General features: G+C 74.4%; 51 protein-coding genes, 1 pseudogene and 1 riboswitch (2 of these 53 running past the window's edge). Of the genes and pseudogenes, 32 read left to right on the top strand and 20 right to left on the bottom strand.

The window, feature by feature from the left end:
* The 15 genes from U5M74_RS09135 to U5M74_RS09065 all read left to right on the top strand — a co-directional run.
* On the top strand, positions 1-26 hold the end of the coding sequence (locus tag U5M74_RS09135; RefSeq protein ID WP_410908271.1) for an ABC transporter permease. The gene continues 1033 nt to the left of window position 1, outside the view; only the last 26 of its 1059 coding nucleotides appear in the window; its start codon lies beyond the left edge, outside the window; its stop codon occupies positions 24-26.
* Positions 27-55: 29 nt separating this feature from the next.
* Complete coding sequence (locus U5M74_RS09130; protein ID WP_410908269.1) at positions 56-1075, top strand: substrate-binding domain-containing protein; 1020 nt, start codon at positions 56-58, stop codon at positions 1073-1075.
* Position 1076: 1 nt separating this feature from the next.
* Entirely contained in the window at positions 1077-2675 is a 1599-nt protein-coding gene (locus U5M74_RS09125) for a sugar ABC transporter ATP-binding protein (protein WP_410908267.1), read from the top strand.
* Positions 2676-2725: 50 nt separating this feature from the next.
* Positions 2726-3424 (top strand): SIS domain-containing protein, encoded by a 699-nt coding sequence (locus U5M74_RS09120; RefSeq protein WP_410908265.1) that lies wholly within the window; start codon positions 2726-2728, stop codon positions 3422-3424.
* Positions 3424-4905 carry a xylulokinase gene (xylB, locus tag U5M74_RS09115; RefSeq protein ID WP_410908263.1) on the top strand — a complete coding sequence of 494 codons (1482 nt, stop codon included), beginning with the start codon at positions 3424-3426 and terminating at the stop codon, positions 4903-4905. Before U5M74_RS09120 ends, xylB begins: the two co-directional genes overlap by 1 nt.
* Positions 4906-4907: 2 nt before the next feature.
* Complete coding sequence (locus tag U5M74_RS09110; RefSeq protein WP_410908261.1) at positions 4908-5552, top strand: transaldolase family protein; 645 nt, start codon at positions 4908-4910, stop codon at positions 5550-5552.
* 111 nt (positions 5553-5663) lie between these two features.
* Positions 5664-6539, top strand: coding sequence for a DeoR/GlpR family DNA-binding transcription regulator (locus U5M74_RS09105; protein WP_410908259.1), 876 nt, complete (start codon positions 5664-5666; stop codon positions 6537-6539).
* A 76-nt stretch (positions 6540-6615) separates the two neighbouring features.
* Positions 6616-7905, top strand: a complete 1290-nt coding sequence (locus U5M74_RS09100; RefSeq protein WP_410908257.1) for an ABC transporter substrate-binding protein — start codon at positions 6616-6618, stop codon at positions 7903-7905.
* A 65-nt stretch (positions 7906-7970) separates the two neighbouring features.
* Entirely contained in the window at positions 7971-8921 is a 951-nt protein-coding gene (locus tag U5M74_RS09095) for a carbohydrate ABC transporter permease (protein ID WP_410908255.1), read from the top strand.
* Positions 8922-8924: 3 nt separating this feature from the next.
* The gene (locus tag U5M74_RS09090) at positions 8925-9815 is read left to right on the top strand and encodes a carbohydrate ABC transporter permease (protein WP_410908253.1); all 891 of its coding nucleotides are present in this window, start codon (positions 8925-8927) and stop codon (positions 9813-9815) included.
* 48 nt (positions 9816-9863) lie between these two features.
* Positions 9864-10724, top strand: a complete 861-nt coding sequence (locus U5M74_RS09085; RefSeq protein ID WP_410908251.1) for a ketose-bisphosphate aldolase — start codon at positions 9864-9866, stop codon at positions 10722-10724.
* A 28-nt stretch (positions 10725-10752) separates the two neighbouring features.
* The gene (locus tag U5M74_RS09080) at positions 10753-12990 is read left to right on the top strand and encodes an ADP-dependent glucokinase/phosphofructokinase (RefSeq protein ID WP_410908249.1); all 2238 of its coding nucleotides are present in this window, start codon (positions 10753-10755) and stop codon (positions 12988-12990) included.
* A 10-nt stretch (positions 12991-13000) separates the two neighbouring features.
* The gene (locus U5M74_RS09075; RefSeq protein WP_410908247.1) at positions 13001-14755 is read left to right on the top strand and encodes a dihydroxyacetone kinase family protein; all 1755 of its coding nucleotides are present in this window, start codon (positions 13001-13003) and stop codon (positions 14753-14755) included.
* A gap of 11 nt (positions 14756-14766) precedes the next feature.
* Positions 14767-15495, top strand: coding sequence for a triose-phosphate isomerase family protein (locus U5M74_RS09070; protein WP_410908245.1), 729 nt, complete (start codon positions 14767-14769; stop codon positions 15493-15495).
* Positions 15479-15991, top strand: a complete 513-nt coding sequence (locus tag U5M74_RS09065; protein WP_410908243.1) for a ribose-5-phosphate isomerase — start codon at positions 15479-15481, stop codon at positions 15989-15991. The genes U5M74_RS09070 and U5M74_RS09065 overlap by 17 nt, the downstream gene beginning before the upstream one ends.
* An 85-nt stretch (positions 15992-16076) precedes the next feature.
* On the opposite strand, the gene eat is transcribed toward U5M74_RS09065, so the two are convergent.
* Together eat and U5M74_RS09055 are read right to left on the bottom strand one after the other, a co-directional pair.
* A complete protein-coding gene (gene eat / locus U5M74_RS09060) occupies positions 16077-17516 on the bottom strand; it encodes an ethanolamine permease (RefSeq protein ID WP_410908241.1) in 1440 nt (479 codons plus the stop codon).
* A 29-nt stretch (positions 17517-17545) separates the two neighbouring features.
* On the bottom strand, positions 17546-18628 hold the full coding sequence (locus U5M74_RS09055) for a phosphotransferase enzyme family protein (RefSeq protein WP_410908239.1): 1083 nt from the start codon (positions 18626-18628) through the stop codon (positions 17546-17548).
* 308 nt (positions 18629-18936) lie between these two features.
* Between U5M74_RS09055 and U5M74_RS09050 the strand changes: the two genes are divergently transcribed.
* From U5M74_RS09050 to U5M74_RS09040, 3 genes are read left to right on the top strand one after another with little or no spacing between them, the layout of a single operon-like run.
* The gene (locus U5M74_RS09050) at positions 18937-20292 is read left to right on the top strand and encodes an aspartate aminotransferase family protein (protein ID WP_410908237.1); all 1356 of its coding nucleotides are present in this window, start codon (positions 18937-18939) and stop codon (positions 20290-20292) included.
* Positions 20289-21086, top strand: coding sequence for a GntR family transcriptional regulator (locus U5M74_RS09045; protein ID WP_410908235.1), 798 nt, complete (start codon positions 20289-20291; stop codon positions 21084-21086). The genes U5M74_RS09050 and U5M74_RS09045 overlap by 4 nt, the downstream gene beginning before the upstream one ends.
* A gap of 26 nt (positions 21087-21112) precedes the next feature.
* Positions 21113-21784, top strand: coding sequence for an HAD family hydrolase (locus U5M74_RS09040; protein WP_410908233.1), 672 nt, complete (start codon positions 21113-21115; stop codon positions 21782-21784).
* A gap of 188 nt (positions 21785-21972) precedes the next feature.
* On the opposite strand, the gene U5M74_RS09035 is transcribed toward U5M74_RS09040, so the two are convergent.
* The gene (locus tag U5M74_RS09035) at positions 21973-22119 is read right to left on the bottom strand and encodes a hypothetical protein (protein WP_410908231.1); all 147 of its coding nucleotides are present in this window, start codon (positions 22117-22119) and stop codon (positions 21973-21975) included.
* A 143-nt stretch (positions 22120-22262) separates the two neighbouring features.
* On the opposite strand from U5M74_RS09035, the gene U5M74_RS09030 reads away from it, so the two are divergent.
* Positions 22263-22874 carry a TetR/AcrR family transcriptional regulator gene (locus tag U5M74_RS09030; RefSeq protein WP_410908229.1) on the top strand — a complete coding sequence of 204 codons (612 nt, stop codon included), beginning with the start codon at positions 22263-22265 and terminating at the stop codon, positions 22872-22874.
* A 76-nt stretch (positions 22875-22950) separates the two neighbouring features.
* On the opposite strand, the gene U5M74_RS09025 is transcribed toward U5M74_RS09030, so the two are convergent.
* Positions 22951-24063 (bottom strand): Gfo/Idh/MocA family protein, encoded by a 1113-nt coding sequence (locus tag U5M74_RS09025; protein ID WP_410908227.1) that lies wholly within the window; start codon positions 24061-24063, stop codon positions 22951-22953.
* Positions 24060-24860, bottom strand: coding sequence for a sugar phosphate isomerase/epimerase family protein (locus U5M74_RS09020; protein ID WP_410908225.1), 801 nt, complete (start codon positions 24858-24860; stop codon positions 24060-24062). Before U5M74_RS09020 ends, U5M74_RS09025 begins: the two co-directional genes overlap by 4 nt.
* 239 nt (positions 24861-25099) lie before the next feature.
* A riboswitch (SAM riboswitch) is annotated at positions 25100-25215 on the top strand.
* Between the two features lie 334 nt (positions 25216-25549).
* On the opposite strand from U5M74_RS09020, the gene U5M74_RS09015 reads away from it, so the two are divergent.
* Positions 25550-26863: a F420-dependent oxidoreductase gene (locus tag U5M74_RS09015; RefSeq protein ID WP_410908223.1), complete on the top strand. Its 1314-nt coding sequence runs from the start codon at positions 25550-25552 to the stop codon at positions 26861-26863.
* Here U5M74_RS09015 and U5M74_RS09010 read toward each other — a convergent pair.
* The 7 genes from U5M74_RS09010 to U5M74_RS08980 are packed head-to-tail and all read right to left on the bottom strand — an operon-like array spanning position 26833 to position 34725.
* The gene (locus U5M74_RS09010) at positions 26833-27396 is read right to left on the bottom strand and encodes a flavin reductase family protein (RefSeq protein WP_410908221.1); all 564 of its coding nucleotides are present in this window, start codon (positions 27394-27396) and stop codon (positions 26833-26835) included. The genes U5M74_RS09015 and U5M74_RS09010 overlap by 31 nt on opposite strands.
* Complete coding sequence (locus tag U5M74_RS09005; RefSeq protein WP_410908219.1) at positions 27393-27977, bottom strand: NADPH-dependent FMN reductase; 585 nt, start codon at positions 27975-27977, stop codon at positions 27393-27395. Before U5M74_RS09005 ends, U5M74_RS09010 begins: the two co-directional genes overlap by 4 nt.
* A gap of 45 nt (positions 27978-28022) precedes the next feature.
* Positions 28023-29483 (bottom strand): NtaA/DmoA family FMN-dependent monooxygenase, encoded by a 1461-nt coding sequence (locus U5M74_RS09000; RefSeq protein WP_410908217.1) that lies wholly within the window; start codon positions 29481-29483, stop codon positions 28023-28025.
* Entirely contained in the window at positions 29480-31297 is a 1818-nt protein-coding gene (locus U5M74_RS08995; protein ID WP_410908215.1) for a dipeptide ABC transporter ATP-binding protein, read from the bottom strand. The genes U5M74_RS09000 and U5M74_RS08995 overlap by 4 nt, the downstream gene beginning before the upstream one ends.
* A complete protein-coding gene (locus tag U5M74_RS08990) occupies positions 31294-32196 on the bottom strand; it encodes an ABC transporter permease (RefSeq protein ID WP_410908213.1) in 903 nt (300 codons plus the stop codon). The genes U5M74_RS08995 and U5M74_RS08990 overlap by 4 nt, the downstream gene beginning before the upstream one ends.
* Positions 32193-33158 (bottom strand): ABC transporter permease, encoded by a 966-nt coding sequence (locus U5M74_RS08985; protein ID WP_410908211.1) that lies wholly within the window; start codon positions 33156-33158, stop codon positions 32193-32195. Before U5M74_RS08985 ends, U5M74_RS08990 begins: the two co-directional genes overlap by 4 nt.
* Positions 33136-34725 carry an ABC transporter substrate-binding protein gene (locus tag U5M74_RS08980; RefSeq protein WP_410908209.1) on the bottom strand — a complete coding sequence of 530 codons (1590 nt, stop codon included), beginning with the start codon at positions 34723-34725 and terminating at the stop codon, positions 33136-33138. The genes U5M74_RS08985 and U5M74_RS08980 overlap by 23 nt, the downstream gene beginning before the upstream one ends.
* 306 nt (positions 34726-35031) lie before the next feature.
* Between U5M74_RS08980 and U5M74_RS08975 the strand changes: the two genes are divergently transcribed.
* Positions 35032-35418 (top strand): hypothetical protein, encoded by a 387-nt coding sequence (locus U5M74_RS08975; RefSeq protein WP_410908207.1) that lies wholly within the window; start codon positions 35032-35034, stop codon positions 35416-35418.
* Positions 35419-35496: 78 nt separating this feature from the next.
* Here the strand turns inward: U5M74_RS08975 and U5M74_RS08970 are convergent, their stop codons facing one another.
* Positions 35497-35784, bottom strand: a complete 288-nt coding sequence (locus U5M74_RS08970) for a DUF6480 family protein (RefSeq protein ID WP_410908205.1) — start codon at positions 35782-35784, stop codon at positions 35497-35499.
* Positions 35785-35883: 99 nt separating this feature from the next.
* On the opposite strand from U5M74_RS08970, the gene U5M74_RS08965 reads away from it, so the two are divergent.
* Positions 35884-36219 (top strand): rhodanese-like domain-containing protein, encoded by a 336-nt coding sequence (locus tag U5M74_RS08965; RefSeq protein ID WP_410908203.1) that lies wholly within the window; start codon positions 35884-35886, stop codon positions 36217-36219.
* Positions 36220-36293: 74 nt separating this feature from the next.
* Here the strand turns inward: U5M74_RS08965 and U5M74_RS08960 are convergent, their stop codons facing one another.
* The 3 genes from U5M74_RS08960 to U5M74_RS08950 all read right to left on the bottom strand — a co-directional run bounded on the left by U5M74_RS08960 (position 36294) and on the right by U5M74_RS08950 (position 40253).
* Positions 36294-37589 (bottom strand): SGNH/GDSL hydrolase family protein, encoded by a 1296-nt coding sequence (locus U5M74_RS08960; protein WP_410908201.1) that lies wholly within the window; start codon positions 37587-37589, stop codon positions 36294-36296.
* Between the two features lie 298 nt (positions 37590-37887).
* Positions 37888-39561, bottom strand: a complete 1674-nt coding sequence (locus U5M74_RS08955) for a glycoside hydrolase family 10 protein (protein WP_410908199.1) — start codon at positions 39559-39561, stop codon at positions 37888-37890.
* A 284-nt stretch (positions 39562-39845) separates the two neighbouring features.
* Positions 39846-40253: a hypothetical protein gene (locus U5M74_RS08950; protein WP_410908297.1), complete on the bottom strand. Its 408-nt coding sequence runs from the start codon at positions 40251-40253 to the stop codon at positions 39846-39848.
* On the opposite strand from U5M74_RS08950, the pseudogene U5M74_RS08945 reads away from it, so the two are divergent.
* A pseudogene (locus U5M74_RS08945) lies at positions 40222-40467 on the top strand (murein hydrolase activator EnvC family protein); the annotation flags it as partial. The gene U5M74_RS08950 and the pseudogene U5M74_RS08945 sit on opposite strands and share 32 nt — an antisense overlap.
* Positions 40468-40572: 105 nt before the next feature.
* Positions 40573-42006, top strand: a complete 1434-nt coding sequence (locus tag U5M74_RS08940; protein WP_410908295.1) for an SH3 domain-containing protein — start codon at positions 40573-40575, stop codon at positions 42004-42006.
* Positions 42007-42029: 23 nt separating this feature from the next.
* Here the strand turns inward: U5M74_RS08940 and U5M74_RS08935 are convergent, their stop codons facing one another.
* Both U5M74_RS08935 and purB read right to left on the bottom strand, forming a co-directional pair.
* Positions 42030-42911 carry a hypothetical protein gene (locus U5M74_RS08935; protein WP_410908197.1) on the bottom strand — a complete coding sequence of 294 codons (882 nt, stop codon included), beginning with the start codon at positions 42909-42911 and terminating at the stop codon, positions 42030-42032.
* A 253-nt stretch (positions 42912-43164) separates the two neighbouring features.
* Entirely contained in the window at positions 43165-44649 is a 1485-nt protein-coding gene (gene purB, locus U5M74_RS08930; RefSeq protein WP_410908293.1) for an adenylosuccinate lyase, read from the bottom strand.
* Between the two features lie 245 nt (positions 44650-44894).
* Here purB and U5M74_RS08925 point away from each other — a divergent pair, with 245 nt between their 5' ends.
* Both U5M74_RS08925 and U5M74_RS08920 read left to right on the top strand, forming a co-directional pair.
* Complete coding sequence (locus U5M74_RS08925) at positions 44895-45137, top strand: hypothetical protein (RefSeq protein WP_410908195.1); 243 nt, start codon at positions 44895-44897, stop codon at positions 45135-45137.
* A complete protein-coding gene (locus tag U5M74_RS08920; RefSeq protein ID WP_410908193.1) occupies positions 45134-46840 on the top strand; it encodes a hypothetical protein in 1707 nt (568 codons plus the stop codon). Before U5M74_RS08925 ends, U5M74_RS08920 begins: the two co-directional genes overlap by 4 nt.
* Before the next feature lie 33 nt (positions 46841-46873).
* On the opposite strand, the gene U5M74_RS08915 is transcribed toward U5M74_RS08920, so the two are convergent.
* Positions 46874-47284, bottom strand: coding sequence for a phage holin family protein (locus U5M74_RS08915; protein ID WP_410908191.1), 411 nt, complete (start codon positions 47282-47284; stop codon positions 46874-46876).
* A 209-nt stretch (positions 47285-47493) separates the two neighbouring features.
* Here U5M74_RS08915 and hisC point away from each other — a divergent pair, with 209 nt between their 5' ends.
* From hisC to U5M74_RS08890, 5 genes are all read left to right on the top strand, one after another.
* Positions 47494-48561 carry a histidinol-phosphate transaminase gene (gene hisC / locus U5M74_RS08910; RefSeq protein WP_410908291.1) on the top strand — a complete coding sequence of 356 codons (1068 nt, stop codon included), beginning with the start codon at positions 47494-47496 and terminating at the stop codon, positions 48559-48561.
* Positions 48562-48812: 251 nt separating this feature from the next.
* Positions 48813-49967 carry a pyruvate dehydrogenase (acetyl-transferring) E1 component subunit alpha gene (gene pdhA, locus U5M74_RS08905; protein ID WP_410908189.1) on the top strand — a complete coding sequence of 385 codons (1155 nt, stop codon included), beginning with the start codon at positions 48813-48815 and terminating at the stop codon, positions 49965-49967.
* Positions 49964-50950: an alpha-ketoacid dehydrogenase subunit beta gene (locus tag U5M74_RS08900; protein ID WP_410908187.1), complete on the top strand. Its 987-nt coding sequence runs from the start codon at positions 49964-49966 to the stop codon at positions 50948-50950. The genes pdhA and U5M74_RS08900 overlap by 4 nt, the downstream gene beginning before the upstream one ends.
* Positions 50951-51032: 82 nt before the next feature.
* A complete protein-coding gene (locus tag U5M74_RS08895) occupies positions 51033-52589 on the top strand; it encodes a dihydrolipoamide acetyltransferase family protein (RefSeq protein ID WP_410908185.1) in 1557 nt (518 codons plus the stop codon).
* A 112-nt stretch (positions 52590-52701) separates the two neighbouring features.
* A complete protein-coding gene (locus U5M74_RS08890) occupies positions 52702-54876 on the top strand; it encodes a cytochrome c oxidase assembly protein (RefSeq protein WP_410908183.1) in 2175 nt (724 codons plus the stop codon).
* Between the two features lie 146 nt (positions 54877-55022).
* Here the strand turns inward: U5M74_RS08890 and U5M74_RS08885 are convergent, their stop codons facing one another.
* Complete coding sequence (locus tag U5M74_RS08885; RefSeq protein WP_410908181.1) at positions 55023-55697, bottom strand: TetR/AcrR family transcriptional regulator; 675 nt, start codon at positions 55695-55697, stop codon at positions 55023-55025.
* Positions 55698-55866: 169 nt separating this feature from the next.
* Between U5M74_RS08885 and U5M74_RS08880 the strand changes: the two genes are divergently transcribed.
* Positions 55867-57196, top strand: partial view of an MMPL family transporter gene (locus U5M74_RS08880; protein WP_410908179.1) — the start only. 1688 nt of this gene lie beyond the right edge of the window; only the first 1330 of its 3018 coding nucleotides appear in the window; the start codon lies at positions 55867-55869; its stop codon lies beyond the right edge, outside the window.

The following is a 57196-nucleotide window of genomic DNA, read 5'->3' as shown; positions in this document are numbered from 1 at the left end:
CTGCGGGCACGTCCGACCCGCGCTGACATCCGCACCGCACCCCAGGAGAAGAGCAATGAAGCTTCGTATCCCCTTCACCGCGATCGGCGCGTGCGCCCTCGCGCTCACGCTCGGTGCCTGTGGCGCCGTGGACACCGGCACCGGCACCGGCACCTCCGAGTCCGGTGGCTCGACCGCCGAGGCGTCGGGCGAGATCCCGCGCCCCGCGGCGTGCGACGAGGACACCCCGTACCTCGCCGTCGCCCTGCCCAATCTCACCAACCCGTACTACGTCGCGATGAAGCAGGGCTTCGAGGAGGCCGGCGAGGCCAACGGCTTCGAGGTCGAGGTGCAGATCGCCGACGACGACGACGCCAACCAGCTCGCGCAGGTGCAGGCCATGCTGCAGAAGCAGCCGTGCGCGCTGGCGCTGAACGCCGTGAAGTCCGAGCCGGGCGCCGCGATCGTCAAGGCCGCCAACGACGCCGGGGTTCCGGTCTTCACCGTGAACGTGGGCGTCGACCCCGCCTCCCTGGAGTCGCAGGGCGCCAGCATCGTGCAGTACCTCGGTGCCGACAACACCGCTGGTGGCACGCAGACCGCCGAGCAGGTCCTCAAGGACCTCGGTGCAGACGCCGAGCTGAAGGTCGGGTTCGTCACCGAGCCCGACGAGACGCCGACGCAGATGCGCGACAAGGGCTTCGAGGACGCCATCGCCGCCAACCCGAACGCGAGCGTCGTGGCCAAGGTCGACGGCAACGTCAAGCCGGACGACTCGCTGCGTGCCACGACCGAGATGCTCTCCGGCAACCCCGACATCAACGTCATCTTCGCGTCCACGGGACCGGCCGCCTACGGTGCGGTGCAGGCGCTCGGCTCGAACAGCGACGTCAAGGTCTACGGCTTCTGCGCCGCGGAGGAGACCCTGACCGAGCAGTACCCCGGGTGCGTGGCCCAGGAGCCGAAGGTCTACGGCACCAAGGTCGTCGAGCAGGTTCGCGCGTGGCTCGACGGCGCGACGCCCGAGCCCGAGATCCTCGAGCCGCTCAAGCTCTTCACGGTCGGCCAGACGCCCGGTCCGGGGGAGGTCGGCTGACATGACGACCGCGTCGACCGGGACGCCGGCAGGGCTGAGCGTCCGAGGGATCATCAAGCGGTACTCAGGGGTGTCGGTCCTGCACGGCGTCTCGGTCGACGTGCGTCCCGGCGACGTGATCGGGTTGGTGGGGCACAACGGGGCCGGCAAGTCCACGCTCCTGCGCACCATCTCCGGGGCCACGACGCCCGACGAGGGAGCGATCTCCATCGACGGCCGCGTGTCGACGATCGACTCCCCGGCCGCCGCGATCGCGGCCGGCATCGCGACCGTCTATCAGGAGCTGTCGCTCCTGCCGAACCTCACCGTGGCCCAGAACGTGTACCTCGGCGACGAGCGCACGCGGGCGGGCCTCCTGCGCCGGGACGAGATGCGCGCCGGCGCCCAGGCCCTCGTCGAGTCGTTCGGCCTCGACGTCGACGTCACGCGCAGGCTCGGGGACTACCCGGTCGCCACGCGGCAGATGCTCGAGATCGCGGTGGCCACGCACCGCAACGCGAGGTTCCTGCTGCTCGACGAGCCCACCACCAGCCTCGAGGGCGGCCAGGTGGAGCGCCTGCTGGAGGTCGTCAGGTCGCTGGCGGCCGACCGCGGCATGGGCATCGTGTTCGTCGACCACAAGCTCGACGAGCTCTACGCCGTGTGCAACCGGGTCGTCGCCCTCGTCGACGGTCTCGTCCGCATCGACGCGCACGTCGACGAGATCAGCCGCCACGACGTCGTCGCCGCCATCGCCGGTGACGAGGCCGCCGAGCTGGACGACCGGCTGCGTGCCGGCGAGGCGCCCACCGAGGCGCTCGCCACCGCGGAGCGGACCGAGCAGGAAGCGGTCCCGGTGGCCGACGTCCGCCGGTGGTTCCCTGACGCCCCGCTCGGGCCACGCCTGGAGGTCCGCGACCTGCGGGCCGCGGGCGTCGAGGGGGTCTCCCTGACCGCCGAGCCCGGGCGCGTGCTGGGGCTGTACGGCCTCGTCGGCGCTGGCCGTACCGAGGTCCTGCGCGCCCTGGTCGGTCTCGCGCCGATCACGGGCGGCACCGTGACCCTCGACGGGCGGCCGTACCGGCCGGGGTCGCCGGCGCACGCGCAGCGCGCGGGCGTCGTGTACGTGACCGAGGAGCGCAAGAGCGACGGCATCGTGCCGGCTCTGGACTCCCCGACGAACGTGGTGCTGCCCGTCCTGGCCCGGTACCGGCGGGCCGGCCTGCTCGACAAGCGGCGCATGCTCCGCGAGTCGGACGACCTGCTCGGCCAGCTGCGCGTGCGCGGCGACCGGAGAGGACCCGTGGTCAGCCTCTCCGGCGGCAACCAACAGAAGGTCCTGCTCGCGCGGGCCATCGCGCAGCGTCCCCGCGTGCTCATGCTCGACGAGCCCACCAAGGGCGTCGACCTGGGCGTCAAGGCTGAGATCCACCGCATCGTCCGGTCGCTCGCCCACGACGCCGGCCTGACCGTGCTGCTCGTGTCCTCCGAGGAAGAAGAGGTCTGCGAGGTCGCCGACGACATCGTCGTCGTCTCGCAGGGGCACAGCACCGGGGAGCCGCTGCCCGCCGACCACAGGACCCCGCAAGCGCTGCGGCACGCCGCGTGGGCCGCCGCATGAGCGCGACACCCGCCCGTCCCACGAACCGTCCAGCAGAAGGAAGCACCACGATGAGCACGCCCACCACGGCCGCTGCGCTCGACACCGCGCGCGAGATCGTGCGTCGCGAGGGCCGCGGGGTCGCCGACGTCGCCGACCAGCTCGACGACACGTTCGTCGCCGCGGTCGACCTGGTCCGCCGCGTGACCGGCAAGGTGTTCGTCACCGGGTCGGGGACCTCGGGGGCGGTGGCGCGACGCATGGCGCACCTGCTGTCGGTGTGCGGCACGCCCTCGCTGTTCCTGCCCGGGATGGATGCTCTGCACGGCACCATGGGCGCCGTGGTCGCCGGCGACCTGCTCGTCACCATCTCCCGGGGCGGGGAATCGGACGAGCTCAACGACCTGTCCCGCAGGGTGCAGCAGCGGGAGGTGCCCGTCATCGCCCTGACGGCCAGTCCCGAGTCCTCGCTGGGGCGCCTGGCGGACCTCACCGTCGTGATCGACGCCGGCCCGGAGGTGGACCCCGGCGGCGTCATCGCGATGGGCTCTACGCTCGCGACGGCCGCCTGGGGCGATGCCCTCGCGGCGGTCCTCATGCAGATCCGCGGCTACGGCTGGGAGCAGGTGCTGTTCACGCACCCCGCGGGCGCCGTGGGCCGGATCGAGGTGCTGCCCGACGCCCTCCCTGCGCTCGACGAGGGCGGCGAGGGCGACGAGGGCGGCGAGGGCGACGAGGGCGACGAGAGCACCGCCGGCACGGGGCGCTGATGGGCGTCGTCGCCGGCGTCGACTCGTCGACGCAGTCCTGCACCGTCGAGCTGCGCGACGCCTCCGACGGTCGGCTGCTCGGCTCTGGGCGCAGCCCGCACGCCTCCACGACCCCTCCGGTCAGCGAGCAGGACCCGCGGGAGTGGTGGCAGGCGTTCGGGCACGCGCTCGGGCGAGCCGTCGACCAGGCCGGGCTCGCGGCTCGCGACATCGACGCGGTCAGCGTGGCGGCCCAGTGCCACAGCCCCGTGCTGCTCGACGACCACGACCGCGTGCTGAGGCGGGCCAAGCTGTGGAACGACACCACGTCGAGCCCCCAGGCCGCCCGGCTGGTGCACGAGCTCGGGCCCGCAGGGTGGGCGGACGCCGTCGGTTCCGTGCCGACCGCAGCGTTCACCGTCACCAAGCTCGCCTGGATCGCTGAGAACGAGCCCAGGACGCTGGACGCCGTCGCCCACGTGCTCCTGCCGCACGACTACCTCACCTACAGGCTCACCGGACGGGCCGTCACCGACAGGTCCGAAGCCTCGGGCACCGGCTACTACGCCGCGCACACCGGCTCCTACCTGCCCAAGCACCTGGAGCGGTGGGTGCGCGACGACATCGACTGGGCACGGACGCTGCCCACCGTGCTGGGGCCGTCCGACGCCGCGGGGCACGCCACGACCTCCGACGCGCGGGCTCTGGGTCTGCGCCCCGATGTCGTCGTCGGCGCCGGGGCCGGCGACCAGCACGCGGGCGCGCTGGGCATCGGCCTGGCACCGCGCCAGGTGCTGTACAGCCTGGGCACCTCCGGCGTGGTCATGACGACCTCGTCCGTCCCCGTGCACGACGCTTCCGCATGGGTCGACGGCGTGGCGGACGCCGCGGGCGGATGGCTCCCGCTGATGTGCAGTCTCAACTGCGCGAAGGTCACCGACACCGTCGCCCGGCTGCTCGGGGTCGACCACGCGGAGCTCGCACGGTTGGCGCTCGCGGCGCCGCGGCGGCCCGACCGCATGGTCCTCGCCGCCTTCCTGGACGGCGAGCGCACCCCCGACCGACCGGGTGCACGCGGCGTGCTCGCCGGGCTGCGCTCGGACGCGACCCGCGAGGAGCTCGCTCTGGCGGGGTTCGAGGGCGTCGTCCTCGGGCTCGTCCGCGGCCACCAGGCGATCCAGGCCGCCGGGGCGACCGCTGACGGCCCGGTCACCGTCACCGGGGGAGGGGCGCGCTCCGCCGCCTACCGCCAGGTGCTCGCCGACGTGCTCGGCCGGCCGGTCGAGACCCGCGACGTCGCCGAGGCCACCGCGCGCGGCGCCGCCGTCCAGGCGGCCGCCGTGCTGGCCGGTGCTGATGTGCGCGAGGTGCGCGACGCCTGGTCCCCGGCCGTGACCGGCGTCGTGGAACCTCGCGACCACGTGGGCGAGGACATCTGGCGCCGGTACCGCGCCCTGGCCGACCGACCCCAGCCCGACGAGGGCTCGACCGACGAGGGATGACGATGGACCTCTATCTCGACAGCGCCGACATCGCGGCGCTGGGGCCGCTGCTCGCCACCGGCCTGTTCCGCGGCGTGACGACCAACCCCCTGATCCTGCAGCGCGCGAACGTGCGCCTCGACGAGGTCCCCACTCTCGTCGAGTGGCTCCTGGAGCGCACCGACGGTGACGTCTTCGTGCAGACGACCGCCCAGGATGCCGACGACATCAAGCGAGAGGGCAGCAGGCTGCGGGCGATGTCGGACCGGCTCGTGGTCAAGGTGCCGGCCACGCGCGACGGCCTCACCGCGACCCGGCGGCTCGTCGACGCCGGTGTCCCCACACTGGTGACCGCCGTCTACGGTCCTCGCCAGGCCGTGCTCGCCGCCGCGGCCGGAGCGCAGTGGATCGCGCCCTACCTGGGCCGGATGACCGAGGCCGGCCGGGACGGGCACGAGCAGGTCGCCCGGATGGTGCAGGTGCTGCGCGGCTCGGGCACCAGGACGCTCGTGGCCAGCATCCGGTCTCCCGAGGACGTGGTGGGGCTCGCCGCCGCGGGCGCTGACGCGGTGACCCTCGGGGCGGACGTGGCTCAGGCGCTGTTCGACGAGCCGCTGACCGAGGCGGCGGTCGCGCAGTTCGACGCCGCCGCCGCCGCGCTGCGCTGAACGGAGCGCCCGGCGCCGATCGCGGCAACGGCCGACGTCGCTCCTGCGCCAGGGGCCATGTCCGACGCAACGGTCCTGCGTGTTTCTGCGGGATCGTGCTAGAACTCGACCATGACTCCGCATCGGCGCGCGATCCACGAACCTGTGTCGTCCCGGCGGCTGCCCGCCGGCCGCCAGGCTGACCTCGCTGCATACGTCATGAAGGTGGGGGAGGTGACCGTCGCGGACCTCGCGGAGCGCTTCGGCGTCTCGATGGACACGATCCGCCGAGACCTCGATCGGCTCGATGCCGACGGCGTCCTCGTGCGGACCCATGGTGGCGCCATGGGTGCCGGCGGGCGGGCCCGACCGGACACGGCGTTCGACGAGCGGATGCGCATGCAGGCCGACGTCAAGGAGGCGATGGGCAGGGCTGCCGCCGGACTGGTGGCTGACGAGTCCGCCATCGTCGTCGGGAGCGGCACCACGACCCTCGCGGTGGCCCGGAACCTCGAGCGCCGTCGTGATCTCATCGTGGTGACCAACAACCTGCTCCTGCCCGGGGCGCTGCCTCCCGGAGTGGCGCGAGACGTCTACCTCTTGGGCGGCGGCGTCCGCACCGCAGCCCAGGCGACGGTGGGCCCCGTCGTCTTCGGGGCCGGCACGGGTGCAGAACGGAGCATCCGCTGCGACCTCGCGATCGTCGGTGTCGGAGGCGTCGACGCGGAGGTCGGCGTCTCGACCAGCCACGTGGGGGAGGCGCAGATGATGGCCGAGATGATGCGCATCTCGCGTCGCGTCGCGGTGCTGGCCGACTCGTCGAAGTTCGGCGAGGTGCTCTTCTCGCAGATCGCGCCGCTCGGTGACATCGACTACCTGGTCACCGACCGTGAGCCGTCCGGACAGCTCGCCGACGCCCTCGGTGCTGCCGGGGTTCAGGTCGTGCTGCCGCAGGCGGGCGCAACTTCGCCCGGCACGACCACGCAAGAAGTCGCAACAAGGTCTTGAAAACGAGCATGACCTCTCGCTAACCTGCAGGAGTGCGCACCGAAGCGCACCCAGCGGGCACTCAGTGAGGAGAGTCATGGCTAGGTCGAAGGGCTGGCGACGTTCAGCGGTCGCGGCCAGCATCGCGAGCGTCGCGGCGCTCGCCGCGTGTTCCGGCGGCGGATCGGTCGCCGAAGGGGGCGCCTCGGGCGGCGACGTCACGCTCGAGTTCATGCAGTGGTGGGAGCCGGAGCTCCCGGACGGCTCGTTCCGAGAGCTCATGGACCGGTTCGAGAGCGAGAACCCCGGCATCAAGGTGGAGCTCATCTCGGGCCCTTGGTCGCAGACCAAGGACCAGATCATCGCCGGCACGGCGTCCGGCACGACTGCGGACGTCGTCGGCCTCGACGGGTCGTGGCTCTACGACCTCTCGCAGCAGGGCGCTATCGCGGACCTGGGCGCGGTCTTCGAGGAGAACGGCTACGACACCTCGAAGCTGGTCCAGCAGGTCGAGGTCGACGGGGCGACCGTCATGGTGCCCGTCGTGAACTTCGCCTATCCGCTGTTCGTCAACCTCGACCTGCTCGAGCAGGCGGGGATCGCGGAGCCGCCGACCACCCGCACCGAGTTCCTCGAGGCGGCATCGGCGATCGCGAGCATCGGTGGGGATGCGGCCGGATGGGCGCTGCCGCTCGCGCTCGAGACGGCGAACGGCGTGCAAAACGACATCCTGCCCTGGGTCTGGGCCGGCGGCGGCGCGGTCCTGGACGACAGCGGGAAGCCGGACCTCGAGAACGCCGACTCGGTCAGCGGGCTCGACTTCGTCAACCAGCTGTGGGACGCCGACGCGGTCACCCCGGGTGCGTTCTCGATGGCGGAGCAGGACAAGGTCGAGGAGTTCGCGGCCGGACGCGTCGGCATGATGTTCTCCTCCCTCGCCCACATCAACCTGCTGCGCGAGTCGAACCCCGACCTCAACTTCACGGTCGTGGCCCCGCCGGTGCCGGACGACTACAGCGGCGAGATCGGGATCAACACGAACTCCTGGGGCATCGGGATCAGCGAGGCCAGCGAGCACAAGGCCGAGGCGTTCAAGCTCATCGAGTTCCTGCTCAGCACCGACGTGAACTCCGAGCTGTCCACGTGGGCCAACGGCTTCCCGGGCAACACCGACTCGAAGCCGGACTTCTCTCAGGCCGACCCGTTGTTCGAGGAGGCGTTCAACATCTTCCAGGCCGGGTACCCGATGAACGAGTTCGTCGGGGCGCCCGTGGCCCAGGAGCTGCAGCGCCAGTACGCCACCGAGACCCAGCGGATGCTCGACGGCGGCGCGTCCGTCGAGGAGACCCTCAAGGCGATCCAGCAGCAATGGTCCGGCGAGTTCTAGCGCCCAGCACGGAGGCCGGCCGCGCACCGCTGCTCGCGGCCGGCCTCTCGGGGAGGAGAGGACCGGTGCAGACGACCACCAGGCCCGGCAGGCGCGTGGCGACACCCGAGCCGGTGCAGCCCCCAGCCGCGGACCGAGGTCCCAACGCCAGGCGCAAGCTGCTGGCGTTCGGGTACCTCTCGCCGACGATCGTGCTGCTGATCGTGCTCATGGCCACCCCGGTGGCCATGGTCATCGGCTACTCGGTCTTCGACAACGTCATCACCGAGCGCAACCCCGAGGCGGTCGGCGCGGCCAACTACGTCGAGATCCTCACCGACCCGGCGTTCTGGAACGCGGCCTCCAACACGCTGGTCTTCACCGGAGCCAGCGTGGTCGTTCACCTGATCCTCGGGCTCACGTTCGCGATGCTCCTGAACACGGAGCTCATCGGGCGGCGGCTGCGAGCGGCCTTCCGAGTGGTGCTCATCCTGCCGTGGCTGTTCACCATCGCGATCGTCGCGGTCCTGTGGCGCATGCTGCTGGACCCGCACGGTGTCGTGAACTACCTGCTGAACATCGTCGGTCTCGACGTCGGGCTCACCGACTGGCTCGGGCAGCCGACGCTTGCACTGCTGTCGGTGACCGTCATCAACATCTGGGCCGGCTACCCCTTCTACATGGTGAGCCTGCTCGCGGGCCTGCAGGGAATCCCCGGCGAGCTGCACGAGGCGGCGAAGGTCGACGGCGCCAACCCCTGGCAGCGGTTCTGGAACGTGACGATCCCGCAGCTGCGTCCGCTGCTGATCAGCCTGGCCCTCCTGGATGTCATCTGGACCTCCCAGCAGTTCGCGCTGATCTGGATGACCACCGGCGGCGGACCGATCGACTCGACAGAGGTGCTCAGCACCTTCACCTACAAGCTCGCGTTCAGCCGCTACGAGTTCGCGCTCGCCTCCACCAGTGCCGTGGTGATCCTCCTCGCCTCGCTGGTGCTGGCGGTGTTCTACGCCCGCAGCCAGAGAGCGAAGGACTGACCCGTGACTGCTGTCCAGACCTCGACGACGAGCGCCGTCGTCGCACCCGCCGCACGCCGCAAGAAGCGGACGCACCGGCTCCAGAAGGCCGGCGTGACCGTCGCGCTCACCCTGGCGGCGCTGTTCGCCGGCCTGCCCGTGCTGTGGATGCTGTCCAACTCGTTCAAGCCGAACGGGCAGATCTTCGAGTTCCCGCCGCGGCTCGTCACCGAGGCGTTCTCGTTCGACGCGTACACGGCGATCCTCACGGATCCCGTGAAGCTGCGGTTCTTCCTCAACAGCTACGTCGTCGCGTTCGGCGTCACCCTGCTGACGCTGGCCGTCGGGCTGCTGGGAGCCTACGCGTTCAGCCGGTTCGACTTCCCGTTCAAGAAGACGCTCAACGTCGTGATCGTCGGTGTCCAGGCGGTGCCGCCGATCACGCTGCTCATCCCGTACTTCGGCCTGGTGGTCGCGCTTGGGCTCTACAACTCGTACCCGGGGCTGATCCTCACCTACATGGTGTTCACCCTGCCCTACGCGATCATCATGCTCACCGGCTACCTGAACACCCTCCCGAGGGAGCTCGACGAAGCGGTCAAGGTCGACGGTGCCGGGACCTTCACCGCGCTGTGGCGGGTGCTCGTGCCCGTGGCCGTGCCCGGTCTCGTGTCCGTCGGCATCTACACGTTCATGATCGCGTGGAACGAGTTCCTGTTCGCGCTGACCCTCACCCGCACCGAGGACATGCGCACGGTGCCGATCGGCATCCAGCTGCTCATGGGCCAGCACGCGTACGAGTGGAACCAGATGCTCGCGATGAGCGTGATGGGCTGCCTGCCCGTCCTGGTCCTCTTCCTGTTCTTCCAGCGGTACTTCATCGGCGGGCTCACCGCCGGGGCCGTCAAGATCTGACGCCCCGACGCCGCCACCCCACACCTCACGTCAAGGGAGACCCTCACCATGCTCGTCAACGGCTCGCAGATCCTGGCCCCGGCGAACGAGAACAACTTCGCCGTGCCAGCGTTCAACATCAGCGACTGGGCGATGTTCACCGGGATCATCGACATCTCGGAGGAGCTGGGCGCGCCGCTCATCGTCGCGATCCACCCCAACGAGCTGGGACACACGACCCGGGCGTTCCTGCCGTCGGTCATCGAACGGGTCAAGGCCTCTCCCGTGCCGGTCGCGATCCACTGGGACCACGGCGCATCGTTCGAGCAGGCGCTCGTCGCGATCCAGTGCGGCTTCACCTCGGTCATGATCGACAAGTCGATGGAGTCCTTCGCCGACAACGTCGCGATCACGAAGAAGGTCGTCGAGGTCGCCCACGCCGTCGGCGTGTCGGTCGAGGCGGAGCTCGGCACGATCGGCAAGACCGACTCCTACGCCGAGTCCGGGGCGGACACCATCATCTACACCGAGCCGGCCGACGCCGCCGAGTTCGTCGCCCAGACCGGCGTCGACTCCCTCGCCGTGGCCATCGGCACGCGCCACGGCATCTACCCGCCCGAGCTCAAGCCCGAGCTCCGGCTCGACCTCCTCGAGGCCATCAAGGCCGCCGCGCCGCTGCCGCTGGTGCTGCACGGCGGCTCCAACAACCCCGACGAGGAGATCGGGCAGTCGGTGAAGCTGGGCATCAACAAGATCAACATCTCCAGCGACATCAAGGTGGCCTACCACCAGCGGATGCGTGAGGTGCTGGCCGACCCCGGCCTGCGCGAGCCGATGGACATCCAGCCGCAGTGCGTCGCGGCGATGAAGGAGACCGCAGCCCAGAAGATCCGGCTCTTCGAGGCGGACGGCAAGGCCGACCTGTACTGACCCCCCGCTCACACGGAAGGACACACGCATGCAGCCGGGCGCAACGACGCGTTTGCTGCTGGGGCTCGCCGGCACGGTGGACTACGAGATCGAGTGGGACGCCGGGACCGTCGAGCGGCTGGCCGACCAGCTCGGGGTCACGCCCGCCGATCTGGACCCCGACCGGCCGATCGGCGACGAGCGCGACCTGGTGGCGAACATCCTCGGGTTCGTCTCACGGGGTGTCGGCGGCGAACGGTTCGTGGCATCCACCCGGGCCATCGAGGCCGTCGCCGCCCGGTTCGCCACCCGGGTGACGCTGGGTGGTTCCGGGGTCCGCGCCGCGCTGGCGCTCGCGGCCCTCGGCTATCCGAGCCGGGTGCACCTGGTCAGCATCGACGACAACGTCCGCCGCCTGCTGCCCGCCTCGGTGGAGCGCATCTGCAGCGCCACCGAGGACAGCCTCGACCCGCACCTGATCGTCCAGTACCCGCTGGGCGCGCAGGTGCGGGTCGGGCAGACGGTCGTCACGGCGCCGCACTCCAACCGACTGATCTACGCCAACGACCCGCCCAGCCGCGACCTGGTGCTGCACCCGGACGTCGAGCACCTCATCGCGAGCTCCGACGCATTCCTCTGCTGCGGGTTCAACGTCATCCGGGACCCCGAGATCCTCGCCGACCGTCTCTCACGGGTCGTCGACGGCATCGCGCGCATGCCGGCCGACGCCCTCGTCCTCTACGAGGACTGCGGCTATCACGTCCCGGAGTTCGCGGCCGTCGTCCGCGAGCGCCTCCTGCCATGGGTGCACGCGTGGTCGATGAACGAGGACGAGCTGCAGGGCATCATCGGCCGCCCCGTCGACCTGTTGGACGCGCGGGACGTGATCGCAGCCGTGACACGGCTCGCCGCGCTCGTCCCGGCTCGCAACCTCGTCGTCCACTCCCGCTACTGGGCCTTGGTCCTGGGCCCGGAGCACGACACGCTCGTCGACTGCGTCGCCGGCGGTGTAGAGCTCGCATCGACGCGATACCGCGTCGGCGACCTGCTCGGGCCCGCCGACGTCGAGGAGACGCGGCGGCTGGCGCCCCATCCCGAAGGGCAGGCCGTGGCCACCGCGCTCGAGGCGGCGCTCCCCGGCCTCCGGGCTGTGGCCACGCCGCTGATCGACGTTGCCGAGCCCACCACCATCGGCCTCGGCGACACGTTCGCCGGCGGCGTCCTGCTGCGGTACGCGAAGCGACGTGATGCCGGGCTGCCCACCATCCCGCCCGTTCGAAGGAGATCCGCCGTGGGACCCATCCACCTCCGCGCCAACCAGCCGCCCGACCGCTTCTACGCGGGCGGTCCCCGCATCAACGACTTCCGGCACCTGGACCCCGTGCCCGAGGGCGTGGCCCTGCACACTCCCGAGGACTGGGTCGGTTCGACCACCACCGTGTTCGGCTCCCCGGAGGTCGGACTCACGACCCTGCCGGACGGGCGGGTCCTCAGGGACGCCGTCGAGGCCGACCCGGAGGCGTGGCTGGGCAAGACGCACGTCGACCGGTACGGGACCGACACGATCCTGGTTAAGCTCCTGGACGCGGGCGAGCGCCTGCCCGTCCACATCCACCCCGACGTCCCGTTCGCCAAGACGCACCTGGGTCTCGGGCACGGCAAGACGGAGGGTTGGATCGCGCTGGCTGACGCCGAGGCGCACATCGCGTTCTCACGCGACGTCTCCGCGCAGGAGCTGAGGAGCTGGGTCGAGACCCAGGACGTGGACGCGCTCCTGGGCGCGATGCACAAGATCCCGGTCCGCAAGGGCGACGCCGTCTACCTCCCGGCGGGACTCCCGCATGCCATCGGCGAGGGCAACTTCGTCGTCGAGCTGCAGGAGCCCAGCGACCTGTCGATCCTCCTGGAGTGGAGCGGCTACCCCATCGACGGGACGGTCGACGGGCACCTCGGCCTCGGGTTCGACGTGGCGCTCGAGGCGGTCGACCGCCGCGGCCGCACCCGCGAGGAGGTGCTCGCGCAGATCGCCGCCCCCGCTCCCGACGGCAACCTGTTCCCGCAGGGCGGCGAGTTCTTCCGAGCCCACCGGTTCGGACACGGCGACGGCTGGGAGGCGGGGTTCGCAGTCGTCGTGGTGACGTCCGGGACCGGGACGCTGTCGACGGCGAAGGGCGGCGCGACCGAGGTGGCAGCGGGGGACACGCTGCTGGTTCCGCACGCCGCCGGAGACGTCGAGGTGGCCGGTACGGGCGACCTGGCGGTCGTCGTCGCGCGCCCGCCGCTCTGAGGGGGCCGGGATGACCACGGTGCTGAACAGCGTCGACGACTTCGCCGGTGAAGCGACCGCCGGGCTGGTGCTGGCCCATCGGCGGCTCGTGCGCGCCGTGCCCGGTGGGGTGGTCCGCGCCACGCAGGCCTCCGCCCCCAAGGTCGCCCTGGTCGTGGGTGGCGGATCCGGCCACTACCCGGCCTTCGCGGGCTGGGTCGGGCGCGGGCTGGCAGACGGCGCGGTTGTCGGGAACGTGTTCGCCTCTCCGTCGGCACGGCAGATCTGCGCGGTGGCGCGCGCGGCGGAGCGTGGTCGCGGCGTCCTTCTCGGGTACGGGAACTACGCCGGCGACGTGCTCAACTTCGACGCGGCCGCACGTGCGCTGCGAGCGGAAGGCCTCGACGTCCGCTCGGTCGCGGTCAGTGACGACATCGCCAGCGCGGACGGCGAGGACCCGTCCACCCGGCGCGGCATCGCCGGAGACCTGGTCGTGCTCAAGGTCGCCGGCGCCGCAGCGGAGCGCGGGCTGTCGTTGGCCGACGTGGCCCACCTCGCCCATCTCGCCAACGCCCGCACCCGCAGCCTGGGAGTGGCGTTCTCCGGGTGCACGCTGCCGGGGGCCGACCGACCGCTGTTCTCCGTCCGCCCCGGTGGCATGGGCGTGGGCATGGGGGTGCACGGCGAGCCTGGCCTGAGCGAGGACGACCTGGTGCCGAGCCGCGAGCTGGCGGCACGGTTGGTCGCGGCCCTGGTCGCCGCTCGGCCGGCCGGTGCCGGTGACCGGGCGGCCGTCCTCCTCAACGGCCTGGGCTCGACCAAGTACGAGGAGCTCTTCGTCCTGTGGCACGACGTCGTCCGAGAGCTGGAGGCCCACGGGATCCAGCCGGTGGCGCCCGAGGTGGGCGAGCTCATGACGAGCCTCGACATGGCCGGCGTCTCTCTGACGATGTCCTGGCTCGACGGGCCGCTCGAGGAGCTGTGGCTCGCCCCCGCGCAGACGCCGGCGTTCGTGCGCGGGACGCTCGTCGACGACGGTGCCGCGGACGCCTCCGTCGTGACGCAGGCCCATGCCGCGGATCGCCCCGGAGCGTTGCCAGCGTTGCCCGGCGGTGACGCATGGGCCAACGAGGAGCATGTCGCCGAGCCTTCCGCCTCGGTGGCCGCGGCCCCCGTGCTGCTCGAGCTCACGGCTGCCGTGCACCGCGCACTCGTCGAGAGGGAACAGCAGCTCGGTGCGCTGGACGCCGTGGCCGGTGACGGCGACCACGGCCGCGGGATGGTCACCGGCGCATCGGCAGCCCTGACGGCCGTCGAGGACGCCGTGGCGTCCGGCGCCGGTGTCGGGCGTGCGCTCGTGGCGGCCGGCGAGGCGTGGGCCGCCAAGGCAGGTGGAACCTCAGGAGCGTTGTGGGGGGAGATGTTGCGCAGTGCTGGGACCACCATGCTGAGCGGCGCTGATCCCCGCTCCCTGTGGACCGTCGCACGCGCGGTGTCCGCAGCGGTGGACCAGCTGCAGGCGGTGGGCGGCGCCGCTGTCGGAGACAAGACCATCGTCGACGCGGCCGTGCCCTTCGCGGCGGCGCTGCAGCATGCAGCCGCCGCGGGGGAGTCGCTGCCGTCGGCCTGGGCCGCCGCGGCGGCCACGGCGAGGACGGCCGCGGACGGCACAGGTCGGATGGTGGCACGGCGGGGACGGGCCCGCCCGCACGCCGAGCGCAGCCTGGGGCATCCGGACCCGGGAGCGACGTCGTTCGCGCACGTGGTGGCGGCGGTGTGCCGGTGACGGACAGGCCGATGGTGGCCGTGAGCTTCAAGGCGTACCTGGGGTACGCGCAGACCCTGGCGTGGGTGCGGAACGCGGTACCGCTGATCAGCGAGCACCCGCGCGTGGAGGTGGTCGTGTTCCCGTCGCTCACGACTCTCGCACCGGTGGTGCAGCTGCTCCAGGGCAGGGCGGTCGCCGGCGCTCAGAAGATCTCCACGAAGCCGGCGGGCGCGTTCACCGGGGAGACGCCCGCGAGCGTCGTCGCCGAGTGCGGGGGTCGGTACGCCGAGGTCGCGCACGCCGAGCGGCGAGGGGTCTTCGGCGAGGGCGACGACGTGTTCCGCGAGGAGATCGCCGCAGCCGTCGCCGCCGGGCTCACGCCACTGGTCTGCGTCGGTGAGCGCTCGCGCGGCGGGAGCGGGGACGCAGTAGCCGAGTGCCTGAGCAGGATCGAAGCGCTCGACGTCCCCGCCGGCTCAGTCGTCGCCTACGAACCCGAGTGGGCGATCGGCGCGGACGATCCAGCGCCGCCGGAACACGTCAAGGCGGTGCTGTCCGGGATCCGGCAGAACACCGGCCGGGCCCATCGGCTGTTGTACGGCGGAACCGCCGGACCTGGGACCTTCGCCGCCCTTTCGGGCGCAGCCGACGGGCTGTTCCTCGGCCGGCGCGCCCATGACGTGCGGGCGTTCGGTGCGGTGCTGCACGAGATCACTACGACCATGACGGGGAGGAACGTCGATGCGCACGTCTCTTGAGGGGCTCGAACCGCTGACGATCGTGGTCGGCTCGGACGATGCCGGCATGGACTACGCGGCGGCATTGAAGGAGTTCTTGGAGCGTGACCCACGAGTGGCAGGGGTCATCGACGTCGGCGTGCATCGAGGCGCGCAGGACGAGGGGACCGCGTACCCGCATGTCGCCGTAGCGGCGGCAAGGCTGGTCGCAAAGGGGGCCGCCGACCGCGGGCTGCTCTTCTGCGGGACCGGCTTGGGCGTGGCCATCAGTGCCAACAAGGTTCTAGGCGTCCGCGCGGTCACCGCGCACGACTCCTACTCCGTCGAGCGATCGGTCAAGTCTAACGACGCTCAGATCCTCACGATGGGGCAACGCGTCATCGGCCTGGAGCTGGCGCGCAAGCTCGTGGACGAGTGGCTCGACCACCGGTTCGACCCCGCCTCGCCGTCCGCGGACAAGGTCGCGGCGATAGGCGGCTACGAGCCCGAGGCGCCGACGAGCGACCACGTGAGGTGAGGGCACGAAGCATGGCGTGACGCCCTGGAGGACCGGTGGCCGCGCGCGGATCAGCGCCGCGGCCACCGGTCCTCCAGGGCGCAGGTCAGCGCAGGTCGCTCTCGGCGCCGGCCAGCAGGGCGAACTCCTCCTCGGGGGCGTTGGCGACGAGCCGGTGGCGGGACCACAGCAGGTAGTAGACGACGAACGCGGCCATCACGGCGGCCGTGATCCCCGCGGCCACGGGATCGACCACGAAGGTCGCCGCCACCGCGACCACGGACAGCGCCAGCCCGACCCCGGTGGTGACGACACCGCCGGGCGTCCGGTAGGCCCGCTCGAGCTGCGGCTCGCGCACCCGCAGGACGATGTGCGACAGGTTCAGCAGGACGTACGACACCGCGGCGCCGAAGACGGCGATGTTGATCAGCCGGTCACCGTTGTTGATGAGCGCGGCGAGCAGGAAGCCGATCGCGCCGGGGACGACGAGCGCCCAGACCGGCGTCTTGCGGGAGCTGGTCCGCGAGAGCCAGCGCGGCAGGTAGCCGGCACGGGAGAGCGCGAACAGCTGCCGTGAATAGGCGTAGACGATGGAGAAGAACGAGGCGACCAGACCGGCGAGGCCGATGTAGTTCACGACGGTCGCCAGCCCGGTGGCTCCTGCGGCGTCGAGGGCGTCGGGCAGCGGCGAGCCGGAGGCACCCATGGCCTCGGCCCCTGCGATGCCGGGGACGAGGACGAGGACGAGCAGCCCGGTGACCGTCAGGACACCCATCGCCGCCAGGATCGCTCGCGGCATGTCCTTGGCGGGGTTGCTGGCCTCCTCGGCGGCGAGCGGGATGCCCTCGACCGCGAGGAAGAACCAGATGCCGAACACCAGCGCACCGATCGCGCCCGCCGGGCCGAAGGGGAGGAACGCCGACGATCCGGCCACGGCGTCGTCGGGCACGATGTCGAAGAGGTTCGCGGGGTCGAAGGCGCCGAGGGCGCCGACCGCGAACAGCGCGAGGCCGGCCAGGGCGACGATCGTGATCGCGAGCATCGCCTTGAGCGCCTCACCCACGCCGACCATGTGGATCCCGATGAAGACGGCGAAGCAGGCGAGGAACACCGGCCAGCTCGACGTCAGGCCGAACAGCCCGAGGGACTCCACGTACCCGCCGATGAAGACGGCGATCGCGGCGGGGGCGAGCACGTACTCGACGAGGATGGCCATGCCGGTGACGAAGCCTCCGAGGCGACCCAGCGCGCGCCGGGCGAAGCCGTATCCCGCACCGGCCGTGGGCAGCGACGAGGACAGCTCGGCCAGCCCGAGGCACATGCAGGTGTACATGAGGCCCATCAGGACGAACGCGACGAGCATCCCGCCCCAGCCCCCGACCGCCAGGCCGAGGTTCCACCCGGAGAAGTCGCCGGAGATGACGAACGAGACGCCCAGTCCGGCGAGGAGCACCCAGCCGGCGGCCCCCTTCTGGAGGGAGCGCTTGGCGAAGTAGTCCTCCTTCGCACCGGGCGCACGCTCTGAACGATCCAACACTGAAGTCATGGCAGGTCCTTCCTGGAGCACGGGGCAGGTCAGTGGTCGAGCAGCCAGGTGGGGCTCTCGAGGAAGCGGCGGGCGCAGTACAAGGCGCCTGACAGCTGGTCGCGCAGCTCGGGCGGCAGGGCGTCGATGCGGTGGGTGGTGGTCCATCCCAGGAGCTGCAGCCGGCGCAGCATGGCCAGCGCGCCCGCGTGCCGCAGGTCGTGGGGCGTCAGGGGGCTGACCTCCTGATATCCCGCGACCCAGGCCTTCGCCATGGCCGGTGCGTAGGGCTCGGCGTCGACGAACGAGAGCGACGCGGCGAAGTCGTACAGGTAGTACGACCACCCGCAGTCGTCGAAGTCGATGACGGTGAGCCGGTCGCCGCTCGCCATGACGTTGGACGGCCGCAGGTCGGCGTGGATGACGCCCCAGCTGTCCGGCGTCTTCTCGAGGTCCGCGAGGATCTCGAAGGCGCGACGCTGGGCGGCGCCGAGCAGCGCCCGCTGCTCGTGGTCGTTCGTGGCGCCCTCCCACGATCCCCAGCGCGCCGTCGGGCCGACCATGTCGACGAGGTCCCAGGAGAACCGGGTGAACCCGTGCGGGGGCGTCCACGTCCGCGAGTGCTCGTGGAACAGCGCGCTCCAGCGGCCGATGGTGCGGTAGAACGGCGCCGGGTCCGCGACGTCCTCCAGGACGGTGCCCCGCACGAAGCGGGTCGACACGACCGTCCACGCCTGCCCCAGCTGGTCCTTGACGACCGCGTGGAACGTGCCGCGAACCGTCGGCACGGGGGCGATGAGGTCGACGCCGTCCAGCCCGTGGAGCGACCCGAGCCAGGCGAACTCCGAGGCGATCGCGGCCGGCCCGCCCACGTACCCGGGCTGCGACACCCGCACGACGCCGACGGGGCGCCCGTCGACGTCGAGGCGGAACGTCGCGTTCTCCGAGACCGTGATGAGCACGAGGTCGACCCGGTCCGGGGCCAGGCCCCAGGCAGCGCAGACACCGCGGTGCAGCCAGTACGGGCTGGGCGAACCCGAGGTCAGGGCGTCGAAGGCGGCGAGCGACTGCTCCTGCGCCGCCGGCGCGGTCGCCGCGGGCGGGGTGTCGTCGACGACGGCGGTTCCGGTCATGGTGCTCCTCAGACAGGCGTGGGGCCCGCGAACGGCGGGCGTGCTGCGTGAGGAGAGCGGGCGGCTCGGCGAAACCGTCGTCGAGCTGCGGCCCGCCCGTCAAGGCACCAGGACGGAAAGCAACACAGTCCTTACACGGGCACCGGCGGGCAACGAGCCATTTACACCCGTCCCGTCGTCCGTTACACGGCCGTCATCCCCGGTGCTGCTCCGCACCGCCCGTCGGGAGCACGATGGTGCGGCGCCGAGGAAGCTCGGCCGAGGACGAGCCGGGCGGCCGCCTCACCCGCACCGACGAAGGACCACCCGTGACGAAGCTCTCCAGCATCATGGACACGAACGCGTTCCGCGCCGACTCGCCGGCCGCGTCCGTCACCGAGCAGACGCTCGACCTGACCCGCCGCCGCTCCCGGCTGCTGGGCCCGGCCTACCGGCTGTTCTACTCCAACCCGGTGCACCTCGTCCGCGGCGAGGGCGCGTACGTGTGGGACGCCGACGGCCGCAAGTACCTGGACATCTACAACAACGTCGTCTCCCTCGGGCACGGCCACCCGGCCGTGGTCGAGGCGGTCCACCGTCAGATGCAGACGCTGAACACCCACACCCGCTACCTGCACGAGGCGATCCTCGAGTACGCCGACGCGCTGCTGGCCACGATGCCGCGCCCCGCCACGGGCACCGGGCTCGAGCACGTCATGTTCCAGTGCACCGGGTCGGAGTCGAACGACCTCGCCATCCGGGTCGCCCGTGCCGCGACCGGGAACCGGGGCGTCATCGTCACCACCGAGGCCTACCACGGCGCGACCGACCTGACCGCGCAGGTGTCGCCCTCGCTCGGGTCGAACGTCCAGGTCGGCGACTTCGTGCGGCTCGTCGCCGCTCCCGACTTCTACCGCGAGGGTCCCGCGGCCGGGTCGCGGTTCGCCGCGGACGTCACCAGCGCCGCCCGCGAGCTCGCCGAGGCAGGTCACGGGGTGGCGGCGCTGCTCATCGACTCCATCTTCTCGTCCGACGGCGTGCACGCCGGCCCGAACGGGTTCCTGCAGGAGGCGGTCGACGCGGTGCACAGCGCCGGCGGCCTGTTCGTCGCGGACGAGGTGCAGCCCGGGTTCGCCCGCACCGGCGAGGCGTTCTGGGGATATGCCCGCCACACCGCCGACGCCGACATCGTCACGACCGGCAAGCCCATGGGCAACGGCATCCCGGTGGCCGGCATGATCGCGCGCCCCGACGTGCTCGAGGCCTTCGCGTCCCGGTTCCCCTACTTCAACACCTTCGGCGGGAACCCGGTGTCCATCGCGGCCGCCCAGGCGGTGCTCGACACGCTCCTGCAGGAGAACCTGCAGGAGCGGGCGCTCAAGCTCGGCGGCCGGCTCGTGGACGAGCTGGCGGCGCTGGCCGAGCGGCACGAGTGCCTCGGGGACGTCCGGGGCGCCGGGCTGTTCATCGGCGTCGAGATCGTCACCGACCGGGACTCGCGCGAGCCGGACAAGGCCCTCGCGCTGCGCGTCATCGACGAGATGCGAGAGCTCGGGGTCCTCACCTCCGTCGCGGGCCCAGGCGGGAACGTGCTGAAGCTCCGGCCCAGCTTTGCCTACGGGGACGGCGACATCGACTGGTTCGTCGGTGCGCTCGACCGCTGCCTCCGTACCCTGGCCGGGTGATCGGGGCCGCGCGTCGCCCCGGCGAGGAGGTCGGGGTGCTCGAGGACGTCGTCGTCCGGCTGCGGCGGCTCATCGCCGAGGCGGAGTACCAGGCGACCGAGCGCCTCGGCGACGAGCGTCGCCTGGCCGAGCGGCTGGGGGTCACGCGCTCGGCGCTGCGCGGCGCGCTCGGCGTGCTGGAGCAGGAGGGACGCATCCGGCGCACCATCGGCCGCGGTGGGGGAGTGTTCGTCTCCGACGGCAAGATCGAACGCCAGGTCGACACCGCCGAGTCGGTGCCCGACATCCTGCGCCGGCAGGGCCTGACCTGTCGTACGACGGTGCTGGCCGCGCACCTGGCGGTCGCGTCGCCGAGGGAGGCGCGGGCCCTGCGGCTCCCCACCACCGCGGGCCACCCGGACGGCCCGGGCCGCGCCCACGTGGTGCGGGTGGTGCGGGCCCGCGAGGCCGACGACGTGCCCTGGTCCCTCGAGACGTCGGTGGTGCCGGCACACCTCGCCCCCGGGCTGCTCCAGCACGACCTGTCGACGTCGTTGTACCGGGTCCTCAGCGAGGTCTACGGCCTCCGGCCGCACCTGGCCGAGGAGACGATCGACGTCGTCGGCGCCGACGCCGTCGAGGCCGCCCACATGGGCATCGCGGAGGGGGCGCCCGTCTTCCGCGTCGTCCGCGTCGCCCGTGACGCCGACGGCACGCCGATCGAGCTCGCCACGGATCTCTTCCGTGCCGACCGCACCCGCATCCACACCCACAAGCTCGGATACGTCGCGCCCGGCCGCACGGCCGGCCGCTGACGCTCCGACGACCCGGAGGTCACCCAGTGCCAGCGGCTCTGCTCTGCGACATGGACGGCACCCTCGTCGACACCGAGGGCGCGTGGTCCCGGGCCGCCGGCGACCTGGCACGCGCGCACGGCGTGCCCTGGTCCGCCGCCGACGACGACCGGATCGTGGGCTGGGCCATCCCGCGCCTGGCGGACCACCTCGGCGGCCGCGGCGTCCCGCTGCCCCAGGGCGAGGTCGCCGAGCAGCTGCACCGAGCCGTCAGCGCGCAGACCGCGGCGGCGATGCCGTGGCGTCCCGGGGCGCGCGACCTCCTGGCGCAGGTGCTGGCGACGTCGATCCCGGTCGGGCTGGTGACCGCGACCTACGCGACCGGCGTCGGCGCGCTGCTGGACGCGGTGAAGGACCTGAGCGCCCGTGCCGGGTTCGACGTCGTCGTCACCGGCGACGTCGTCGCTCACCAGAAGCCGCACCCGGAGCCCTATCTTCGTGCCGCCCGGCAGCTGGGCGTCGAGCCCGGTGACTGCGTGGTGCTCGAGGACTCGGTCACCGGGGTCACCGCGGCGCTCGGGGCCGGCATGCGGACGTTCTGCGTCGAGCCGGGGACCGTGTTGCCACGCACGGTCGCCCGCCACCCGCGCCTGCGCCGGGCGGACGGGCTGACGGAGGTCATCGGGATGCTCGGGCTGGAGAGCGCCGCGATGGCATGAGCCGGCAGCCCCCGCGCCCGGCAGGCAGGGCGGCCGCCCTGCGGAGCGCGCAGCCCGGACGGGACGCCGCCAAGGGGGCGCACGCGCTCGGGCCCGGGAACCCGCAGGTTCCCGGGCCCGAGAAGGCCGGTCGGCGGGAGCTCGGCACCTGCATCGCTCCGCCGCTCGCCAGGCAGTGCCGGGCGCCGTCAGGGGTGCTTGCGCCGCTGGGTGGCCTTCGCGAACAGCTCCTTGGCCTTGCGCTGGTTCTCCGGCTTGGCCATCTCCCGCTTGGCGATCTGGAGCGCCTTCGCGGCCAGCGCGGACTTCATGAGCCCGCTCACCAGTCGTGCCATCGTCATCTCCTCTCGATCGCGTTGGCTCGACGCTACCTCGGCGCCCCTGCGGTCGCACCCGCACCACCAGGGACGCCGCAGGTCCGACCTGGCAGATCGCGTCCCGGCGGAGGCCGCCACGCCCGGCTCGGTAGGTTGGGACCGTGACGGCGACGGAGGACCAGGGCGGGCGACCCCGTGGCTACGCGAAGGGCGCGGCCCGCCGCGCGCAGATCCTCGACGAGGTCATCCGCATGGTGGCCGAGAAGGGGGTCGACGCGTCCTCGCTCCGGTCGGTCGCGGAGTCGCTCGGGATCTCGCACGCGGCGCTGCGGCACTACTTCCCGTCCCGCGACGAGCTGCTCGTCGCGGTGTACGAGGAGCACGAGGGGCGGCGGGCCGGGACGGGCGAACAGCCCACCTCTGCGGTCGGCGACATGCGCGACAGCGCTGAGCGCAACCGCTCGATCCCCGGGCTGGTGCAGCTCTACACGGTGCTCATGGCGGACGCCGCGCAGCAGGGCCACCCCGCCACGCGCGCCTTCGTGCGCGAGCGGTTCGCCCGGGTGCGCGCCGAGCTCGCCGGGCTGGTCCGGGCGGACCAGGAGGCCGGGCGGATCGACCCGGACATCGACCCCGAGGACCTGGCCTCGCTGGCCATCGCCGCGTCGGACGGCCTGCAGGTGCAGTGGCTGCTGGACCCGGAGGCGGTGGACGGCGCGCGCGTCCTGAGCCTCCTCGAGCGGCTCGTCCCGCCTCCTCCGCCTCGCGGCTGACGCGACCGCCGGGCGGCTGACGCGACCAGGGGCCGGACCCCGGCGGGTCCGGCCCCTGGTCGCGCCGCGTCGGGCGTCAGGCGAACGTCGCCTCCGCCGGGTCGAAGTCCTCCGGCAGGGGCGGGATCGCGTCGACGGTCGAGGCGACCTCGACGGCGCTGCCCGTCTCCGCCGCGTCGCGGATCGCGAGCAGGACGTCGAGGACGTGCAGGGCCACCGCGCCCGAGGCGCGCTCGGGCCGCCCCTCGCGGACGGCGCGGGCCAGCTCGACGACGCCCGTGCCGCGGCCCCACGTCGAGCCGGTCGCGGGGATGGTCGTCGGTGCGTCCTGGCCGTAGCGCCACAGGGTGGAGTCGCCCTCGAACGTGTTGGGGTCCGGCAGTGCGATGGTGCCGAGCGTGCCGTTGATCTCCACGAAGCCCGCGCGGGGCAGCGCGTGCTGGAAGGAGAACGTCGACTGCGCCGACTGCCCGCCGCGGAACTGGATCAGCGCCGCGTGGTGCGTGGGCACCTCGACCGGGAACGTCTCGCCCGCCCGCGGGCCCGAGCCGATCGTGCGCCGCTCGAGCGACCTCGACGACACGGCCTGCACGCGCGTCGCCGCGCCGAGGGCGTGCACGAGGGTGGTCACGTAGTACGGCCCCATGTCGAACAGGGGGCCGGCGCCCCGGGCGAACAGGAAGTCGGGGTCCGGGTGCCACGCCTCGGGACCGGGGACGTGGAAGATCGTGGTGGCGGTGAGGGGCTCGCCGATGTCGCCGCGGGCGATGGCCCGCAGCGCCGTCTGGATGCCCGCGCCGAGGACGGTGTCCGGCGCGCACGCGACGCGCAGCCCCTTCGACGCGGCGGCGTCGAGCAGCTCGACGGCCGAGGCGTGGTCCGTCGCGATCGGTTTCTCGCTCCACACGTGCTTGCCGGCCGCGACGATCCTCTGCCCGACCTCGGTGTGCACGGCCGGGACGGTCAGGTTGACGACGATCTCGATGTCGTCGCGCTCGAGCAGCTGCTCGGCGGTCCCCCAGGCGGGGACGCCGTACGCCTCCGCCTGCGCCCGCGCCCGGTCGACCAGCAGGTCGGCGACCATGCGGACCTCGACGTCGGCGAACTTCGTGAGGTTCTCGAGGTACTGCGTCGAGATGTTGCCGGCCCCGATGATGCCGACCCCGACCGGGGCGCCCGCCCCGCTCACCGGTCGTTCTCCTCGAGCCAGGCGAGGGACTCGGCGATGCCCTCGAAGACGTCGCCGCCGTAGGCGTCGAACTCCACGACCCGGATCGCCTCGGGGGCGGCGGCGAGGATCGACGGCACGTCGACGTCGCCCTGGCCGGCGGGCGTCTGGTTCTCGAAGGCGGCCCGGAGGGCGTCGGGCACCACGAGGGCGCTCTCGCTGGACGGCAGCACCGAGGCGATGTCGCCGGAGACCTGGCCGTCCTTGACGTGGATCGCCACGACGCGGTCGCCGAGCGACCGCAGCACGGCCGGGGCGTCGGCGCCGCCGACGGTCGCCCAGAACGTGTCGACCTCGAGCACGGCCTCCGGGGCGAGGTGCTCGGCGAAGAGCTCGAAGACCGGCCGGCCGTCCACCCTGTTGGTGAACTCCCACTGGTGGTTGTGGTAGCCGAAGCGCAGGCCGTGCGCGGCCGCCCGGGTGGTGAGCTCGTTGACCCGGTCCGCGATCCGCCGCGCGTCGTCGGCGGTCTGCCAGCGCTCGGTGGGGACGAACGGGTCGATGACGATCCCGATCCCCAGGCGCGCCGCCGCCTCGAAGACGACGTCGGGGTCGGGGGCGTCGATCACGGCGGCGTGGCCCGACGGGGCCTTGAGCCCCGTCGCGGCGAGCGCGCGCTCGAAGTCGGCCACGCGGTCGACGAACGCGTACGGCTCGACGTGCTCGTAGCCGATCTCGCGGACCCGGGCCACGGCGGCGTCCAGGTCCTCGGCGATGGCGTCGCGCAGCGAGTACAGCTGCACGGAGATGAGGGACATCAGGAGCTCCTTCGGTCTGCTGCCTCTTCCGCCGGGCATGGTGCAGAAGTCCTGCAGGACCCGGTGGAAGTCGAGCATAGGGGCAAAACTGCACACTGGATAGTTTCTGCGCGAGGGTCTCCACGACGCGAGGTCCGTCATCTGAGAACCCCTGGCGAACCGTTGACACGGTGGTCACCGCTCCGTACTTTGCGGGCGTCGCGCTGGGTGCCGCCGTCGACGGCGACGCCCGCACGACAGGTCATGAGCTCCGACGCCAAGCCCCGGCTCGTCGGACGGCAACCCCCCGCGTGGGTGGGTGCCCCGGGTGAGGACCAGGCCCACCGCCGCCCGGCGGTGGGGCAACACGCGAGCCCGCCCCGGCGGGCGCCAGGAGGAGCAGGATGACCAGGAGCACCACGCGCCCGACGGCGGTCGCGCAGGCCCTACGGCTCGTCTCCGGCGGCGTGCAGGGACGCGACACCCTGCCCCGGCGGCGAATGTGCTGTCGTCCCCCGCTGACGACCCGATCCTCCTGATCCTCCCGATCCTCCTCATCCTCCCTGGCCGGACGCCCCGCCGTCCGCGCCACCCGGCGCCCGAGGGCGCCCGGACGGACCCCACCCTCCCGCAGCGCCGCCCGCGCCGCGCCACCGGCCCCCGGGCCGCGCGGCGCGCGCCTTCGACCGCGCCGAGATCGGAGCCTCCCCGTGTCGCACCCCCAGCACCCTGAGCCGCCCCAGCACCCCAGGCCACCCCACCAACCCCAGCGCCTGGAGCACCCCGACCAGCCCCGGTCCTCCGCGGCGGACGCCGACCGCCACGTCGTCGTGGGCGTCGACCTCAGCGCGGCGGGCGCCCGCCCCGGCGCCCAGCGCGCCCGGGGCCCGCAGGCGCCCCGGTCCTTCGACGGGCGGCGCTTCGCCGAGCTCGTGCGCCGGGCCGACCTGGGCGGCGTCGACCTGGTGACCCTCGACGAGAGCTTCCTGCTGCACCCCGGCCGCGGTCGGCTGACCGGGCGCCTCGACGCCGCGGTCGCGGCCGCGCGCGTGGCCCCCTGCACGACGCGGGTGGGCCTCGTCGCCGCCGTCGAGACGGTGCACGTCGACGCCGCGCACGTGGCCGCGGCGATCGCGAGCGCCGACCGGGAGAGCGCGGGGCGCGTCGGCTGGCAGGTGGGCCTGCCGCCCACGCTGGCGACGAGCGACGACGCCTGGGCCCAGCAGGCGGCCGCGGACGCCGACGCGGTGGCGCGGCACTGGGCCGGCGACGGGCGGGTCGGCGCCGTCCGGCTCGACGCCGAGGGTCGGCACGCCGTGGAGCACGACGGCGTCCGGTTCGCGGTGCGCCGCGACGCGGACCCGGTGGCGCCCTCGCCGCAGGGGCGTCCACCCGTCGTCGTGCGGGTCCGCACCGAGGCCGACCTGCCGCTCGCCGCCCGGGTCGCCGACGTCGTGCGCGTCGCGGTGGGCTACCGCGGGCGGGCGGCCGAGCTGCGCGAGCGCCTGCACGCGGCCGCCGCGGCGGCCGGGCGCGACGTGCCGCCGCGGGTGCTCGCCGACGCCTACGTGGTGCTGTCGGCGGACCGGGCGAGCGCGCAGGCGCGCCTCGAGCTGGTGGAGACGCTCGAGGGGCCCGGGGTGGCGCACGGGGCGCTGGTCTTCGCCGGGACGGCCGGCGGGTTCGCCGACCTGGTCGGCGCGTGGCGGGAGGTGGGCGCGGTCGACGGCTTCGTGCTGCGCCCGTCGTCCCTGGGCCCCGACCTCGACGCGATCGTCGACCAGGCCATGCCCGCGCTCGAGGTGGCCGGCCTGCGCCGGGAGGTCGCTCCGGTCGCCGCGACGACGCTGCGCACGGCCCTCGGGCTGCCGGCCGCGGGCGGTGCGCCGACGGCGGTCGCACCGGCGCCGGCGGCCCCACCGGAAGCCCCGGGCCGCGCACCGCGCGGCGCGGCGCGGCGGCGGCCCGGGACGGCCGGCCAGGTGGCGGCCGGTCAGATGGCGGTGTCCTCGCCCAGCCGGTGATAGGTGCGGTCGAGGTAGACGAGGGGCGACGCCGCGTCGCCCGCCTCGACCTCGGCCACCCCGGACTCCAGGGCGCGCAGCGACACCAGGTAGCTGTCGCCCACCGGCGTGCGCTGCACGACGCGGGCCCGCACCCAGGAGACCGCGCCGTCGACGACCGGCTCGCCGGTCGGCAGCGCGGTCCACCCGCCGGCGGCGAAGCGGTCGATGCCGTGCGTGGCGAAGCGGGCGGAGACGTCGTCCTGGCCGTCGGCGAGGAAGCTCACCGCGAGGGTGCGGGTGCGCGAGAGCGCCGGCCAGCACGACGAGGTGGACGCGACCGAGAACGCCAGCAGCGGCGGCGCGGCCGACACCGAGATGACGGACGTGGCCGTGAAGCCGACCGGGCCGTCGTCGTCGAGCAGCGCGACGACGGCCACGCCGGCGGGGTGCCGGCGGAACACGGCCTTGAACGCCTCGGGCGTCAGGTGCGGCTCGTCGTGCTCGGTCAGCAGCCGCTCCAGGGCGGCCAGGCCCGTCCGCTCGGCGGTCATCGAGCGGCCCCCGCCCCCGCGCCGACCGGCGCCGTCACCGCGGGCGCGCCCGCGGCCGCGGGCGCCCCGACGGCGCGGGCGAGCGCGCCCGCCCACCGGTCCAGCCAGGCGTCGACCGCCGGTGCCGGGTCGGCCAGCTGCGCCTCCGTCACGGTGAACGACCGCGCGGGCACCACCGCGCCGAGCTCGACGAGGAGGGGGCGCAGGTGCACCTCGCCCGCGAGCGCGTGCGCCGGGTCGCCCGACACCACCAGCGGCACCGCCACCACGCCGGCCAGGCCGTCCGGCCCGTACGTGTCGAGGAACGACTTCAGCAGGCCCGTGTAGGACGCCTTGTAGACGGGGGTCGCGACGACGGCCACGGCCGCGCCGGCGAGCCGGTCGCGGGCGCGGTCGACGGCGGGGCGGTCGGCGGCGAAGAGCTGGCCGGCCAGGGCGGCGAGGTCGATGGTCACGACGTCGTCGGTGCCCAGCAGGTCGGCCACGCGGAGGCCGAGGGTCTCGGCCACGCCGAGGGTCCGCGACCCGGGACGGGGGTTGCCGGACAGCACGACGACGGCGGGGGAGTGGGGAGAGGGCATGGGTCCTCCTCGAGGGCTCAGGGGGCTCAGGGGGCTCAGGGGCCGTCAGACGGTGACGGGCTCGGCGACGGGCTCGGCGACGGGCTCGCTGACGGGCCCGGCGACGGGAACGGCGACGGGCACGGTGTCGGCGCCGAGGTGCGCCCCGCCGCGGTAGCGCGTGCCGACGTGCTCCTCGGGCAGCCGGGGGTGGCCGAAGATGCGCTCGCGCAGCGTGGCGCCCGTGTGCTCGCCCGCCTCGGGCAGCCGCCCGCGGCGCCGCAGCTCCGGCACGACCAGCTCGGCGAAGTCCTGCGCCGTGCCGAACGAGTGGTACTGCCGCAGGTTGATGCCGTCGATCCCGTCCACGTCGAGCCACCGCTCGATCTCGTCGGCGACGACGTCGGGGGTGCCGACCACGAAGAACCGCTCCTGGTTGCCGGCGCGGATGCCGTCGAGCACCTCGCCCACGGTCCGGTCCAGCGGCACCATTAGAGAGCGACCCACGTCCTTGCCGCTGCGGGCGACCGCCTCGGCGACCGTGATGTCCCGCGGCGCGGCGGTGAGGTCCACCGGCAGGCCCTGGTGGGCCAGGATGCCGTCGAGGCTCGTGTGCGCCCGGTAGAGGCGCCACTTGTCCTCGGCCTCCTCCTGGGTGCGCCCCGTGATGACGCCGGCCTGCACGACGAACCGCACCGAGTCCTCGGTGCGCCCCTGCGCCACGGCTGCGTCCTGCACCGACCGCTTGACGGCCTGGAACTGCTCCGTGGTGCGCCCGCCGGTGAATAGGACCTCGGCGTGCCGGCCGGCGAACGCCGAGCCCGCGGGCGAGCCGGTGGCCTGGAACAGCACGGGCGTGCGCTGCGGCGAGGGGTGCACCAGGTGCGGCCCGGCCACGCGGTGGTGCGCGCCGACGTGGTCGATGTAGCGGACCTTGGCCGGGTCGGTGACCACGCCGCGCTCGCGGTCGTGGACGAGGGCGCCGTCGTCCCAGGAGCCCTCCCACAGCTTGTAGAGCACGTGCAGGTACTCGTCGGCGAGCTCGTAGCGCCGGTCGTGCGGGATCTCGCCGTCGAGGCCGAAGTTGCGGGCGGCGTTGGGCAGGTAGGAGGTGACGATGTTCCAGCCGACCCGCCCCCGGGTCAGGTGGTCCAGCGTGGACATGCGCCGGGCGAACGCGAACGGCGGCTCGTACGTCGTCGAGAAGGTCACGCCGAAGCCGAGGCGCCGGGTCGCCGCCGCCATCGCGGGCACGAGCAGCAGCGGGTCGAGGTCGGGGTTCTGCAGGCCCTCGCGCAGCGCCGTCTCGGGGCCGTCGCGGAACACGTCGTAGGTGCCGACCACGTCGGCGAGGAAGACGGCGTCGAAGCCGCCGTCCTCGCAGATCTCGGCGAGCTCGGTCCAGTAGTCGAGGTCGGCGAACCGGTGGCGGTTGTTGCCCTCCAGGCGCCACAGCCCGTGGGTGATGTGGCTGACGCAGGCCATCTCGAACAGGTTGAGGATCAGCTTCTTGGGCTCGTTCGTCATGAGAGGCCTCCGGTGGTGGCGGGCCCGCGGGCAATATCGCGGGCGGGTTCGAGAGCGGGCACGGCCGCGACCAGCTCGCGGGTGTACGGGTGGTGGGGGGCGGTCAGCAGCCGCTCGGCGGCGCCGGACTCGACGACGCGGCCGTCCTTCATGACCAGCACGCGGTCCGCCAGGTGGCCCACGACGCCCAGGTCGTGGGAGATGAACAGGTAGCTGACGCCGAGGGTGCGCTGCAGGCGGGCCAGCAGGTCGAGCACCTGCGCCTGGATGGTCACGTCGAGGGCGGAGACCGCCTCGTCCAGGACCACGACGTCGGGCGCCCCGGCCAGCGCCCGGGCGATCGCCACGCGCTGGCGCTGACCGCCGGACATCCGCAGGGGGAAGCGGTCGAGCACCGCCGCGTCGAGCCCGACGAGGGCGACGAGCTCGGCCGCCCGGGCGCGCCGGGCGGCGACCGTGGGATAGCGGTCCAGCGGCACGGCGTCCACGAGGATGCGGCCGGTGCTCCAGCGGGGGTCGAACGTCGACAGGGGATCCTGGGAGACCACGCCGACGCGCCGCCGCAGCGCCCGCCGGCGCGCCTCGGCCAGCGTCGACCACGGCCCGCCGAGCAGCCGGACCTCGCCGGCGTCGGCGCGCTCGAGGGCGAGCGCGATGCGCGCCGTGGTGCTCTTGCCGGAGCCTGACTCCCCGACGAGGCCGAGCGTCTCGCCGCGCTCCAGCGCGAACGACACGTCGTCCACGGCCAGCAGCGAGCCGCCGCCCGGCGTGCGGAACCGGCGGACCAGCCCCTCGGCCTCCAGCACAGGACCGCGGCCCGTGCCCGTGCCTGTGCCGGGGCCCGGCGCCGGACCGGCGGACGCCGCGGCGCGCGGCGGCAGCGCCGGCGCGCCGGGCACGAGCGGGCGGCCCCGCGTCTCGAGGCGGGGCACGGCCGCGACGAGCGCGTGGGTGTAGGGGTGCCGCGGCGCGCGCAGCACCTCCTGCGGGGTGCCCTCCTCGAGGACGCGGCCGTCCTTCATCACCAGGACGCGGTCGGCGAGGTCGGCGACCACGGCGAGGTCGTGGCTGATGAGCAGCACGCCGGCGCCACGCTGCTTCGTGGCCCGCAGGAGCTCCAGCACCTGGGCCTGCACGGTGACGTCGAGCGCGGTCGTCGGCTCGTCGGCGATCACGACGTCGGGGTCCAGGGCGATCGCGGACGCGATGAGGGCGCGCTGGCGCAGGCCGCCCGAGAGCTGGTCGGGGCGCTGCCGCGCCCGCTCGGCGGCCCGCGGCACGCCCACCCGGTCGAGCAGCGCGACGGCGCGGCGCCGCCGCTCCGTCCGCCCGCTCACGCCGTGCAGGGCCAGCGCCTCGGCGATCTCCTTGCCGACCGGCCGCAGCGGGTCGAGCGCGACGAGCGCGTCCTGCAGGACGAACCCCACCTGGGCGCCGCGCACGGCCCGCCACTGCCGGTCGGTCGCGGCACGCAGGTCGCGGCCGTGCACCTCGAGGCGCTCGGCGCGCACGACGGCGCCCGGCCCGGGCAGGCCCACGAGGCTGCGGGCGGTCACCGACTTGCCTGACCCGGACTCGCCGACGACGGCGAGGCACTCGCCGGCGGCGAGCTCGAAGGACACGCCGTGGACGACCTCGCGCCGGCCGCGGCTGGTGTCGAAGGCGACGCGCAGGTCCGTCACGGCGAGCCGCGGCGCGGGGGACGCGGCGGTGACGGCGGCGTCCGGCGCGGCCGCGACGCCGGCCGCGCGGGTGCCGGCGGCCGGGGCCGCGGGGGCGGCGACGGTCTGAAGGGTGGTCTGGACGGTGCTCATGCGTGCTCCCCCTGCTCCAGGGCCTGCTGCAGGTGGCGCCCGACCGTGGTGGCGGCGAGCGACAGCAGGACGACGACCAGGCCGGGGATCACGGTGAGCCAGCCCGCCTGGGTGATGTAGGTGCGGCCGGCGTCGAGCAGGGCGCCCCACTCCGGCGAGGGCGGAGCCACGCCCAGCCCGATGAACGACAGGCCGGAGGCCCACACGATCGACTGGCCCACGGACAGCGCGAAGATCGCCACGAGCGGGCGCAGCGCGTTGGGCAGCACGTGCGCCCGCACGATGCGCGCCCGCGGGTGGCCCAGCGCGACCGCGGCCTCCACGTACGCCGAGCCCTTGGCCTGCAGCACCTGGCCGCGCACCATCCGGGCGTAGCCGGGGGCGGTGCCCACGCCGACCGCGACCGCCTGCGTGGCGGCCGACGGGCCGACGACGGCGATGAGCAGCAGCGCCAGGAGCAGCGACGGGAAGGCGAACAGCACCTCGAGGAACCAGTCGACGCTGCGGGCCACCGGCCGCGGGGCGAGCCCGGCGACCGCGCCCAGCAGCACCGCGGCCGTGAGGCTCACGGCCGCGGCGCCCAGGCCGATGGCGAGCGACTCCCGCGTGCCGTGCACGACGCGGCTGTACAGGTCGCGGCCCGACTCGTCGGTGCCGAACCAGTGCGCGGCCGAGGGGCCCTGCAGCGCCGCCGGGTAGTCCAGGGCGAACGGGTCATGCGTGGCCAGCAGCCCCGGGGCGACCGCCGCGAGGCCGAACGCCGCCAGGACGACGACGGCGAGCACCGGCCCCGCGGGTGTGCGGGCGAGCCGGTCGAGGGTGCGGGGCGGTCGGGGCCCGCGCGCCGTGGGGGCGGCGGGCGCCGTCGGGGCGGGCGCGCCCGGGTCGAGAGCGGTCATGCGGGCCTCCGGAGCCTCGGGTCGACCACCAGGTAGGCGAGGTCGACGAGCAGGTTGGCGACGACGTAGAACACGGCGACCAGGACCACGACGCCGACGACGATCGGCAGGTCCTGCGAGCCGACGGCGTTGACCAGCACCTGGCCGATGCCCGGGCGGGTGAAGACCTGCTCGACCACGACGCTGCCGGACAGCGCCGCACCGAGCGCCCAGCCGGACAGGCTGACGGCGGGGAGCAGGGCGTGCCGCAGCACGTGGTGCACGCGCACGGCGGTGTCGCCCATGCCGCGGGCCCGGGCGGACAGCACGAACGGCTGGCCCAGCGCCCGCTCCAGCTCGGTGCGGGTGGCCTGGCCGAGGAACCCGGCCAGCGGCACGGCGAGCGTGAGGGCGGGCAGCAGCATCCCGGCCGCCCCAGTACCGCCGATGACGGGGAACCACCCGAGCCGCAGCGCGAGGACGAGCAGCAGGATGACGCCGAGCCAGTAGTGCGGCAGCCCGGCGGTGACGACCTCGACCAGGCGGCCGGCGCCGCCGACGAGCCGGCCGCGGCCGGCGGTCAGCAGCGCCCACGCCACCATGAGCACCCAGGCCAGGACGACGGCGACGAGGGCCAGGGCCACGGTGGCGCCGAGCTGGTCCGCGATCACCTCCACGACGGGCCGGTGCTGCTGGTAGGAGGTGCCGAGGTCGCCGCGCAGCAGGGCCGCCAGGTGGTCGGCGTACTGGACGAGCAGCGGGCGGTCGAGCCCGTACTCCCGGACGATCGGCGCGAGCTCGGCCTCCGTGCGGGCCTCGGCGTTGCCGGTGCGCACGTTGAGGATGGCGGTGGCGCGGTCGCCCGGCAGGGCGGCCTGGGCCAGGAAGGTCAGGCTCGCGGTGCCCCAGAGCACCAGCAGCGCCCAGACCAGGCGGCCGGTGACGCGGCGCAGGACGGGCTCAGCCCACGAGGTACGCGTCATGGAAGACCGGTCCCCCCTGTGCGTGCTCCTGCCACACGTCCTTGAGGTGCGGCGCCACGGCGAGGGTGGAGAGCCGGTCGTACAGGCCGATGGACAGCGCCCGGTCGGCGATGTGCTCCTGTGCCTGCCGGTACAGCTCCTCCTGGCGCTCGACGTCGGGCTCGGAGTTGGCCTCGAGGATCAGCGCGTCCAGGTCGGCGTCGGCGTAGAAGGCGCCGTTGGAGCCGTTGGGCGCCTCGGGGGTGTCCGAGCGCCAGGTGATCCACAGGATCCCCGCCGTGACCGACGTCCAGTAGCCCACCTGCAGGTCGCGCTCGTCGGGCTTCGTGTACGCGCCCGCGAGCAGCTCGCTGCGCGGCACCGGCACGAGCTCGACGTCGAAGCCGACCGCCTTGGCCTGCTCCTTGACGCCCTGGAGGATCGCGGCGCCGTCGGCGTTGACGATCGAGCCGGCGCCGTAGGGCAGCACCACGTGCAGGCGCTCGCCGTCCTTGGTGCGGAAGCCGTCGGCGTCGCGCTCCGTCCAGCCGGCCTCGTCCAGGAGGCGGTCCGCCTCGGCGGGGTCGTAGGAGTAGGCGCCGGCGGCGGCCTGGCTGTAGCCCGGGGTGGACCGGCTCACCGCGCCGTTGCCCTCGTAGGGGATGAGCCCGCGGCCGATGGTCTCGACGATCTGCTGCCGGTCGAGGCTGTAGGCGAACGCCTTGCGCACCGCCTCGTCCGTGAACGGCCCCTGCTTGGTGTTGAAGGACAGCTGCTGCGGGCGGCCCGGCGTGACGAACCGGAGCCGTTCGAACCCGGCCTCGCCGACGGAGTCCCACTCGACGGCGGGCACGTCGTAGATCGCGTCCGTCTCCCCGGAGCGCAGCGACGCGGTCCGCGTGGTCGCGTCGGGCACGAAGCGCCAGTCGACCTTCTCCACCTTGGCCGGGCCCTCGTGGCGGGCGTTCGCCGGCCACGAGGTGTAGTCGTCGTTGCGGGCCAGGACGATGTTCTGGCCGCGGTTCCACTCCTCGACGACGAACGCGCCCGAGCCGACCGGGGCCTCGCAGTTCTCCGCCTCGCTGCGCGTCTCGAGCGCCTGCTGCGACTGGATGCCGAAGTAGCCCTGCGCGACCGTCTCGGCCAGCCGCGGGTACGGCGCGGTCAGGTGCAGCACGAGCGTCGTGTCGTCGACCGCCTCGGCCGACCCGTAGTACGGGGTGAGCCACGCGCGTGCGGTGCTGTTGCCGCCGTCGGCGACCCACCAGTCGAAGTTGTAGGCCACGACGCCGGCCGTGAGGGCCGTGCCGTCGGTGAACCGCACGCCCTCCTTGAGGTGGAAGGTCCACGTCAGGCCGTCGTCGGACGCCTCCCAGCTCTCGGCGAGCCACGGCACGGCCGCACCGTCCTCGCCGAGCGAGGTCAGGGAGTCGAGCACCTGGTAGCTGAGGTACGCCTGCTCGATCCAGCCGCCGACGACGCACTCCGGCTCCTGCTGGTGGCCGTAGACGATCGTCCCGCCGTCGAGGGGCGCGCCACCGCCACCGGCTGCCGCGCCGCTGGAGCACGCGCTCAGCGCGGCGACCATCGTGAGCGCCGTCGCGGTTACGAGGGGGCGGCTCGCGGAGCGAGGCTGAGAGCGTGACATGGGAGTCCTTCTTCCGGTGCGGCACGGGTCACCAGCGCCGTCCGCGGGTGCGGTCGGGCGGTCGAGTGCCCCGGAAGGTAGGGACGCCGTCGGGGGGCGGCAACGATCTGGCGGCATTTCTCACATAGTGGGACCACTATGTGAGACGCGGCTTTCTGCCCAGCGGTGGGGTGGCCGGGGCCGGCCCTCGCGCGGCATGCTGCGAGGGCGGGGACCGGTACGGCGCGGCAGGTGAAGGAGGCCGGCGTGACCTACGTACGCAGGCTCACGATGGCGCTGCGGGCGCGCGGTGCGTCCGAGGAGCTCGTCGCCGACGTGCTCCGCAGGACCGCGGGCCGCCGCCTGGACGACGCCGGCCTCCGGCGGGAGCTCGGCAGCCCGGAGCAGTACGCCGACACCCTGGTGCCCGGGCCGCGCACGGCGCGCAAGGCCGGGCCGGTCCTCTACGCCGGCGTGCTGGCGGGCGCGGCCTGGCTGCTGGTCGGGCTGTTCGGCCCGGCGTGGGGGTGGGACGTGCGGGCGGCGCTGGGCCCGCTGGCGCTGTGGCCGGCCGTGGGTTTGCTCGTCCTGGGGGTCGTCGGCCAGCTCGCGGCCGACTACTTCCGCCCGCCGCCGCGGCACGACGCCGGATGATGCCCGGATGATGCCCGGGTGATGCCGTGCGACCGCGCCAGGGGGCGGCCGGTCGAGGCGGCGCTCAGCGCCCGGCCGTCAGGTCCACAGCCCCGTCGCGTAGCCGACGAAGATCAGCGCCACGGCGACCGCCACGACGGCGATGCCGCCCACCCACAGCCACGGCACCGCCCGCGCCGGCCCGTGCTCCTCGTGGCCCTGCGGGGCGCTGACCTGGCCGGAGTCCGGCGGGGTCTCGCCCGGCTCGACGCCGCCGCCGGGGCCGCTGCCGCCCCCGGTCGCCGAGGTCGCCGGGTCGGGGTCGGGGGTGCCGCCCTGGCCGGCCGCCTTGGGCGTGTGCTGCTGTCCGTCGTGCTCGTAGACCATGCGTCGAGCCTGGTGGACCCGGTACCCGCTCGCACCTCCCGCCCGAGCCGTCCATGCCGCCCGTGACGGGCAGCCGGCGGCGTTGCCTAGGCTGCAGGCATGTTCCCGCCCATGCAGCCCGAGGTGCCCACCGTCGACGTCCACGACCTCGACCCCGCGGCACCGGTCCCCGACGGCACCACGCTCCTCGACGTGCGCGAGCAGGACGAGTGGGACGCCGGCCACGCGCCGGGCGCCGTGCACATCCCGCTCGGCGAGCTGCCCGTCCGCTACGGCGAGCTGGACCCGGACGCGCCGGTCTACGTCGTCTGCCGCAGCGGCGGCCGCTCGGCACGCGCCGCGCAGTTCCTCGCCGACGGCGTCGGCTATGACGCGACGAACCTCGACGGCGGCATGCTCGCCTGGGAGCAGCGGGGCCTGCCGGTCGACCGCTGACGACGGCGCCCCCGCTCGGCTCGCTCCCGCTCGCTCCCCGCTGGCTCCCCGCTCGCTCCCCGCTGGCGCCCTGCTCAGTCCCCGCAGGTCAGCTCGTCGAGCTCCACGGCCGCGGCCATCGCGCCGTAGCCCGCGTCGTTGAGGTGCAGGTGGTCGCCCGGGTCGTACGCCGGCAGCAGCCGCTGCGGGGCGCTCGGGTCGCGCACGGCGGCGTCGAAGTCGACGACGGCGTCGGCCTCGCCGCTGGTGCGGATCCACGCGTTCACCTGCTCGCGGACCGCGTCCCGCTCCGGCGTCCAGTACCGGGCGCCCTCGAACGGCGTCAGCGTGCCGAGCACCACGCAGACCCCCGCGGCGTGCGCGCGGGCGATGACCTGCCGGTACCCGGCGACGAGCGCGTCGGCGTCGGTCACCAGGCCGCTGCCGATGTCGTTGATGCCCTCCAGCACGACGACGGTGCGCACGCCGGGCACGGCCAGCACGTCGCGGTCGAGGCGTGCCAGGGCGCTGGTGCCCGTGCCGTCGGCGAGCAGCCGGTTGCCGGAGATGCCCTGGTTGGCCACGGCGAGGTCCGGCGCGCCGGGGGTGGTGCCGAGGCGCTCGGCCAGCTGGTCGGGCCAGCGCGAGTCGGTGCCCGGCGTCGAGCCGTTGCCGTCCGTGATGGAGTCGCCGAGGGCGACGACGGTGCCCTCCGCCGGCGCGTCCACCACCAGGGAGTCCACCCAGAACCAGCTCGCCGTCGTCCCGGTGTACGCCGCGCCCGTGACGTCGGTGGTCGCGTCGCCGGGCTCCGAGACGTAGCTGGTGGTCTGCGCGAGGCGGTGCCCCGTGACGGCGCCCGGGTCGCCGGCGGCCAGCACGCTGACGGCCAGCGTGGAGCCCGCGGTCACGGCGAGGTCGACCGGGTCGCTCAGCACGCGGGACCCGGGCGGCACGGTGACCGACCGCGCGCCGGAGAACGTGACCTGCGCGTCGCTGCCGGGCGCCAGGGCGGCCCCGCCGGCCGACACGCCCAGGTGGACGGCCTGGAAGGTCACCGGCGTCGTCCCGAACGCGTTCGACAGGCCCACCCGGACGTCGCTGCCGGCGGTGGTGGCCCGCACCAGGTTGCGCACCGTCCGCCCGACGACGTCGCCGCGCACGCGGTCCGGGCTTGCGGTCCAGGCCACCACCGCGGTGGGCCCGTCGCCCTTGCTCAGGTTCGCGCTCGCGGAGGCGGAGGCGGAGGCGGAGGGCGAGGGCGCCGCAGCGGCGTCCGGGCCGAGGACGCGGGGGAGGAAGAACCAGCCGAGCGCGCCGGCGGCGGCCAGCGCCGCGACGAGCACCGCGGCGAGCGCCACGGCCGTGCCGCGGGCACGGGTTCGGGTCATCCTTCGGGGCTCCTGTCACGGCTGCTGTCACGGCTGCGCGATCCCGGCATGCCACGGCCGGCGGCTGCGACAGCGTAAGCCACGCACCCGGGCGCCGCGGCCGGCCCGGCGGCCCGGCGCGGGGCCCGGCGGCGCGTGCCGGGGGCGGCGCCCGGGCGTCGTGCGCCGCGGCGCCGCACCGCTCTGACGTGCGACGACGGCGGCGTGCGCCCCCAGTGCGCGCACGCCGCCGCCGTCGTCCGCCGTCGCTACGGACGGCGTGAGCACCGCCACCCCTGACGGTGCCGCCCGCGCCGTGTCAGGTGTGCCTGACGCGGCTCGGGGCGGTCTCGTTCCACACCCGGTCGAGCGCGGTGACGGCATAGGTGTACGCCGTGCCGGGCGCGGCCGTGGTGTCGGTCCAGCGCTGCTCGACGTCGCCGGTGCTGCGCACCGTGGCGACCAGGTGCGTCGGGTCGGCGACGTCGATCGCGCCGTGCCGGCCCTCGACGCGGTAGACGGCGAACGACGTGGCCGCCGTCCGGCGCGGGCCGGCGTCGTTCCAGTGCAGGGCGGTCCCGCCGCCCGTCGGCTTCGCCGACGCCAGCACGGGCACGCGGACGCCGGTGGCCGGCAGGTGGCCCATCGCCGGGACGAGCGCCGGGTGCGCGTAGTGGTCGGCCGCCATGCGCGAGAAGGCGCCGTTCACGTCCTGCGGGACGTGAACGGCCGAGTACCAGACGTTGCCGTGCACGGGGGTGCCGGCGGCGTCGACCTCGTGGCAGTACGCCACGTGCTTGGTCAGCTCGGCGGGGTCCGTGAACACCCCCGAGGTCACCTTGTACAGGGCCTCGCCGATGTACAGGTGGGTGCCGGACTGCGCGGCGAGCTCGGCCCACCACGGCACGAGCTTGAGGTAGTCCGCCACCGCGAGGCCGAACTGCCAGTAGACCTGCGGGTTGATGTAGTCGAGCCAGCCCTCGAGCACCCACCTGCGGGTGTCGGCGAACTGCGCGTCGTACGACTGCGAGCCGTTGGTGTCCGAGCCGCGCGGGTCGGTGCCCTTGTTGCGCCAGATGCCGAACGGCGAGATGCCGAACTTGACCCAGGGCTTGGTGTCCTTGATCCGCTCGGAGATCGTCCGGACGAACGTGTCGACGTTGTGCCGCCGCCACTCCTCGATGCTGGCGAAGCCCGCGCCGTGGGCGGCGTAGGTGCCCGCGTCCGGCAGCGTCTGCCCGGCGACGGGGTAGGGGTAGAAGTAGTCGTCGAAGTGCACGCCGTCGAGGTCGTAGTTCTCGACGGAGTGCAGGATCGCGGCGTAGATGTGCTCGCGCGCGGCGGGGATGCCCGGGTCGAAGTACAGCTTGCCGCCGTACGCCCACACCCAGTCCGGGTGCTGCCGCGCCGGGTGCGTGGGCAGCAGCTGGGCGGGGTCGGCCTGCATCGACACGCGGTACGGGTTGTACCAGCCGTGGATCTCGAGGTTGCGCGCGTGCGCCTCGGCCACCATGAAGGCGAGCGGGTCGAAGCCCGGGTCGCCGCCCTGCCGGCCCGTGAGGTACTGCGACCACGGCTCCAGCGGGCTGGGCCAGAACGCGTCGGCCGTGGGGCGGACCTGCACGAACACCGCGTTGAGCCGGTGCTGCACGGCCACGTCGAACCAGCGCACCAGCTCGGCCTTGAGCTGGTCGGCGCTCAGGCCGGTGCGGGAGGGCCAGTCGATGTTGACCACCGAGGCGATCCACATCGCCCGCAGCTCACGCTTGCGGGCGCCGGCGGACGCCGAGGTCGCGGCGCCGGGGACCGCGGCCGCGGCCGGGGTCATCGAGCCGATCGTGACGGACAGGGCGGAGCCGGCGACGCCGGCGGTGGCGAGGGTGAGGAAGCCGCGGCGGTCGAGGGACGAGGCGCCGGCGGCCGGCCTGAGCGAGCCGCGCGGCGACGCTGCCGGTGCGGCCGGGCCGTCGAGCGGCCGGGGGTGACGGTTCACGTGTGCCTCCTGGGGCGGGGGGTGCCAGGGGTGAGACGTGCAGGGGTCTGCGAAGGGCGTCGCGAGGCCTTTCTCGCGACGAGGTGAAGACTTTCACACTTTGTCGCCGCGGGGAAGATTTGCGCCACGGCGGCGAGCGGTCACGCCGGGCGGCGTGCCGAGGCAGGCCAATTCACCCGTCATCGGACAGGTTCACGGGGCGACGGTCGCCCGCGCCGCTCAACATCGCCACGCGGCGGCCGAGTGGAGGGACAGGTCCGTCGACACCGGACCGACCTGTCGTCCTAGGGGTGTGTGGCAGTGCGCAAGGTTCTCGGGATCGTCCTCGCGGTGTCCGTCGTCGTGGGTGGTGCCGCCGTGCCGGCCGCCGCCGCGACCGACGCCACCGATCCGACCACGACCGCCACCCCGGCGCCGAGCCCGCCGCCGAGCCCGGCGCCGAGCCCGACGGCGAGCCCGACGGCGAGCGCGGCACCGGAGCTCCCGCCGGCGGCGAGCGAGCAGCCGGCCCCGGAGCCCAGCGGCTCCTCGGCCCCGGAGGCGGAGCCGAGCGAGCCGCGGGTTGCCGCCCGTGCCGCCGTCGCAGCCGCGGCGTTCACGGCGCGGCGCCCGCTGAACGACAAGACGTACCGGATCGTCTCCTGGTACGGGCCGCGCTGCATGCCCACCCGCGGCGCCTCGACCTTCCACAAGGGCCAGGACCTGTCGGCGCCCGAGAGGACGGCCGTATACGCAGTCGCTGCTGGCACCGTGACTTTCGCTGGCCCCTCGGGTGGCGGTCTCGGCAACGTTGTAGCAATCCGACACTCTGTCAATGGCGCGACATTCAGCACCGTGTACGCCCATCTCCGGGACGGCGTGAAGGTTCGTGTCGGTGCGACGGTGGCAAAGGGTGCGCACATCGCGGACGTTGGGATGTCGGGCACCGCTACTGGCCCGCACCTGCACTTCGAGGTTCACTCCGGCACGTGGAGCCGAGGTGGTACGAAGCATGTTGACCCCAACGCTTGGATGCGTGAGCACGGCGCCGACCTCACCGCCGGCGCGACCTCGGTGTCGGCCAAGCCCACCGTGCGGGCGTGCACGTACTACAACAACGTCAACCTCAACCTCCGCAGCGGTCCCGGCACGGGCTACTCCTCCCTCGCCGTGCTGCCGGCCAACACGCGCATGACGTCCACGGCCGGGGACGCGGACGACACGGGCCTGTGGGTCCGCGTGACGGCAGGAAGCCGCACCGGCTGGGTGTCGAACACGTACATCGGCCCGACGTGGACGTACACGACCAGGACCGTGGGCGCCGCAGGCGGCGTCAACGTGCGCAAGTCGCCCTCCACGGGCTCGTCGGTCATCGCCACCCGCGGCCAGGGCGAGCGGCTGTACCAGCTGCGCCCTGCGCAGGACGGCTGGATGTACGTGGCCCTCAACGCGGCCACCGGCAGCACCACCGGCTACGTCGCGACGTCGACGGCGCTCGGGCTGAGCGTGCCGGCGGCCGTGACGACGAAGGCCCCGACGGTCACGGTCACCGTCAGCTCCGCCACGACGGGCGCGTCCACCGGGACGCTGAGGGCGACGGTCGACGGCAAGACGGTCACCACCACCCTCGCGGCCTCCGCCGGCGGCCGCGCGACCATCACCCTGCCGCGCCTGACGACGGCCGGGAAGCGCACCGTGACGGTGACGTACACGCCGTCCGGCGCGGCGGCGAGCTACCAGTCGGCGGCCACGGCCAGGGCGACGCTGTCGGTCTCGGGCCGGATCCCGGGGCGCACGTACCACCTGAGCAACGCGCTGCGCGCCGGCGAGGCCGACGTCACGTTCGACTACGGCCTGCCCGAGGACGTCGTGCTGGTGGGCGACTGGGACGGCGACGGCGAGGACACCCTGGCGGTGCGCCGCGGGAACACGTACTACCTGACCAACGGCACCACGGGCGGCGACGCGGACGTCGTGTTCACCTACGGCCGGCCCGGTGACGTCGTGCTGGTGGGCGACTGGGACGGCGACGGCAAGGACAGCCTCGCGGTGCGCCGCGGCAAGCAGTACTTCCTCACCAACGGCACCACGGGCGGCGAGGCGGACACGACGTTCTACTACGGCACGTCGGGCGACGTCGTGCTGGTGGGCGACTGGGACGGCGACGGCAAGGACACCCTGGGCGTCCGCCGCGGCAAGCAGTACCTCCTGGCCAACACCACCCGCGGCGGCGAGGCGGACACGACGTTCTACTACGGCCGGGCGGGCGACGTCGTGCTGGTGGGCGACTGGGACGGCGACGGCGAGGACACCCTGGGAATGCGCCGCGGCACCGAGTTCCTGGTGACCAACACCTCGGCGAACGGCGCGGCAGAGGTGACGTTCCGCTACGGCCGGGCGGGCGACGCCGTGCTGGTGGGCGACTGGGACGGCGACCGCAAGGACACGCTCGGCGTGCGGCGCTGACCGCGCCCGGCGCCGACCGGCGGTCAGGCCGGCGCCGCTGCCCGCCGGTCGGGCCGGACGGACCACCGCGCCCCGGCGACGACGGCGACCAGCAGCAGCCCGGCCGCGGCCAGGGTGGCGCCGTCGGGGGCGACCAGCGGCTGGCCGCGCAGGGCCTGCCAGGTGACCAGCGCGGTCAGCCCCGCGTAGCCGCCGGCGGCGACCAGGACGAGGCGGGTCCGCACGCGCTCCTCGGCGAGGCGCGGGAGGCGCCCTGCCAGCACCTGGAGCCCCAGCGCGACCAGCGGCAGCAGCTGGAGGGCGTGCATGCCGACGAAGTGCGGGACCCGCAGGTCGCCGCCGGTCGTGCTCCAGCCGGTGACCGGCATCCCCGGGCCGCCGTCGGCGACCCCGACGCTGTGCGCGCCGGTGAGCCCCTCGACGCCGGAAGCGTTGCCGATCATGAGGCCGCCGAGGGCGAGCCCGACCAACGAGATCACCATGCCGCAGCGGACGGCCCACCGGCCCGGGCGGTCGGCCAGCCGGTGGAAGGCGAGCAGCAGCGCGGCGACCAGGGTCGCCACCCAGAGCACCATGATGGTCAGGCCCATGAGCGAGAACAGCGCCGCGTCGAAGGGGGTGCTGGTGTTGAAGTGGCTGGCCCGGCCGCGCACGACCTGACCGACGAGGACCAGCATCTCGACGGCCGCCGCCACCGCGATCACCGTCCCGGCCCACCACAGCAGCCGCGACGGCCGCGGCCGCAGCGACATCAGCCACGCCCAGGTCGTGCCGTAGAGGGCGAGCGAGACCGAGAACTTGAGCGGCTTGAGCCAGATCGGCGCTCCGAGCAGCTCCCGGTCGTCGGCCACGAGCCCGACCACGCACACCACGGCCAGCGCGGCCATCGCGGCGGAGAGCAGCATGAGGGGCCGGTGCCAGCTCGGCGCCGCGCGAACGCCTCGACGGGTCGTGCTCATCTCTCGTTCTCCGATCTGTGCACCGGTGGGCGCCGGTCCGAGGCCGGCGCGCCGCGGCCCAGACAACCGGAGGTGGGTGCCGAGGGACATCGGGGGAACCCCCGGGAACGACCCTGGTCCGCCGGGGGTGCCGCCCCACGACGACGAGAGCCGGCGCCCCACGAGGGGGCGCCGGCTCTCGACGTGCGGGGCCGGTGGCTCAGGCCAGGTGGTCGCCCACGAGGCGCTCGGCCAGGCCGGTGTACGACGCCGGCGTGAGCGCCTGCAGGCGCTCGGCGACGTCGTCGGGCAGACCCAGGCCGGCGACGAACTCGCGCATGCGCGCGGCGTCCACGCGCTGGCCGCGCGTCAGCTCCTTGAGCCGCTCGTAGGGGTTCTCCATGCCGGGCACGCCGGCCACGGAGGCGGCGCGCATCGCGGACTGGATCGGCTCGCCCAGCACCTCCCAGTTGGCGTCGAGGTCGCCGGCCATGAGGTCGGCGTTGACGGCCAGCGCCCGCAGGCCGCGGCGCACGTTGTCGATCGCCAGCAGCGAGTGGCCGAACGCCGGGCCGACGTTGCGCTGGGTGGTGGAGTCGGTGAGGTCGCGCTGCAGGCGGCTGGTGACCAACGTGGCGGCGAGGGTGTCCAGCAGCGAGCACGAGATCTCGAGGTTGGCCTCGGCGTTCTCGAACCGGATCGGGTTGACCTTGTGCGGCATGGTCGAGGAGCCGGTGGCGCCCGCGACCGGGATCTGCGTGAAGAACCCGAGCGAGATGTACGTCCACACGTCGGTGGCCAGGTTGTGCAGGATGCGGTTGAACCGGGCCACGTCGGCGTAGACCTCGGCCTGCCAGTCGTGCGACTCGATCTGGGTCGTCAGCGGGTTCCACGTCAGGCCGAGGCCCTCGACGAACGCGCGGGAGACGGCCGGCCAGTCGACGCCCGGCACGGCGACGACGTGGGCGCCGTAGGTGCCGGTGGCGCCGTTGAGCTTGCCCAGGAACTCCGCGCCGGCGACGCGGCGCAGCTGGCGGCGCAGGCGGTGGGCGAGCACCGCGAGCTCCTTGCCCATCGTGGTGGGCGTGGCCGGCTGGCCGTGCGTGCGGCTGAGCATCGGCACGGCCGCGTGCTCGCGGGCCATGTCGGCGATCTGGTCGGCCAGCGCCGTGGCGGCGGGCAGCCAGACGTCGCGCACCGCGCCCTGCACCATGAGCGCGTAGGAGAGGTTGTTGATGTCCTCCGAGGTGCACGCGAAGTGCACCAGCTCGCTCGCGGCCGGCAGGTTCGTCGTGCCGAGCACCTCCGGCGCGCGGGCGATGCGGCGCTTGATGAAGTACTCGACCGCCTTGACGTCGTGCACGGTCTCGCGCTCGATCTCGGCGAGCTCGGCGATCTCGGCGGCGCCGAAGGTCGCCGGGACGGCGCGCAGGTACGCCACCTCCTCGTCGGTGAGCGCCGGCGCGCCGGGGACCACGGGCGTGGCCACGCCGTCGACGCCGTTGCACAGCGTGACGAGCCACTCGACCTCGACGTGGATGCGGGCGCGGTTCAGCGCGGCCTCGCTGAGGTGGTCGACCAGCGGCGCGACCGCGGCGCGGTAGCGACCGTCCAGCGGTCCGAGCGCGATCGGCGGGGTGACGTCGGCGAGGTTCACGCGGTCGCTCGTGGTGGCCGGGCCGGCCGTCGAGGACGTGGGGGTCACGGGGGAGGGGGCGGCAGCACTCACGCCGCGATTCTCCCACGGGGCCCGTCGGCCGGGCGGGCGCGTCCGGCGTGCGGGCCGTGGCACCGCGCGCCGGGTCGGGCCGGCGGGAGACGGCGGGCCCGAGACCGTCCACAGCGCGCCGTGCGGCGTGCTGGTCCACTGCGGGCCGCGCGGAGGGCGGGCACCGGTCGGCGGTTCCGTAGCGTCCGAGGGGCCGGACGGGACGACGCAGGGGGCAGGGCATGGCGCTGGGCGGAGGCGGGTCGGGTGGCGAGGCGGGCGCGACGCTGGTCGCCGACGCCGTCGGGCTGCTGCGCCGGGCCCTGGACGACGCGGCGGCGGCGCGGGCGGACGCCGGCCGGGCGCACGCGGTCGACTGGGAGTCGACGGCGGCCGACCGGTTCCGGCGCGCCCTGGAGGAGTCGCTCGGGCGGCTGCGCGACGACGTCGCGGCGCTCGCCGTCGCGACGGGGGCGCCGTGGTGAGCGACGTCGAGGACACGCTGGTCGTCGTCGGCGGTGCCGCCCTCACCGGGGTGGACGCCGCGGCGGTGCGCGCGGCGGCCGTCCGGCTCGGCGCGGCGGCCGACGCCCTCCGCGCTGCCGCGTTCCGGTGCGCCGCGGCGGCGGACGGTGCCGAGGGGGCCGTGTGGGCGCTGCCCGGGGTGGGCGAGGTGCCGCCGGCGCCGGACGCGCTCGCCCGCCGCCGACGCCTCGCTGACACGGCGGGTGACCTGGCGCGGCGGCTGCGGGAGCGCGCCGGGGAGTGCGAGCGGCTCGGCGACCGGCTGCTGACGGCCGCCGGCCTGTACGAGCACGCGGAGTCGGTGGTCGAGCGGGTGGCCGGCGCCGTGGTCGCCGTCGAGGGGTTCACCACCGGGTTCCTGGCGGCGGCGGTCCCGGTCGTCGGCCTGGTCCGCGGCGGCGTCGACGCCGCGACGCTCGGTGGCCTGGCGTGGGTGGCGGCGCGGCTCGGCGGCGGCTCGCCGGCGGAGACCCTCGTGCGGGGTGCGGCGCCCGTCACGGACGAGCTGGTCGCGGGCGCCGGTGCCGGCGTCGCGCTCGGCGCGCCGGGTCTGTCGGGAGGCGACGTGTCCGTCACCGGCGGTGCCCGCGTGCTCAGCACCCTGGTGCACGCCCTGCTGCCGGCGACGCAGGTGCGGCTGCGCGACCCGTTCGGGCCGCGCGGTCCGGGCGACGCCGCGCCGCCCCCGTGGGCGGCCGCGCCGTCGGGCACCGTCGACGAGGCGCTGGCCCGCACGGCCGACCTCTACCCGTGGGGGAGCGGGCTCCCGGCGGGTTCGAGCGCCGGGGGCGGCGAGCCGGGCGGGGCAGGCGTGCGGCCCGCGGCGGGCGCGCCCCAGGGCACCCTCGCCGTCGAGCGCGTGCAGCACGCCGAGGGTCCCGACTCGTGGGTGGTGCTCGTGCCGGGGACCCAGCGGCCGTGGCCGCCCGACCACCCCTTCGACGCCGTCACGGACGTCGACCTCATGGCGCAGGAGGCCGCCGACGTCACCGTGGCCGTCACCGCGGCGATGGAGCGCGCGGGCGTGGGGCCGGACGAGCCCGTGGTGCTTGTGGGCCACAGCCTCGGCGGCATCGCGGCGACGACGCTCGCGGCGTCGCCGGCGTTCCGGGCGCGGTACCGGGTGGGCGGGGTCGTGACGGCCGGGGCGCCCACCGCGACGTTCACCACGCCCCGAGGCGTGCCGGTGCTGCACCTCGAGAACGACGAGGAGCTGGTCAGCAACCTCGACGGCCGCTCGTCGCCGGAGAACCCGGCCACCCACGACCGCGTGACGGTGGGGCGCCGCCTGGCGGTCTCGCCGTCGGCGGCCGACCGGGCCGCGAGCGGCAGCGTCGCCGGGGCGCACGCGATGGCCACGCACCTGCGCACGCTCGCGGCCGCGCGCGGGTCGGGGAACGTTCCGGTGGAACGGGTGCTCGGGCGCATCGAGCCGCTGCTGCAGGGCGAGGGGTCGACGACCCGGTTCTTCACCGCGCGGCGCGTGGCGGCACCGGAGCCCGCGCCGGATCGTGGACCGACGGGCCGCGTCCTGCCCGGGCCGCTCGCCCCGAGGCCAGGCCCGCTCGTCCCGGGGCCGGGTCCGCTCCCGGGTCTGGGTCTGGGTCTGGGGCCGCTGCTCGGACCGCCGGGCCGCACCGGCACGGTGGCCCCGCCGCCGTGAGCCCTCGGACGGTCGCGCTCGGGCGCGGGCGTGTCAGTCGCGCTTGGGGGCGAACGCGCCGATGACCAGCTGCAGCACCGACACGATGAGGGCGGCGATGACGTACCACCAGAACCCGCCGTGGATCTCCAGGCCCCAGGCCGGCAGGCCCGAGAACCAGTCGCGGCCGGTGATCCACGTCGTCAGGCCCAGCATCGCGGCGTTGACGACCAGGGTGAACAGCCCGAGCGTGAGGATGTACAGCGGGAGCGACAGGAGGCTGACGACCGGCTTCACCAGCAGGTTGACCAGGCTGTAGACCAGCGCCACCGCCAGGACGGCGACGATCCGGCCGCCGGTCGACTCGCCGCCCACGATCTCCACGTGGTCGGGCACGATGAGGCTGGTCAGCCACAGGGCCAGCGCGGTCACGAGCACGCGGACGACGAAGTTCACACTCGGCATCCTGCCATCGGGGCCCGGCCACGGCACCGGAGCCCGCCCGGCGCGCCGACGGCCGGGCCGGATGGCGGCGGCGGCGCCGCGCCGCGGTGCACCGGTGGCATCCTGGGGCCGTGCCCGAGGAGCCCACCACCGCCACGCCCGCCACCGCCACGTCCGCCCCCGCAACGTCCGCACCCGAGGCGACCGTCCACGCGCCGCCGCACGGCCACGTGCCGCTGCGCGACGCCGTCGAGGCCCTGCCGCCCTACGTCCCCGGCGCCCGTGCCGGCGCGGGGGAGCGGGTGTGGAAGCTGTCGTCGAACGAGAACCCGTACCCGCCGCTGCCGTCCGTGCTCGAGGCGATCGCCACGGCCGCGGCCGAGGCCAACCGCTACCCGGACATGTACGCGAGCGAGCTGGTCGAGGCGCTCGCCGAGCACGCGGGCGTCTCGCGCGAGCAGGTCGTCGTCGGCAACGGGTCGGTCGCCGTGCTGGCGCACATCCTGCAGGCGGTGGTCGACGCCGGCGACGAGGTGGTGTTCCCGTGGCGGTCCTTCGAGGCCTACCCGATCGCCGTCGCGGTCGCGGGCGGCACCGCCGTCACCGTGCCCGTCGACGCCGCCGGCCGCCTCGACCTGCCGGCGATGGCCGCCGCCGTCACCCCGCGCACGCGGGTGGTGCTGGTGTGCACGCCCAACAACCCCACGGGCCCGGTGGTGCACCGCGACGAGCTCGAGCGGTTCGTCGCCGCGGTGCCGAGCGACGTGCTCGTCGTCGTCGACGAGGCGTACCTGGAGTTCGTGCGCGACCCGCAGGCGCCGGACGGTGTCGAGGTGATGAACCGGCACGAGAACGTGGTGCTGCTGCGCACCCTGTCCAAGGCCTACGGGCTGGCCGGGCTGCGGGTCGGCTACGCCGTCGGCTCCCCGCGCCTCGTGGCGGGCATCCGCGCCGTCTCGACGCCGTTCGGCGTCTCCCACGTGGCGCAGCGCGCCGCCATCGCCTCGCTGCAGCCCGCCGCGCAGACGGAGCTGATCGCGCGGGTGGAGGCGCTGGTCGCCGAGCGCACCCGGGTGGTGGAGGCGCTCGCCGCGCAGGGCTGGGAGCTGCCGGAGTCGCACGCCAACTTCGTGTGGTTCCCCTTCGGCGAGGCCACGACGGCGCGCGCCGCCGAGGCGTCGGCGGCCGGGCTGCTGGTGCGCCCGTTCGCCGGCGACGGCATCCGCGTGAGCATCGGCGAGCCCGAGGCCAACGACCTGCTGCTCGAGGTCGCGCAGGGCTGGCGCGCCACCGTCTGACCTCCCTCGCTGTGGGTACAGGACACGCCGGGCGATCTGCGGACCGCCCGGCGTGTCCTGTGCCCACAACCTCTCGGCGGCGAGCGGCGCGGCGCGCGCCGTCCCAGGCAGCGGGACCGGGTTGGAGGAAACCTCCAAAGCCCCTCCGGCACACTTTGGCGGCGCTGCCGGGGGGTGCGACCGCGTGCGGACAACCTACGCTTGCGTAGGCTACGAAACCGTAGGTTCCTCCCGACCGCGAAGGAGAGCGTGTGGGCACCGAGGCCATCGACGTCGGCAGCGACGTCCCGCTCGTGCAGCTCGTGGCGCCCGACGGCGCCCGCGTCACCACCACCGAGAACGCGGGGTACCGCGAGCGGGTGGCCCACCTGACCGGCGAGGACCTGCGGCAGCTCTACCGCGACATGGTGCTCACCCGCCGCTTCGACGACGAGGCGACGGCGCTGCAGCGCCAGGGCGAGCTGGCCCTGTACGCCCAGGGCCGGGGCCAGGAGGCCGCCCAGGTCGGCTCGGGCCGCGCGCTCGCCCCGCAGGACTACGTCTTCCCCAGCTACCGCGAGCACGGCGTGCTGCAGGTGCGCGGGGTCGACCCGGTCGACCGCCTGCGGCTCTTCCGCGGCGAGGACCACGGTGGCTGGGACCCGGCGGCGACCAACACCCACCTGTACACGCTGGTCATCGGCTCGCAGGCCCTGCACGCCACCGGCTACGCGATGGGCGTGCAGCGCGACGGGCTGGTCGGCACCGGGGACCCGGAGCGCGACACCGCCGTCGTCGTCTACTTCGGCGACGGCGCCACGAGCCAGGGCGACGTCAGCGAAGGCCTGGTCTTCGCGGCCGTGAACAACGCGCCCGTGGTGTTCTTCTGCCAGAACAACCAGTGGGCCATCTCCGAGCCCACCACCCGCCAGGCGCGCGTGCCGATCTACAAGCGTGGCGAGGGCTTCGGCGTGCCGAGCGTGCGGGTGGACGGCAACGACGTGCTCGCCTGCTACGCCGTGACGGCCGAGGCGCTCGAGCGGGCGCACGGCGGCGGCGGCCCCACGTTCGTCGAGGCCTTCACGTACCGCATGGGCGCGCACACGACGTCGGACGACCCGACGCGCTACCGCGACCGCGCCGAGGAGGACTACTGGCGCCGGCGCGACCCGATCGACCGGCTCGCGGCCCTGCTGCGCGCCGAGGACGCGTGGGACGACGCGTGGGCCGCCGACCTCGAGGCCGAGGCCGAGGCGCTCGGCGAGCGCCTGCGCCGCGAGGTGCGCGAGCTCGGCGCGCCGCCCACCTCGGCGATGTTCGACGACGTGTACGCGACGCCGCACGCCCAGGTCGACGAGGAGCGTGCCTGGCTGGCGCGGTACGAGGACGAGACCCAGGGGACCGCCCCGCAGGAGGTGGCGCGATGACGGCGCAGAAGCTGACGTTCGCCCGGGCCATCACCGAGGGCCTGCGCGCCGCGCTCGAGAGCGACGAGCGCGTGCTGCTCATGGGCGAGGACATCGGCCGCCTCGGCGGCGTCTTCCGCGTCACCGACGGGTTGCAGAAGGACTTCGGCGAAGCCCGCGTCGTCGACACCCCGCTGGCCGAGTCCGGCATCGTCGGCACCGCGGTCGGCCTGGCGCTGCGCGGCTACCGGTCGGTGTGCGAGATCCAGTTCGACGGCTTCGTCTTCCCGGCGTTCGACCAGATCACCACCCAGCTCGCCAAGATGCGCTACCGCTCGCGCGGCCGCCTCGAGATGCCCGTGGTCATCCGCATCCCCTACGGCGGCGGGATCGGCGCCGTCGAGCACCACTCCGAGAGCCCCGAGGCGCTGTTCGCGCACACGGCCGGCCTGCGGGTGGTCTCGCCGTCGACGCCGCAGGACGCCTACGACATGATCCGCGCGGCCGTGGCCTCGCCGGACCCGGTGATCTACCTCGAGCCCAAGAGCCGGTACTGGTCCAAGGACGACGTCGACCTGGACGCCGCGCCGGCCGAGGGCATCCTCGACCGGGCGCGCGTGGCGCGGGCCGGCACCGACGTGACGCTCGTGGCCTACGGGCCGTCGGTCGCGACGGCGCTCAAGGCGGCCGACGAGCTCGCCGCCGAGGGCACCAGCGCCGAGGTGGTGGACCTGCGCGCCGTCTCGCCGATCGACTTCCCGACGGTCGTCGAGAGCGTGCGCCGCACCGGGCGCTGCGTCGTCGTGCACGAGGCGCCGGTGTTCCACGGCGTGGGCGGCGAGGTCGCCGCCCGCATCACCGAGGAGTGCTTCTACGCGCTCGAGGCGCCGGTGCTGCGGGTGGGCGGGTTCCACGCGCCCTACCCGGTGGCCAAGCTCGAGCACGACTACCTGCCGAGCGTCGAGCGCGTGCTCGACGCCGTCGACCGTTCCCTCTCGTTCTGACGCAGCGCCGAGACCCGGGTCCCTGGGGGGATCCTGACGAGGATCCCCTGCGGACCCGGGTCCCGGTGGAAGGAGTTCGCCCATGAGCACCCAGCGGTTCCCGCTCCCGGACGTCGGGGAGGGCCTCACCGAGGCCGAGATCGTCGAGTGGCGCGTCAAGCCCGGCGACACCGTGGCCGTCAACCAGGTGATCGTCGAGATCGAGACCGCCAAGTCGCTGGTCGAGCTGCCGTCCCCGTGGGCCGGCACCGTCGTGTCCCTGCTCGTCGAGGAGGGCGACACGGTCGACGTCGGGAAGCCGATCATCGAGGTCGCGACCGGGTCCGACGCCGGGTCCGACGCCGGGTCCGACGCCGGGTCCGACGCCGGGGCGGCCGCCGCCGGTAGTGCGGAGGCTCCGGCCGCCGCCGCGCCGGCTGCCGCTTCCGGCGAGGGCTCCGGGTCGGTGCTGGTGGGCTACGGCACCGCCGAGCGTGCCGGTGCCGCACGGCGCCGCCGTCGTGCGGGTGCGGCCGTCGCCACGGCGCCCGCGGCGGAGGCACCGGCCCGCGCCGCGGCGCCGCAGCCCGCCGCGCCCGCTCCCACCGCGCCTGCTCCCACCGCGCCTGCTCCCACCGCGCCGGCGCCCGCCGCGCCCGCGCCGCCCGCCTCCGTCGTGACGACGTCGGCCGCGGAGCCCGCGCGCCGCGTCGCCCCCGACGGCGGCACGATCTCCCTGCCCGCCGGCGACGGCGCCCGCGTGCTGGCCAAGCCGCCGGTGCGCAAGCTCGCCCAGGACCTCGGCGTCGACCTCGCGTCGGTGCACCCCACCGGTCCCGGCGGGATCGTGACGCGCGAGGACGTCGTCGCGCACAGCGAGGCGGCCCGGCCGCAGGCGCTGGCCACCTACCCGGACGACGACCAGCCCTGGCTCGCGTCCGGCTCGGTGACCTCGGACGGCCGCCAGACCCGCGTGCCGATCAAGAGCGTCCGCAAGCGCACGGCCGAGGCGATGGTCGCGAGCGCCTTCACCGCGCCGCACTTCACCGTCTTCCAGACGGTCGACGTGACCCGGACGATGAAGCTCGTCGCGGCGCTCAAGGAGGACCGCGACTTCGCGGGCGTGCGCGTCACCCCGCTGCTCGTCGCCGCCAAGGCGGTGCTCCTGGCGGTCAAGCGGCACCCGGAGATCAACGCGAGCTGGGACGACGCCGCCCAGGAGATCGTCTACAAGCACTACGTGAACCTGGGCATCGCCGCGGCGACGCCGCGCGGCCTGGTCGTGCCCAACATCAAGGACGCCCACACGCTCGACCTGCTGCGCCTCGCGCAGGCGATCGGCGACCTCACCGCCACCGCCCGCGCCGGCCGCACCACCCCCGCGGCCATGACCGACGGCACGTTCACCATCACGAACGTGGGCGTGTTCGGCACGGACACCGGCACGCCGATCCTCAACCCGGGGGAGGCGGGGATCCTCGCCTTCGGCGCGATCCGCCAGGTCCCGTGGGTCCACAAGGGCAGGATCAAGAAGCGCTGGGTGACCCAGCTCGCGCTCAGCGGCGACCATCGCCTCGTCGACGGCGAGCTCGGCGCGCGGTTCCTGGCCGACGTCGCGAAGGTGCTCGAGGACCCGGCCCGCGGGCTCGTCTGGGGCTGACCCCGCCACACCCCGCCTTCTGGAACCGTCTGCGGGGGGCGTCACCGGGGAGGTGCGTCACAGTGGCGGCCCCGGCGGCGGCCGGGCGCGCACCGGCACCTAGGCTGGAACGGTGACCACCCGCGCCCCCTCCACCGCTGCCACCACCGTGGCGCCGCGCCCCGCGTGGCTCGTCGCGGCGGGGCCGATCGCCGTCGTCGTCGCCGTGCTCGCCGTGCTCGTCGGCGGCGGGTTCAGCGGCGCGTTCGCGGCGCTGTCCGGGTTCGCGGACCCGGGCGCCGTGGTGCGCTGGGGGCTGCCCGTCACCACGGTGCTCAGCGAGCTCGCCGGGTCGGTGGCGCTCGGTGCGCTGGTGGCCGCCGCCACGCTGCTGCCGGCGGGGCGGCTGCGCGACCTCGCGCTGTCGACGGCCGGCGCCGCCGCGATGGCGTGGGCGCTGGTCGGCGTGCTGGGCCTGGTGCTGCGCTACTCCAACGTCTCCGGCACGCCGCTCGACGCCGAGGGCTTCGGCGCGGGCCTCGGGCAGTTCCTCACCAGCATCGAGCTGGGCCGCACGTGGCTGACCATCGTGCTGCTCGCCGCCGTCACCTCGGCGCTCGCGCTGGCGGTGCGCGGCGCGACCGGCGCCCTGTGGAGCACGCTGGTGCCGCTCACCGCCCTCGCGTTCCAGGCCTCGACCGGCCACGCCGCCGGCGCCGCGAACCACACGCTCGCCACCGGCGCGATGTTCCTGCACCTGGTCGGCGCGGCCCTGTGGGTCGGCGGGCTCGGGGCCATCGCCGCGCTGGTGATCGCGCGCCCCGGCACGACGGCGGAGCCGGCCGCCGCGACGGGCCGCGGCGCCCGGGGCCGCGGGCGGGCCGCCGGCGAGGGCTGGGAGGTCGCCGTCGAGCGGTTCTCGCCCATCGCCGGGTGGTGCTTCGCGGCCGTGGCGGTCAGCGGCGTGCTCAACGGCTGGATCCGCCTGGGCGGCCTCGACGGCCTCGGCACCCGGTACGGGATCCTGCTGCTGGCCAAGGCGGTGCTCATGGTGCTGCTCGGCGCGCTCGGCTGGGCGCACCGCCGCGGCGTCGTGGGCCGCCTCACCGCCGGCGACGGCGCTCCCTCGCGCGGGCTGTTCTGGCGCCTGCTCGCCGTCGAGCTCGCCGTCATGGGCGCCGTCTCCGGGGTGGCCGTGGCGCTGTCGTCCACGGCGCCGCCCGTGCCGGACGACGTGCCCCTCGACGGCAGCCCCGCCTACCAGCTCACCGGCAACCCCCTGCCGCCGGAGCTGAGCGCCGCGCGGTGGTTCACCGAGTGGCGGCTCGACCCGCTGTTCGCGTTCGCCTGCGTGGCCGCCGTCGTGGTCTACCTGCGCTGGGTGCGCCGGCTGGCCCGCCGCGGCGACCGCTGGCCCGTGGGCCGGACGATCTCGTGGGTCGCCGGCGTCGCCATCGTCGCGTGGGACACCAACGGCGCCCCGACGATCTACGGCGAGATCCTCTTCAGCGCCCACATGGTGCAGCACATGGTGCTGGCCATGCTCGTGCCGCTGCTGCTCGTGCTCGCGGCCCCCGTCACGCTCCTGCTGCGCGCCGTGCCCGCCCGCAAGGACGGCTCGCGCGGGCCGCGCGAGTGGGTGCTGGTGTTCGTGCACTCGCGGTGGGGCACGTTCGTCTCCAAGCCGGTCGTGGCTGCCGTGGTGTTCGTGGCCGGCATGATCGTCTTCTACTACTCGCCGCTGTTCGAGTGGTCGCTGCGCTCCCACGTGGGGCACGTGTGGATGGTCGTGCACTTCACGCTCGCCGGGTACCTGTTCGCCAACGCCCTGGTGGGCATCGACCCGGGCCCGAACCGCCCGCCGTTCCCGCAGCGGCTCGTGCTGCTGTTCGCCACGATGGCGTTCCACGCGTTCTTCGGCGTCGCGCTGATGTCGCAGACGGCGCTGCTGGTCGCCGACTGGTTCGGCAACACCGGCCGGCCGTGGGGGCTGACCGCGATCGAGGACCAGCAGCGCGGCGGCGCCGTGGCGTGGGGGATCGGTGAGATGCCGACGGTGGCGCTCGCGATCGTCGTCGCCGTGATGTGGACGAGGTCCGACGAGCGGGAGGCCCGCCGCCGCGACCGCAAGGCGGACCGCGACGGCGACGCCGAGCTCGACCAGTACAACGCGATGCTCGCGCGGATCGCCGACCGCGACGCCGCGCAGGCACCGGGCTCCGCGCAGGCACCGGGCTCCGCGCAGGCACCGGGCTCCGCGCAGGCACCGGGCTCCGCGCCGCCCGGCACCGCCCGCTCGGACCGCTAGGCGGTCGCAGCCACCGAGGTCGGCAGCCCGTCGTCACGTCGGTACCTCGGGGTGCCGACCTGACGACGAGGTGCCGCGCTGACGGGACGGGGCCGCGCTGGCGGGACGGGGCCGCGCTGGCGGGACGGGGCCGCGGCGGTATGGGGTCAGTGCCCCTCGACGAGCAGGTTCACCAGCGCCTCGAGCGCCTCGGGGTCCGCCGTCGTGCGGCCGGCGACGAACGCCGTGCGGGCGCCGTCGGCGTAGGCGCCCAGGAGCAGGTCGACGGCGACCCGCGGCTCCACCACGAACCGGGCGCCGATCCCGTCGAGCACGCGGCGCAGCGCCGCGGCGAGCTCGGCGCGCAGCGCCTGCTGCTGCTGCGTCCAGCGCGCGCCGATCTCCGGGTCCCGCAGCGCCAGCAGCTCGAACTCCGCGCTGATGGCGAACCAGCTGTGCTCGGCCCCCTGCGCGCACGTCACGGCGTCGATCACCGAGCGCACCGCGTCCCGGTCGAGCCCGTCGCGGCCCACCACGCCGCGGTCGAGCCCGGCCACCGTGGCCTCGATCGCGGCCACGGCCTGTCGCGCCTGGCGCTCGGTGAGGGCGAGGAAGAGCTCCTCCTTGCTCGCGAAGTTCGAGTAGAAGGCCCCGCGGGTGAACCCGGCGGCGTCGCAGATCGCCTCGATGGAGGCGCCCTGGAACCCGTCGCGGGTGAACACCGACGCCGCTGCCTCCAGCAGCCGCTCGCGGGTGCGCTCACGGCGCGCCGAGCGGGCGGGAGGCGCCGGGCGAGGCTCGGGCCCGTCCGCGGACCCGAGGGTGGCGAGCTCGGTGGGCACACGGTCTCCTGGGTGGACGGGGGCGGCGCGGGTTCTCCGGCGGCGGAGGTCGGGCGGCCTCGGCCGCGGCGATCCCGCCATCCTAGTCGAATACGCCGGTGTATCGGATACGTCTGTGTATCGGATACAGTCGTGCATCGTCACCGTCGTCGCATCCCGGGGAGCCGGTGTGTCCTCAGTCCTCTACGCGCTCGGCCGGTGGGCCGTGCGCGCCCGCCGCCTCGTGCTGCTCCTGTGGGTCGGCCTGCTCGTCGTCGTCGGCGGCGTGGGCGTGCTCGTCAACCAGGGCCTCGACAACGAGGTCACCATCCCCGGCACGGAGTCGAGCCAGGCGCTCGAGCAGCTGTCGGCCACCTTCCCGCAGGTCAGCGGCACCTCGGCGCAGATCATCGTCATCGCGCCCGACGGCGGCAGCATCGAGGACGCCGACGTCGAGGGCCCGGTCACGGACGCCGTCGACCGGATCGGCGACCTCGACCAGGTGAGCGCGGTGACCTCGCCGTACGACGACCAGCTGCCGGCCGACGTCAACGAGGACGGCGACGCGACGCTGCTGACCGTGCAGCTCGACGGCGACGTCGGCACCATCACCGACGCCACCAGCACCGCGCTCGAGGAGGCCACCGCCGACCTGCAGGACGCGCTGCCGGCCGGCGCCCAGGCGTCGCTCGGCGGCCAGCTGTTCGCCACCGGCTTCCCCGCCCTGTCCATCCTCGAGGCGCTGGGCCTCCTGGTGGCCCTCGTGGTGCTCGTGGTGACCCTCGGCTCGTTCGTGGCGGCCGGCCTGCCGCTCGTCAACGCGATCGTCGGCGTCGGCGTCACCATGGGCCTGCTGTTCGCGGCCACCACGCTGGGCCCGATCAACTCCACGACGCCGATGCTGGCCGTCATGCTCGGCCTGGCGGTGGGGATCGACTACGCGCTGTTCGTGGTCTCCCGCCACCGCGAGCAGCTGCGCGACGGTGTCGAGGTCGCCGAGTCGGTCGCCCGCGCGGTCGCGACGGCCGGCTCCGCCGTCGTGTTCGCCGGGCTCACCGTGATGATCGCGCTCGTGGGCCTCGGGGTCGCCGGCATCCCGTTCCTCACCGTCATGGGCGTCGCCGCGGCGGTCGGTGTCGGCATCGCCGTGCTGGTGTCGCTCACGCTGCTGCCGGCGCTGCTCGGCTTCGCCGGCGAGCGCCTGCGGCCCAAGCCGCGGTCGGCACGGGCGGGCCGGCGCGCGGCGCGCGACGCCGTCGCGCCGCAGCCCGTTGCCGGCGTCGCCGGCGACGACGCACCGGCCGACGCGGCGCCGGTCGACGGGATGGCTGTCGACGCGACGGCGGCCGACGCCGTCCCGGGCGAGCCGGCGGCCGGGAGGCACGCCGCCGGCGGCGTCGTCGACGGCGCGGTGGCCACGCCCACGCCGACCCTGGCGCCGGAGGCCGCCTCCGCGCACGCCCCCGCGCAGCCGACCGGGTTCTTCGGGAAGTGGGTCCGCGCCGTCACGCGCATCCCCG

Source organism: Puerhibacterium sp. TATVAM-FAB25 (assembly GCF_046535855.1).
GTDB classification, from domain to species: Bacteria; Actinomycetota; Actinomycetes; order Actinomycetales; family Cellulomonadaceae; genus Puerhibacterium; species Puerhibacterium variabilis_A.
Note: the sequence above shows the minus strand (reverse complement) of the source record. Positions and strands in the feature narration are given on the sequence as shown.

Coding starts and splice junctions, on each gene's coding strand:
- U5M74_RS08925 (WP_410908195.1), top strand. CDS start 44,895: ATGGCGCTGGGCGGAGGCGGGTCGGGTGGCGAGGCGGGCGCGACGCTG.
- U5M74_RS08935 (WP_410908197.1), bottom strand. CDS start 42,911: ATGCTGCTCTCCGCCGCGATGGCCGCGCTGGCCGTGGTGTGCGTGGTC.
- xylB (WP_410908263.1), top strand. CDS start 3,424: ATGGGCGTCGTCGCCGGCGTCGACTCGTCGACGCAGTCCTGCACCGTC.
- U5M74_RS09100 (WP_410908257.1), top strand. CDS start 6,616: ATGGCTAGGTCGAAGGGCTGGCGACGTTCAGCGGTCGCGGCCAGCATC.
- U5M74_RS09130 (WP_410908269.1), top strand. CDS start 56: ATGAAGCTTCGTATCCCCTTCACCGCGATCGGCGCGTGCGCCCTCGCG.
- U5M74_RS09055 (WP_410908239.1), bottom strand. CDS start 18,628: ATGACCGGAACCGCCGTCGTCGACGACACCCCGCCCGCGGCGACCGCG.
- U5M74_RS09000 (WP_410908217.1), bottom strand. CDS start 29,483: ATGACGAACGAGCCCAAGAAGCTGATCCTCAACCTGTTCGAGATGGCC.
- U5M74_RS08900 (WP_410908187.1), top strand. CDS start 49,964: ATGACGGCGCAGAAGCTGACGTTCGCCCGGGCCATCACCGAGGGCCTG.
- U5M74_RS08940 (WP_410908295.1), top strand. CDS start 40,573: ATGCGTGAGCACGGCGCCGACCTCACCGCCGGCGCGACCTCGGTGTCG.
- U5M74_RS08895 (WP_410908185.1), top strand. CDS start 51,033: ATGAGCACCCAGCGGTTCCCGCTCCCGGACGTCGGGGAGGGCCTCACC.
- U5M74_RS09085 (WP_410908251.1), top strand. CDS start 9,864: ATGCTCGTCAACGGCTCGCAGATCCTGGCCCCGGCGAACGAGAACAAC.
- U5M74_RS08985 (WP_410908211.1), bottom strand. CDS start 33,158: ATGACGCGTACCTCGTGGGCTGAGCCCGTCCTGCGCCGCGTCACCGGC.
- eat (WP_410908241.1), bottom strand. CDS start 17,516: ATGACTTCAGTGTTGGATCGTTCAGAGCGTGCGCCCGGTGCGAAGGAG.
- U5M74_RS08990 (WP_410908213.1), bottom strand. CDS start 32,196: ATGACCGCTCTCGACCCGGGCGCGCCCGCCCCGACGGCGCCCGCCGCC.
- U5M74_RS08970 (WP_410908205.1), bottom strand. CDS start 35,784: ATGGTCTACGAGCACGACGGACAGCAGCACACGCCCAAGGCGGCCGGC.
- U5M74_RS08995 (WP_410908215.1), bottom strand. CDS start 31,297: ATGAGCACCGTCCAGACCACCCTTCAGACCGTCGCCGCCCCCGCGGCC.
- U5M74_RS09020 (WP_410908225.1), bottom strand. CDS start 24,860: ATGTCCCTCATCTCCGTGCAGCTGTACTCGCTGCGCGACGCCATCGCC.
- U5M74_RS08960 (WP_410908201.1), bottom strand. CDS start 37,589: ATGACCCGAACCCGTGCCCGCGGCACGGCCGTGGCGCTCGCCGCGGTG.
- U5M74_RS08980 (WP_410908209.1), bottom strand. CDS start 34,725: ATGGTCGCCGCGCTGAGCGCGTGCTCCAGCGGCGCGGCAGCCGGTGGC.
- U5M74_RS09005 (WP_410908219.1), bottom strand. CDS start 27,977: ATGCCCTCTCCCCACTCCCCCGCCGTCGTCGTGCTGTCCGGCAACCCC.
- U5M74_RS09010 (WP_410908221.1), bottom strand. CDS start 27,396: ATGACCGCCGAGCGGACGGGCCTGGCCGCCCTGGAGCGGCTGCTGACC.
- U5M74_RS09105 (WP_410908259.1), top strand. CDS start 5,664: ATGACTCCGCATCGGCGCGCGATCCACGAACCTGTGTCGTCCCGGCGG.
- U5M74_RS09080 (WP_410908249.1), top strand. CDS start 10,753: ATGCAGCCGGGCGCAACGACGCGTTTGCTGCTGGGGCTCGCCGGCACG.
- U5M74_RS09110 (WP_410908261.1), top strand. CDS start 4,908: ATGGACCTCTATCTCGACAGCGCCGACATCGCGGCGCTGGGGCCGCTG.
- U5M74_RS08915 (WP_410908191.1), bottom strand. CDS start 47,284: ATGCCGAGTGTGAACTTCGTCGTCCGCGTGCTCGTGACCGCGCTGGCC.
- U5M74_RS09065 (WP_410908243.1), top strand. CDS start 15,479: ATGCGCACGTCTCTTGAGGGGCTCGAACCGCTGACGATCGTGGTCGGC.
- U5M74_RS09120 (WP_410908265.1), top strand. CDS start 2,726: ATGAGCACGCCCACCACGGCCGCTGCGCTCGACACCGCGCGCGAGATC.
- U5M74_RS09035 (WP_410908231.1), bottom strand. CDS start 22,119: ATGGCACGACTGGTGAGCGGGCTCATGAAGTCCGCGCTGGCCGCGAAG.
- U5M74_RS09075 (WP_410908247.1), top strand. CDS start 13,001: ATGACCACGGTGCTGAACAGCGTCGACGACTTCGCCGGTGAAGCGACC.
- U5M74_RS09125 (WP_410908267.1), top strand. CDS start 1,077: ATGACGACCGCGTCGACCGGGACGCCGGCAGGGCTGAGCGTCCGAGGG.
- U5M74_RS09070 (WP_410908245.1), top strand. CDS start 14,767: ATGGTGGCCGTGAGCTTCAAGGCGTACCTGGGGTACGCGCAGACCCTG.
- U5M74_RS08965 (WP_410908203.1), top strand. CDS start 35,884: ATGTTCCCGCCCATGCAGCCCGAGGTGCCCACCGTCGACGTCCACGAC.